We start from the raw sequence: 55685 nt of genomic DNA on the forward strand, positions 1-55685 counted from the left end.
CGCCCGCGCCGCCGCGCCCGCCTCGCCCCCCGCCTCCAGCAGCAGCGCCCCGATCCACAGCGACCAGCCCCGCCCGGTCGCGAACTCCGGCGCGTCGGCCGCCGCGAGCGCCGCCTCCGTCTCCGCCGCCATCCGCCCCGCCGTCCGCAGATCGTCCCGCGCCAGCGCGATCCGGCCGATCACCGTCTCGGCGAAGAACAGCCAGCGGGTGCCGATCTCCTCGTCCATCACGAGACCGGACTCCGCCTCCGACAGCGCCGTCTCCCAGTCGCCGAAATGGAACCCCCGCAGCGCCTTCACGCCCGGCACGTACGGCCGGAAACTGAGCGCGCCGACCTCCTCCATGAGCGCGTGCCCCTCGTTCAGCACCCGCTCCGCGTCGTCCGGACGGTCCGCGTCCAGCAGCACGAACCCGACCGGGATGTGCGGGAACAGGAACGCTCCAGGCGCGGGCCGCGAATCCCCGACCGCCGCCAGGCCCCGCTCACCGAGATCCAGCGCCTCCTTCAGCTCCCCCTCCGCGGCCAGCGCCAGCGCCAGCGTCGTCACCGCCGCGCCGAGCGCCTGCTCGTACTCCGGCCCGGACGCCGCGTCCCGGATCCGCTCCGCCCGCGCCCGCCCGCCCGCGACGTCCCCCGCGTAGATCAGCGCGTAGGCGGCCCGCGCCTCGAACAGCGCCCGCACCGCGCCACCGGGCACCAGCTCCGCGATCCCGCCGAACGCCCGCGCCGCCTCCGCCCAGCGCCCCTGCCGCGACAGCGCCCGCGCCTGCCCGCTCCGCAACCGGATCTCGTCCTCCACCGACAGGCACCCCGCCGGGATCGCCGCCGCCAGCTCCCGCGCCTCCGCGAACCGCCCCTCAAGGCCCAGCAGCGGCACCAGGTCCGCGCGCACCGCGGCACCGCGGGCCCCGTCGCCGCTCGCCAGCTCCAACCCCCGCTCCAGCAGCCGGACGGCCGTCCCCACCGAGTACGCCGACACCTCCTCCGCCGCCTTCCGCAACCACGCGATCGCCTCCGGATCACCCGGCTGCGCGCCCTCCGCGAGCTGCACCGCCACCTGCGCGGCCGGCGCCCCCGCCGCCGCGAGCGCCTCCCCGGCCTCATGATGCAGCCGCCGCCGGATCGCCGACGGCAGGCTCTCGTACAGCGCGTCCCGCATCATCGGATGCCGGAACGCCAGCACGTCCCCGCGATCCCCGACCAGCCCGTGCGACACCGCGTCGTTCAGCTGCGGCAGCAGCCCCGCCAGCGGCCTGCCCAGCACCGCCGCGAGATCACCCGGCGCGAACGACGTCCCCAGCACCGACGCGACCTGCAACAGCTCCACCGTCGCCGCCGGCAACTGCCCGAACCGCCGGACGATCACCTGCCGCAGGCTCGGCGGCAGCGGACCGTCCCCGCCGTCCGCGACACCATCGCCCACCACCACCGCCCCCTGCTCCTGCAACCCCCGCAGCAACTGCACCGCGAACAGCGGATTCCCGCCCGCCGCCGCCAACCGCCGCCGCAGCGCCCGCGACGGCGGCGCCCCCAGCACCCGCTCGCACAGCGCGCCGATCGCCTCCTCGCCCAGCCGCTCCACCCGCAGCACCTCCGCCCCGCGCGACGTCACCCGGTCGAGCAGCGCCGCCAGCTCCGCACTCCGCGGACGAGCACGGAACGTTCCCACCAGCAGCAGCGGCAACGACCCCAGATGCCGGACGACCGCGTCGAACGCCCGCAGCGTCTCCTGGTCCGCCCAATGCAGATCCTCCAGCGCGAGCACCACCGGCCCCTCCGCCGCCAGCCGCTCCAACCCCGCCAGCAGACCCTCGATCACCTGAAGCCCGCGCAACCCCTTCTCCGCCGGCCTCCCCGCCGGCACGGGCAACCCGCCCCCGGCACCCACGGGCAACCCGTCCCCGGCACCCCCCGCGTCCGGCGCCAGCAACCCGTCCCCCGCCGGCGCCGCCAGCGCCTCCGCGAGCACCCCGAACGGCCTGCTCCCGCCCATCGCGTCCGCCGTCCCCGACAACGTCCGCGCCCCCCGCCCCCGCGCCCGCGCGAGCAACGCCTCCAGCAGGAAAGTCTTCCCGATCCCCGGCTCACCCTCCAGAAAGACGATCTCCCGGGAACCCCCGATGACGCGCTCCAGAACCTCTGTCAGCCTGCCCAGCTCCGCATCGCGCCCGATGAGGAAATCCGGTCCCCCCACAGCCACCTCTCCGCAACCACCGCATGAGATTCCCACGACTCAAAAGATCGTCCCCCGTTTCCCCGCCCCAAGGCCCCGCCTGGCCGATCCCGGTCGGGCTTATTGCAAAGCCCTCGGCGGTCGGCGCTGGCGCGCCTCCCTTCAACGGGCTTTGCGGCGATCGCTAGCATCGCTCCGGCTCGCCTGGCGGCTCACTTCGCGATCAAGTTCTCGCTTCGCTCGCACTTGGCTTCGCACGCGATCGCAACGTCCCCGCTCGCCGACACTTCCGGCTCAAACCCTCCGCCCGCGCCTCCCCGCCCGCGCGTTCTTACGCTAGGCCGCCTGCGGCGTGGAGGTTTTGGCCTGTCAGCCAGCGGGCGTCCTCGCTCGCTAGGAAGGCGACCACGTCTGCGACGTCGGCGGGTTGGCCTAGGCGTCCCAGGGGGGTCAGTGATGCGGCCGTTTGGAGTTGCTCGGGGGAGTTGGTGCTTCGTAGGAGGTCGGTGTCCGTCGTGCCGGGGGAGACCGTGTTGACGGTGATGCCGCGCGGGCCCAGTTCGCAGGCCGCCGCGGCGGTCAGCTGCTCCAGGGCGCCCTTGCTCGCCATGTAAGGGGCGATGTTCGGGACGGGGCGGACCGTGTTGACCGTGGAGATGTTGATGATGCGGCCGCCGTCCCGCATGGTGCGGGCCGCGTGGCGGATGGTCAGGAAGGCCGCCTTGAGGTTGACGGCCAGGACGCGGTCGAAGAGTTCCTCGTCGGTGTCGGCGATGGGGACGAGATCGATGTTCGCGGCCGCGTTGTTCACCAGGACGTCCAGGCCGCCGAACTCCTCTTCGGCGAGCTGCATCAGGCGCTCCGCGGCGCCCTTCTCGGCCAGGTCCGAGCGGACGGCGCGGACCTTGCCTCCCGCGTCCTCCACCGTGCGGACGACGTCGGTCGCGGCGTCGTCGTTCGAGGCGTAGTTGAACGTGATCGCGGCGCCGTCGCGGGCCAGGCGCTCCACGATCGCGCGGCCGATGCCGCGCGAGCCTCCGGTGACGACGGCGGTCTTGCCTTCCAGCGTTCCCACGGTGTCTCCTTTTTCAGCGAGTGCCGATCAGCTCGGCCATCCGCGCCGCGTTCCGCTGGGAATGGTCGGCGCAGCAGTTGTTGAAGATGACGTGCGTGGTCGCGGCGTCGTCCGCCAGCGTTTTCAGGTCGCTCGCCCACTGTTGCAGCTCTTCTTCGCTGTAGAGGTAGGCGAACTTGTCGTAGATGTTCTTGCTGTCCCACCGGGAGCTGTGGCCGTGGAAGCGGACGACTGCCAGGTCGGACGTCGCCGCCAGTACCGGGGGCACCGAGGAGGTGTGTCCTTGCGGCATGTCCACGCACACGTACGGCAGGTCGTTGCGGGCCAGGAAGTCCAGGGTCGCGTCGCGGTTCTTCTCGTCCAGCCAGCTCTTGTGGCGGAACTCCACGCAGATGCGCACGGGCGCGCAGCGCTCCTTCGCCTCCAGCACATACGCCCGGGTGCGTTCGCCGCAGGGGAACCACCGCGGGAACTGGAACAGGACCATGCCGAGCTTCTTCGCCTCGTGCAGTGGCCAGAGTGCGCTCAGGAAGCGTTCCCATACTTCCTCGGCGACGTTGTCGGGCACGTCCTTGAGGTAGACGGACTGCTTGGCCGGCACCTGCCCGCGCAGGTCCTTGTAGAGCGCGGCGACCCTGGTCGGGTGCTGCGTGAGGAGCGAGAAGGCCTTCACGTTGAACGTGAAGCCGTCCGGCGTCCGGTCGCGCCACAGGCAGGCGGTCTTCTCCGCGGGCGGCGAATAGTACGTCGCGTCGACTTCGACCAGCGGGAACTGGCTCGCGTAATACCGCAGCCGGTCCTCGGACGTCTTGGCCGTGTCCGGATACCAGCCCGAGGCCAGCAGGGTCTTGTCCGTCCACGACGCCGTACCGACCAGGATCTCGCCCATGCGGGCAGTCTAGGAAAACCCTCGTTCCGGCAAAGGCGGAATCAAGATCAGGCGGCGGCGGTGATGGCGCGGGCCTGCGCCACGGCGTGCGCGGCCCACGCGCCCGACTGGGGGCCGGGCGGGAACTGCGCGGTGTGGTGGAAGCCGGGGCCGGTCACCGAGACGGCGACGAAGCCGAGGTAGCGGCGCTCCTTCATCAGCAGGAACAGCAGGCCCAGCAGGCAGAACCACACGAAGACGATCGTCAGGACGATGCCCGCGGTCGAGATGCTCTCGGTGACCTGGGTCGAGTCCTGGACGGTCCAGTGGGCCCCGCGCAGCGGGTACTGCCCGTACGGGAGCAGCACGTGCGTACTGGTCAGGGCCATATCGCCGATCTGCAACAGGACGGGCTCAGTGCCGCCCATAGGAACCGGATACATCGCCCCACCTTCACCCCGAAACGCACCTCGGCCTCCACATCGTAAAGGCGGCCTCTCGTCCAGGTAAGCCCATCCACGCGGAAAACACGGGCCCGTTGTCCGTTCCCGGCGCCTGCCTGCGTTGTTCCTTCCACGGAACCGCGATGGAACGGGGTGGAACTCCGATGGAACGCCTCGATCTGTGGAACGCGGACCGTCTGCGGACGGAGTTCGCCGGCGGCCCCATCGCGGCAGGGAGGCGGATCGATGATCGGCAAGAGCGGACCCGTGGCGGACTCGGTTCTCCTGCTCGACGTGCTGCGGGGCGTCCTCGACCGCTGCGGCGGGCAGCGATGGTTCGTCCAGCCGGAGGAGGCATGGTGCAGTGCCGCCCCGGCGGCGCGTGTGTCGCGCAAGCACGGGTGGAAGCTGCATGTTTCCGCGACTCCGCTGTCGGCTCCGATCGTGCTGGCGCGGGCCGCCGAGGCCCTGGTCCGGAACGGGTGCCCGTTCAAGTTCGCGACTGACATCGGACGCGTCCTGGAGCTCGTCGACCATCTGCAGAACCGCGGGGCGGGCGGCAAGTTCATCACCGTGTACCCGCGGGATGACGAGCAGCTTCTCGCGGTTGCGGACGAGCTTGACCGGGTCACCGCGGATTTGGTCGGGCCCAGGATTCTGTCCGATCGTCCGCTCCGTCCGGGCAGCCTCGTGCATTACCGCTACGGCGAGTTCACCGGGGAGCCGGTGTTCACCGATGACGGTGTTTTCGAGTCGCGCATGGTGGGCCCGGACGGATCCGTGGTCAAGGACGAGCGGCGGGCGTGGTTCTCGCCGCCGGAGTGGGCCGTGTCGCCGTTCCCGGAACCGGCGGTCGCGCCGCGGGCACCGGGCGCGGCGATGGTGCTGGCGGGGCGCTTCCGGGTGACCGGGGCGATCCGGCACGCCAACAAGGGCGGCGTGTACCAGGCGATCGACGACCGGAGCGGCGCGAACGTCGTCGTCAAGCAGGCGCGGGCGCACGTGGGCGCCGCGCTCGACGGCCGCGACGCCCGGGACATGCTGCGGCACGAGGCGCACATCCTGGAGGCGCTGGCCTCGTTGTCGCTGTTTCCGGCCTTCGTGGCGCTCTTCGAGGAGCAGGGCGACCTCTTCCTGGCCGAGGAGGAGATCCCCGGCGTCACCTCGGACGACTGGGCGTCCGAGGGCGGCGATGTGCTCGGTGTCGCCGGTCGCCTGGTCGAAGCGGTGCGGGCGGTGCACGAGGCCGGTTTCGTGCTGTGCGATCTGAAGCCCAGCAACGTCATCGTCACGCCGGACGGTGGTGTGCGGCTGATCGACGCGGAACTCGTCCACAGGACGGGCGAGAGCGTCCGGGGTCGCACGATCGGCTTCGCGGCCCCGGAGCGCTGGGGTGACCGGTCCGCTCGGCGGGGCGTGCGGCCGTCCGCGGACTGCTTCAGTCTTGGGGTGACGCTGTTCTGCCTGGCCAGTGGTGGGCTCGCGCCGCACTGGGTGGCCGGGCAGCCGAGTTCGCCGCGTTCCGGTGCCGAGCGGCGGCGGGTTTTGCGGCGGATCGCCGCCGATCGCACTGGGCTTGTGCCGCTCGTCGAGTTGATCGCGGGCCTGACCGAGACCGAGCCCGATCAGCGATGGTCGCTGGATCGGGCCGAGCGGTTCCTCGCTTCCCCGGCTGCCAGGGCCGAGGCGCCTTCGTCCGGTGTGCTGATGCCTTCAAACGGGCTGGACCGCATGCTGGCCGACGGCCTGGAGCATCTCCAGCGGGGCATGGTCCCGGACGGGGCGGAGCTGTGGCCCGCCAGTCGCGCGGCACAGAGGCACGACCCGTGCGACGCGTGGCGCGGGGCCGCCGGTGGGTTGGCCACGCTGACGCGCGCCGCTCAAGTGATGGACGATCCGGCGCTGCGAGCGAGCGTGGCGCGGGCGGCCGGATGGATCGACGAGCGGCTGTTCGACATCCCGAGGATCCTTCCCGGCCTGTGCTTCGGCCGTGCCGGTACGGCGTGGGCGCTGCATGAGGCCGGGAGTCTCCTGGACGACGCCGGGCTGACGTCCCGGGCCAGGCGGCTCGCCGAGCGGCTGCCGACCCGGGGGAAGAACCCGGAGGTCGCCTACGGGCTCTCGGGGGCGGGCCTGGCGCGGCTGCACCTGTGGCGGAGCACCGGAGACCGGAGCCTGCTGCGCGGAGCCTTGGACTGCGCAGAATCCGTGCTCGCGGCGGCGGACCACAGCGGCGAGGACGTCCTGTGGCCGGTCGCGGTGGACGACGACCAGCACAGCTCCTACGGCTTCGCCCACGGTGTGGCGGGCATCGGGATGTTCCTGCTCGCCGCCGGGCAGGCCGCCGCCGACGGCTCGGACGACCGGGCCGAGCGGTTCACCGGCGCCGCTCTGAAGGCGGGCGAGACCCTGCTCCGCAGTGCCAGCCTCCGGGAGGGAGCGGCCGACTGGCCGACGGCCGTCGGAGGCGACGGCTTCGCCACCGGCACGGCGCGGTGGCAGTGGTGCAACGGCCCGGCGGGGATCGGCACCTTCCTCATCCGGTTGTGGTCGGCCACGGGCCTCCAGCGGTTCGCGGACGTGGCCGTCCAGTGCGCGGTGACCGCGTCCGAGCGATGGTCGCTCTCGGTGGGCGCCTGCTGCGGCCTTGCGGGAAGCGGGCACTACCTCCTCGACCTGGCCGACCTGACCGGCGACACCGGCTACCGGGCCCAGGCCGAGCAGGTGGCGGACGTCATCCATGCCCAGGCGTTCACCGACGACGGCCTGCTGGTCCCCTGCCATCCCGACCTCGGTCACGCCTACGCCGCGGGGACGGCGGGCGTCCTCGACTTCCTGCTGCGCCTGCGGCACGGCGGGCCGCGCCCGTGGCTCCCCGAGACGGCACGGCCCGGCGGTGCTCGTCCGAGCGCCGCCCATGCCGGCGCCGTCACCCGATAGCCACCTGCGCCCACCGGCTCCGGCCCGTGGGCGGAGGCCGAACCGACCCAGGGAGGGAGGTGAACGAACATGTTCGACATCGCAGAGCTGCAGAAGCTGGAGGCCCGTGACACCACGCCCGAAGGCTTCGCCGCGGCGAGTGGACCCACTCAGTGCTGCGAGGAGAACGGGACGCGCCACGTCTCGATCCTCACGACGCGCGGCTAGCTGATCCCTCCCCGGGGACCGGGAGATCAGCCGGAGGGCGGGCGGGCACGGGCGCCGGCGGCCATGCGAGAGGCCGGCCGGAGGCGCCCGTGCCCGCACCCGGTGACGACGGAGGATGTGATCGCGGTGACGAGCGGCTCCCCGCCGGCCGGCGAGCAGCGGATCAGGCCCGGCACGGTGCGGCGGATCCTGTCGTTCGGCAGGCCGTACCGCCTCAGCGCAGGCCTTCTCCTGGCCGCCACGACGCTGAACGCCGGGATCACGGTGGCCGTCCCGCTGCTGTTCCGCCTGCTCATCGACGACGGGATCGTGGCGCGGGACGTGCCGGTCGTCGCGCGGATCTCCCTGGCGGTCGCCGGGCTGGCCGTCCTGAGCTCCCTCCTCGGATTCGCGGAGGCCTGGTACTCGGCCCGGATCAGCCAGGGGCTCATCCAGGACCTGCGGACCCGCGTCTTCGACCACGTGCAGCGCCAGCCGCTGGGGTTCTTCGCCCGGGTGCAGACCGGCGCCCTGGTCAGCCGGCTGAACACCGACGTGGTCGGCGCGCAGCAGGCGCTGGCGTCGCTGCTGTCCACGGTCGTCCCGGCCGCGCTGACGGTGGTCCTCGTCCTCGCGACCATGCTCTACCTGTCGTGGACGATCACGCTGGCCGCGCTGGCGGCGCTGCCGCTGTTCGTCCTGCCCGGCCGGGTCGTCGGGGGCCGGTTGCAGCGGCTCATGCGCGCGCACATGCAGGTGAACGCCGAGATGGGCGCGCTGATGAACGAGCGGTTCGACATGGGCGGGGCGCTGCTGGCCAAGCTGTACGGCCGGCCCGGCGCCGAGGCGCGGATGTTCGCGGGTCTCGCCGCCCGGGGACGCGACCTCGGCGCCCTCACGTCCGTCTACGGGAAGGTGCTGCTGCTGTCGGTCACCCTGCTGAGCTCGCTCGCCACCGCGATGGTGTACGGGCTGGGCGGCGGGTTGGTCGTCCACGGCGCGTTCCGGATCGGGACGCTGGTGGCGCTCGCCACGCTGCTGACCCGGCTGCTCGGCCCGATCAACCAGCTGTCCGGCGCCCAGGCGAGCGTGCTGATCGTGCTCGTCAGCTACGACCGGCTGTTCGAGCTGCTGGACCTGGAACCGCTCGTCGCGGAGAAGCCGGGCGCGGTGGCCCTTCCTTCCGGCGGGACGGCCCCCGAGGTCGAGTTCGAGGGCGTTTCGTTCCGGTATCCGGACGCCGCCGACATTTCGCTCGCGTCCCTTGAGTCGATCGCCGTGCCGGAGCGTTCCGACACCACGTGGACCCTGCGCGACCTGAGCTTCCGCGTCCCCGGCGGGACGCTCACCGCGCTGGTCGGCCCGTCCGGCGGAGGCAAGACGACCATCACGCACCTGGTGCCCCGGCTCTACGACGCGGTGAACGGGACCGTCCGGGTCGGGGGGCATGACGTTCGGGACCTGACCCTGGAGTCGCTGCGCGAGACCGTGGGCGTGGTCACGCAGGACGCGTACCTCTTCCACGACACCATCCGCGGCAACCTCGCCTACGCCCGTCCGGACGCCTGCGAGGAGGACCTGGTGGACGCGTGCAGAGCCGCGCAGATCTGGGACCTGATCGCGTCGCTCCCCAACGGTCTCGACACGGTCGTCGGCGACCGCGGATACCGGCTCTCCGGCGGGGAGAAGCAGCGCGTCGCGATGGCCAGGCTGCTGCTCAAGGCCCCGCCGGTCGTCATCCTCGACGAGGCCACCGCGCATCTCGACTCCGACTCCGAGGCCGCACTGCAACGCGCGCTGGACGGCGCGCTGGCGGGACGGACGTCCCTGGTGATCGCCCACCGCCTCTCCACCGTCCGGGAGGCCGACCAGATCCTGGTCGTCGACGGGGGCCGGGTCCGCGAACGCGGCACCCACCGGGAACTGCTGGCACGGGACGGGCTCTACGCGGAGCTCTACCGCACCCAGTTCGCCGACCAGGCGACCACCGGGACGCTCCGTCCACCTGCCAGGCGACGCCGCCACCACGAGTCCCGGTGAGGGGCGAACGGATCCGGCAGCGTGCGTTTCAGGTACTGGGCGTCCAGGGCGCGTAATCGGTGCCGCAGCTCCGCGCGGGGTCGGCTAGGCAACTGCCACATGACCTCTTCGAGGACGTCGCGGGCGTGCCGCACGTCATCGATGGAGCAGCCGCGGCACGAGCACTCCGCTGCCTGCGGGTACAGGGGCCGCCGCCCCGGCGCCCGCAGGAAGGCTCGGTACTCCCACAGCGCGTGGTCGGTGGCGCCGGGATAGACGTAGTAGTCGTCCGAGAGCCGCTCCGCCTGCCCGATCGCGACGCTGGTCGCGACGGAGAGGCCTTGGATCCGATCTGGAGGCGGGTCCCACGCGGGGCTGCGAGGAGGCTGGTCAGCGCGCAGCGCGCCGGGTCGCCTACGCGGCATCGTCCTTTCGGTACGCGGTCATGGACGTCATGATGCCACCGCCGGCCGCCGCCCGACAACGGCCGCGAAGCCGTGCCGAGCGGCAGGCCCGGACTAGGCGTTCCGCGTGCCCTGTTCCAGGGCCTTGATGATGCGCGGGCGCAGCTCGGCGGGGCTGATGATGGCGTCGACGGAGCCGACCTCGACGGCGCGCTGGATGCTGTGGACGCGGTCGAACTCGGCGGCGACCTCGCTGACCTTCTCGGCGCGGACGGCGGACTGGACCTCGGCGAGCTGCGCGTTCAGCGCGGCGCGCTCGGCGCCGCCGGCCGCGGAGAGCTGCGCCTGGAGCTTCGTCACCCGCGGGTCGCTCGCGGTGCGGGTGTTCACCTCGCCGGAGAACACCACGGCCGCGGCCGGGGCGCCGCCGAGGACGGAGGCGAACGAGCCCTCCAGCGCCAGGACGGTCATGTTCGGGTTGAGCGCCTTGGAGAACACCACGAACGCGCCGCCGTGGTAGCGGGAGATCACGCAGAAGACGATCGGGCCCTCGAAGTTGACGATGGCGCGGCCGATCTCGGCGCCGTACTCCAGCTGGAGGTTGCGCATCGACTCGGGCGAGCCGTCGAAGCCGGACAGGTTCGCCAGGACGACGAGAGGCCGGTTCCCAGAGGCGGCGTTGATGGCCCGGGCGGTCTTCTTCGACGACTTGGGGAACAGCGTGCCGGCGGTGTAGGTGTCGGGGCCGTCGGTGGGCGGGAAGCCGCGCCGCGGCACGGAGCGGGACTCGATGCCGATCAGGCAGACGGGGCGCCCGCCGATGTGGACGTCCTGCACCGCGGACGTGTCCGCGTCGGCCATGCCCGCCCAGCGCTCCAGGACCGGGTGGTCCTGGTCGGACAGGGCGCGCATCACCGTGCGGATGTCGAACGGCTTCTTGCGGTCCGGATTGTGCTCGGCCGAGAAGATCTCGCCGACGGTGCTGAAGTCGCTGCCGAACGGGTGCGGGTAGGTGGAGATGTCGCGGTCGGCGGGGTCGGTGGTGGGGACGGGGCGCGGCGCGGTCTCGCCGGGCGCGATGTAGGTGTGGTCGTAGTGGGCCATCAGCACGTCGCGGGCGGTCGGCAGGGTGGGCGCCCAGTACTGCGCCTGGCCGTTCGGGCCCATGACGCGGTCGTAGCCGCCGATGCCGAAGTTGTCCTCCGCGGACACGCCGCCGGAGAAGTCGAGCGCCTGCTTGCCGGTGAGGACCATCGCCGAGTCGGGCGTCATGACGAGGATGCCCTTGGTGTGCATGAGCATCGTCGCCTCGGCGTTCCAGTACGGCTGGGCGCCGACGGTGATCCCCGCGACCACGATGTTGATCTCGCCGCCGTCCTGGGTGAAGGTGACGATCCGCTTGAGCGCGGCCGCGACCCAGTCCATGTTCTCGGTGCCGGACGTCATGGAGATCCGCGCGCCCGCCGAGAGGGCGAACCATTCGAGGGGGACGCGCATCCGCTCGGCGAGGTCGAGCGCGGCGATCACCCGTGCGCACTCGGGCTCCGACAGGGCGCCGAGCGCCTTGGTCGGGTCGCCGAGGAGGACGACGCGGGTGACGCCTTCGGGGTGCCGCTCGGTCGGCGTGGTGACGACGCCCGCGACGATCGCCGCGGTGTTCCTGCCCTTCGGGCGGTCCACCGGGACGAGCGCGCCGGTGTCGTCGAGGTCGTGCTCGGCGAAGCGGCCGTCCGGGCCCGCGAGCATGTCGGTCAGCTCGTACGGGTAGACGTTGCCGCGGCGGGCGGCCCGCAGGACCTTCTGGCGGTAGTCGTCCAGCGGCCGGACGGGCTCGGTGGACGGTCCGGCGACGTGCAGGCGCGGGGCGTCGCCGGGGTCCTGGGTGATGCGGACGCCGATCTCGGTCAGCGCGCCGGCGGGCGTGCGGCGCCGGGCGACGAACTGGACCTCCTCCAGGCCCGCGCCGCCGATGGTCGGCAGCAGGCGCTGGACGACGGACTTGAGCTCGTCGACGGTCAGCTCCGTCGGCGGCCAGACGTACAGCATGATCCGGTTGGTGTCGTACCGCTTGTTCTGCGGCCGGCGCAGCTGGACGCTGCGGACCGCGTCGAGGCAGGCGGTGAACACGTCCTCGGCGACCGGCAGCGCGATCAGCCGGCCGTCGGCGTCGCGGAGCGGCGTCAGGTCGCGGACCTGGCCGAGCGCGATGAGCCGCTCGTCGGCCGGGTTGCTCTTCGCGACGGCCTTGACCAGGTGGATCTCCTCGTCCGCGGACGGCAGCCGGGTCAGGTCGAACTCGCGCAGGCGGCGCAGCTGGAGGCGCTGCGCGATCTGCGGGTGCAGGCCGCGGATCAGCCGGTCCTCGGCGACGCCGGCGCCGTCCGGGCGGAAGGTGAAGTGGTGGTGCATGCCGGTGCCGCCGGTGCCGATGACGGTGGCGGTGACCCGGCGGACGCCCGCGGGCAGCGGACGCTCGGCGAGGAGCCGCCCGAGCCGCTCCGCCATCACGTCGCCGTCGGGCTGGTCCTCCCAGGTGACGTACAGGTCGGCGACGAGGCCGCGGTCGGGGACGCCGGCGGCGAACGCGCCGACGGCGCCGACGGCCTCGGGCAGGTCGGCGATGCCGACGGCGGTGGTGACGACGCGGGTGACGCCCTTCGGGCCGGTGTGCTCGGCGGTGACGAACCGGCAGCCCCCGGCGTCCCGCGCGGTGATGTCCGCCAGCCAGCGGTTGCCGTAGTAGCGGCGGGTCACGACCTCCAGGAGCGCGACGTGGTCGCGTCCGGTGCGGCCGATCCGCTGGCCGATGAGCCGGACGAGCGGCTCGGGGCTCGCGACCATCGCCTGGATCCGCTCGGCGCGGTCCGGGGCGTCCGGGTGCTGGTCGAGGTGGCGGAGCTCGTCGCGGACCGCCGCGTACACCTTGGCGCGGTTGCGGCGCCGGAGCGGCTGGGTGAACCAGCGGAACACGACGCCGCGGGCGAGGTCGGCCACGGTCGGGAAGCGCACCTGCGTGGCCTCGACGAGCTGCTCCAGGACGAGCCCGGCGCGCTCGGCGACCGGCCCGCGCGGCGCCGTGGCGGCGAGCCAGCGGTGCAGCAGCTCCGACACGACCGGGACGAGCGCGCTCATCCGCCGCTGCGCCAGGTAGATCCGGAAGACCGCGGCCTCCAGCTCGGGCGTGCGGTCGAGGCCGTCCACGCCGTAGTGGGCGTAGACCCTGGTGAGCTTGGCCTCGAACCCCGCCGTGACGCCGGCGCGCTCGGTGTCGAGGCTCTGGAGGTAGCTGTGGAAGAACTCGCGGGGGCTGTGGACGGCGCCGCCGGGCTCGGCGTCGAGGTCGCCGCCGGGCTTGTTGCGGCTCAGCTCCGACAGGTCGGCGAACACGGTGAGCAGGTCGAGCTCGCCGTCGAGGGGCCCTCCGCCCAGCTCGTCGCGCGCGGCCAGGTAGTCGGCGAGGACGCGCTCGGTGCCGCGCGGGTCGGGGTCGAAGCCGAGGAGGAGGCCGCGCAGGTCCCGCAGGCCGGCGGCGGCGCGCTCCTCGGCGGGCGCGTCCGCGGGGCCTTCGGGGAGGTCGATCCGGGCGGCCGCGGCGGCGGGCGCCGCCTCGCGGGCGTCCTCGCCGGCCAGCGGTTCCAGCCGCATCAGCGGCGCGCCGGTCTCGACCTGGGCGCCCACCGACACGGGGCACTCGCGGACGCGGGCGCGGAACGGCGCGCGGAGCACCGTCTCCATCTTCATGCTCTCCAGGACGAGGATCGGCGCGTCCGCCTCGACCTCGTCGCCGACGGCGAGGGGCGTCGCGACGACCAGCGCGGGCGCGGGGGAGCGGACGACGCCGCCCTCGTCGCGGCTGATCCGGTGTGTGACGCCGTCGACCTCGACGAGGTGGATCGGCCCGTGCGTGGCCGAGACCAGGCGGAACCGGCGGCCGTTGACGACGATCTGGCCGCTGTGCTGGTCGAAGCGCTCCACCTCGACGTCCGCCGGGTGGAGGTCGCCGCCGGCCGAGATCCCGACGCGGAACCGCGACTGGCCGACGCGGGCCACGCTCACCCGGTAGCCGACGCCGCGGAGCTTGAGGTCCAGCGGGCGGCCCGGGTCGTGCCGGACCTGCGGGCGGCCGCCGTGCGCGGTGGCCAGCAGCCGCTGCCGGGCGACCTCCTCCTCGTCCTGGTACGCCTCGATCGCGGCGGCGGCCAGCGCGATCGCGGAGTGCCGGTGGCCGACGAGGCGGCCCTCGCCGCGCACCCGGTCGATCCAGCCGGTGTCGGCGCTCGCGTCGATCACCTCGGGCTGGTCGAGCAGGTCGAGCACGAAGCTCTTGTTGGTCGCGCCGCCCTCGATGATCACGGTGGTCTCGGCCATCGCGCGGCGCAGCCGGCCGAGCGCCTGGTCGCGGTCGCGGCCGTAGGCGATGATCTTGGCGATCATCGAGTCGAAGTCGGCGGGGATCGTGTCGCCCTCGCTGACGCCGGTGTCCACCCGGATGCCCGGCCCGGCGGGCAGCACCAGCCGAGCGATGCGGCCCGGCGCGGGCGCGAAGTCGCGGTCGGGGTCCTCGGCGTTGAGCCGGGCCTCGATGGCGTGGCCGGCCTCGCCGGGGAGCGGGCCGTCCAACGTCCCGCCGCTCGCCACGTGCAGTTGCAGCCGGACGAGGTCGGTGCCGGTGGTGATCTCGGTGATCGGGTGCTCGACCTGGAGCCGGGTGTTGACCTCCAGGAACGCGAACAGCCGCTCGCCGGGGTGGTAGAGGAACTCGACGGTGCAGGCGCCGCGGTAGCCGACCGCCACCGCGAGCCGCTCCGCCGACGCCTTGAGCTCGGCGGCCTGCTCCGGGGCCAGCACGGGCGAGGCGGACTCCTCGATGATCTTCTGGTTGCGGCGCTGCACCGAGCAGTCCCGGACGCCGAGCGCCCACGCGGTGCCCTGCCCGTCCGCGATGACCTGGACCTCGACGTGCCGGGCGCCGGTGACCAGGCGCTCCAGGAACACGACGCCGGAGCCGAACGCGCGCAGCGCCTCCTGGCTGGTGCGCTCGTAGGCGTCCGCCAGGTCCGCCGCGGAGGCGACCATCCGGATGCCGCGCCCGCCGCCGCCCGCGGTCGCCTTCAGCATCAGCGGGTAGCCGATCTCGTCGCCGGCGCGCAGCGCGTCCTCCAGCGTCGCGACCTCGCCGCGGCTCCACGGCGCGACCGGGACGCCGACCTCCTCGGCGATCAGCTTCGCGCCGATCTTGTCGCCGAGCCTGCGCATCGCGTCCGCGCTCGGCCCGACGAACGTGACGCCGATCCGCTCGCACAGCTCGGCGAACGCCGGGTCCTCGGCGACGAACCCCCAGCCGACCCACGCCGCGTCGGCCCGGGACTCCACCAGCGCCCGCTCCAGGACGGCGAGGTCGAGGTACGGGCGCGCCGCGGCGGGACCCAGCAGGTAGGCGTCGTCCGCCTCACGGACGAACGTCGCGTTGCGGTCGGCGTCGGTGTAGAGGGCGATCGTCTCGATGCGCGCCCCGGTCTCCGCCGATAGATCCCGGACCGCGTGGATGAGCCGCATCGCGGCCTCTCCACGGTTGACGATCGCGACGCGACGGAACACCGGTCGAGCCTCCTTGCCACCTGTGCGTGCGCGACGTCCCGCATCCCCCGAGCGCCGCCTGACTGATCTCCTACCCTGCTCCCCAGGCACCTTCCGTACCAATGGACGGCATCGTGCAGGGCGGAGCCGAAGAGTTGTGGGGAACCTACAAACGCGCCCCGGACGTCCTCCGCCGCCTACAAGCGGATGTCGCCGCCGAACCACGCCTCGATGAAGTGCTCCAGGGAAGGCGCGACGCAGCGGCGGCCGTCGGTCCGGTGGTCCCAGACGAAGACGTCCGGCCTGCCCTCCGGGACGAGCGCGTACGCGAACAGGCTCCCGTCGCCCGGGATGTCGGAGAAGAACAGGAGCTGGTCGAACGCCATGTAGAGCCGCTTCAGCGCGGGATAGGTGCGCATCTCCAGATTGCCCTGGACGAGCTGCTCCACGGAGAACACCAGGTTGTAGCCGTTGGCGTCCACCACGCCGTCGGTCTCACCGAGCAGCTCGGCGAGGTCGTCGGGCAGCAGGTGCCCCAGCGTCTCCTCGGCGCGTCGCAGGGCCCTTTCCGCGGCAGGAGAGGCGAACCGGGCCTGGGGGGTGTGCTTCTCGATCAGCTCGCGCCACATTCGCGCATCATGACGAAGGCAGGGCCGCGCCGTCCAGTTGCCCGACGCGTTCGGACACCCGCCCGGCCCGTCGTCGGCGGCTATCCGGCGCGGACGTCCTGGGCCTGCGGGACGTCGCGGACGAACACGATCCCGTCGTTCCCGGCCAGGCCGGCGGGGTCCAGCGGGGAGTAGCCGAACCAGGGGGACACGCGGGCCGCGGGCCGCGCGTCCCCGAACGCGATGATCAGCCGCGGGACGTCCACGAGGCAGCGGTCCTCCGGGAGCGCGTAGAGGAGCCCTTCGAGGGTGTCCGGAGGCGGCGCGTCCACGCCCCGGTGCTGGATCGTGCCGAGGGCCGTGGCGACGAAGGCGTACTCCTCGCCCAGATGGGCGTTCACGATCGCTCCGGCGCTCCACCACTCCACCGGCAGGTCGCCCATCCGCATGGTGCTCAGGTGACGCTGGAGATGGCCGTTGTGAGCGTGGACCAGCACCGGGCCCCGCCCGGCAAGGGCGAGCAGGTTGGCGGCCATCATCGCCGCCCGCTGGCCCACCAGCCGGGCCATGCGGGCGGGCGACGTGTCGGCCATCCAGAAGTGGTAGCGCAGCAGGCCGGCGGCGGTGCGCCCGTAGAGGCGCGCCCGCTCCCACGCGTCCCGCGAGGACGCCTCGACCAGCTCCGGCGTCCGCGCGTCGAGCAGCGCCACCAGGTCGTCGGCGAGCGGCCGCAGCCGCTCGGCCTCGGCCGACCGTCCGATGGACCGGGACGGATCCATCATCGCGTCCGTGTTCGTCCACCGCTCGTCGGGACCGAGCAGGCGGTCGAGCGTCTCCGCGGTGCAGGGGAGCAGGTCCGCGTCCACGATCGCCGCGAGGTAGCCGTGGAGCGCGGTGAGCGCCTCCCGCGGGCTCGCGGCGCCGGTGATCTCCAGCGGGCCGTCGAACCCGGCGAACCGCAGCCGCTCGGACGCGGGACGCCCGTCGTTGTAAGTGCGCATCCACCGGACGAGCTCCCGGTTCGCCGCGGACTCGCCGAAACCGTGGCTGAACCCGCGCGCCATGACCTCGTCGAGGGTGCCGGTGCCCGAGGCGACGTACTCGTCCACGGCCAGGCCCATCAGGCAGTCGCTCTCGACGGCGATCCACCGGTACCCCTCCCGCTCGACGAGCTGCCGGAACAGCTCGTTGCGCAGGTCGAGCAGCGCGTCCTCGCCATGGGTGGGTTCGCCGAGGGCCAGCAGCCGGGGCCGGCCCGGCAGCAGCCCCAGGACGGCGGCGGCGTCGACGGCATGGGCGGAGTCCTTGATGTCGGTAACCATGCCATAAACGGTATCGTTGAACCCTCGGTTGGAACTTTGACGCGATAACCGCTGGAACTATGGCCACAAACCTTAAACACGGGGGACGGCTCAGGCCGGTCGACCTGGCACGCGGGCACGGTCTGTCCACGCAGGCGGTCCGGAACTACGAGGACGCCGGAATCCTCCCGGCCGCCGACCGGACCGCCCACGGCTACCGCACCTACACGCCGCTGCACGCGCACGCCCTGAGCGCGTTCCTCGCCCTGGTCCCCGGCCACGGCCACCGGACGGCGACGTCCATCATGCGAGCCGTGAACCAGGGCGCCGACGAGGAGGCGTACCGCCTCATCGACGAGAGTCACGCCCAACTCCTGGGCGACCGCCGAACCCTCCAGGCGGTGGAGAAGGCCCTACGCGACCTGGATGCCACCGCCCCCGCAGGAGCTCCCCGAAGCGATCACATGCCCGGCGCATCCGACGGGGTGTTCATCGGGACGCTGGCGGGCGAGCTCGGGATCCGCCCCGCGACGCTGCGCAAGTGGGAGCGGGCCGGGCTGGTGCGCCCGCGCCGCGACCCGCTGACCGGGTACCGCGTCTACGCCGAGGCCGACGTCCGGGACGCCCGGCTGGCGCACCAGCTCAGGCGGGGCGGCTACCTGCTGGAGCAGATCGCGCCGCTGATCGACCAGGTCCGGGCGGCGGGTGGGCTGGCGCCGCTGGAGGCCGCCCTCCAGGACTGGCGCGCCCGGCTGTCGGCCCGCGGACGGGCCATGCTGGCCGGCGCTGCCGAACTGGACGCCTACCTGCGCCAACGCGGCTGACCGCGCCCCCCGCCGTGGACGTCGGGTCAGCTCACCGCCTGCTTCACCAGGGCGGCGATGCGCTCCTCGACCTCGGGCGTCACCGCCGCGAGGGCGAAGCCGGCCGCCCACATCGGCCCGTCGTCCAGGTTCGCCTGGTCGCTGAACCCGAGCGTCGCGTAGCGGGCCTTGAACTTCTCCGCGCTCTGGAAGAAGCAGACGACCTTGCCGTCCAGCGCGTAGGCGGGCATCCCGTACCAGGTCTTCGGCGCGAGGACGGGCGCGGCGGCGGTGACCACGGCGTGCACGCGCTCGGCCATGACCCGGTCGGCGTCCTTCATCTCGGCGATCTTCGCGAGGACGTCGCGCTCGGCCTCGGCGGCCTTCTCGGCGCGCGAGCCGCGGCGCGCCGCCGCCTTCTGCTCCCGGGCGTGGTCCTTCATCGCGGCCCGCTCCTCGGCCGTGAATCCCTCGTACGTGCTCATGCGTATCTCCTCAATTGTCGTGATCTCGGATGTCAGGCGGACCAGCGGCCGTCGCGCATCAGCTCGCGGCCGTCCAGCTCGTTCACCTCGCGCCAGGCCTGGACGCGGCGCGGGGTGACGCGGAACCAGCGGTACGGCAGGGACGAGGCGCGCGGGTCGAAGCCGGTGCGCGCGGCGAAGCGGTCGGCCCGCTCCGGCGGCAGCGCGCCGAGCTCGATCACCTCGACCTCGCCGTCGATCATGGACACGTCGCGGGTGGGGCCGAGGCCCAGCCGGACGGTCCGCGCGGCGGCCAGGTTCCGGCCGGTCGGGCTGCCCGCGGGCGTGGCCATCAGCAGCGCCTCGCCGTCCCAGTCGAAGGACAGCGGCACCAGGTGGGGCAGGCCGTCCGCCGAGGCGCTGGCCACCCAGACGTCGACGTCGTGGGCGAGCCGGTGCTCGGTGTCGCGGCGGCGCTCGGCCCGCGAGCGGGGCCGCGGGAGGATCTCGGCTTCCCGCGTGGACGAACCGGTCATGGTCACTCCTGTGGTCGCGGCGGCGATCGGGGGTTCGCTGTGATCACAGCCTCGCCCGCCCGGGGCGCGGTCCGCCTCCGTGCCGACCACGGAGCCGACCACGGATAATGGGTCGGTGTCGGACCCAGTGATCTCGGCTCGGGAGGCCGAAGTGCTCGCGCTGCTCGGCGAGCACCTCAGCAACGCGGAGATCGCCGCGCGCCTGTTCATCTCCGTGCGCACCGTCGAGTCGCACGTCTCGTCGCTGCTGCGCAAGCTGGAGGCGCCGGACCGGCGGGCGCTGTCCCGGCGGGCGGCCGAGCTCGCCGGCGCCGGGCGTCCGCGCTCGGCGCCCGCCCTGCCTGCGCCGCTGACGGCGTTCGTCGGCCGGGTGCGGGAGCGCGCGGAGCTGGCGGAGGCGGTCCGGGCGCACCGGCAGGTCACCGCGGTCGGGCCGGGCGGGGTGGGCAAGACCCGCCTCGCGCTGGCGGTGGCGGCCGACCTGGCGGGCGACTTCGCCGACGGCGTGTGGTTCGCCGACCTGGTCCCGGTCACCGATCCGGGACGGGTGGGCGCGGCCGTCGCGGCGGCCGTGGGCGTCGGCGAGCAGCCGGGGCACGGCATCGACGAGGCGGTCCTGGCCGCGCTGGCGGACCGCCGGGCACTGCTCGTCCTGGACAACTGCGAGCAGGTGCGGGACGGGGTCGCGCCCTTCCTGGAACGCCTGCTCGCGGCCTGCCCGTCGCTGCGGGTGCTCGTGACGAGCCGGGCCCGGCTGATGGTGCCGTTCGAGCGGGTCTTCCCCGTCCCGCCGCTGTCGCGGGACGGCGGCGACGCGTCGGAGGCGGTGGCGCTGTTCATGGAGCGCGCCGCCGCGGTCGGCTGGCCGCCGGGCCCGGCGGTGAGCGACGGCGTCGTCGCCGTCTGCGAGCGGCTCGGCGGCATGGCGCTGGCGATCGAGCTGGCGGCGGCGCGGTGGTCCACGCTCGGGCTGGACGGCCTCGTGACCGGCCTCTCCGACCAGCTGCGGATCCTCGCCGGCGGGCCCCGCGCCGACGGCAGGCACCGGTCGGTGCGGGCGGTGCTCGACTGGAGCCACGACCTGCTGGAGCCGCCGGACCAGGCGCTCCTGCGCCGCGTGTCGGTGTTCGTCGCGCCGTTCACCGCCGCGGCCGCCGCCGAGGTCGCCGGATTCGCCCCGCTGGACCCGTCCGCCGTCGCCGACGGGCTGGGCCGGCTCGCCGAGCAGAGCCTGCTCGCCGTGACGGCGTCCGAGACCGGCACCCGCTACCAGGCGCTGGAGACCATCCGCCAGTACGGGACGGAACGGCTCGCGAGCAGCGGCGAGCTGGCCGACGTCCGCGCCCGGCACGCCGGCTGGTGCGCGGCCACCGCGACCGCCCTCACCGGCACCGGCGGCGCGGACTGGCGCGCCCGGTTCGACGCCGCCGCGGAGGACGTCCGTGCCGCCCTCGCCTGGACCGCCGACCAACCGGACCGGCGCGCGGACGCCCACCGCCTCGCCCTCTCCCTGGCCGAGCTGGCCTTCACCCGCAACCTGCTGGGCGAGGCCCAGCAACGCTTCGAACAAGCCGCAACCCTCGCCAGAAGCAAGAACGGCGCCACCGAAGCACCGGCCGCAACCGCCGAAGCACCAGACGCGGCCACTAAAGCATCGCCCGCGACCGCCGAGGCGCCGGACGCCGCCACCGAAACATCGGGCGGGCCCGCCGGAGCGCCGGACGCCGCCACCAAACCATCGGGCGCGGCCGCCGGAGCGCCGGACGCCACCACGACAGGTCTCGGCGCGGCGGCCGAAGTGGTGGCGTTGCGGCAGGCGGCCGCGGTGGCCGGGTGCCGGAGCCTCGACGGCGACATGTTCCGCCTGCACCGCGCCGCCGCAGAGGCCGCCCGCCGGGCCGGGGACACCGCCGCCGCGGGCCGCGACCTGGCGGCCGCCGCCACCGTCGCGTACCGGTTCTCCAGCTCGTTCACGCGGCTCCCGCCCGCGGACGAGGTGGCCGCCATCCTCGCGGAGGCGCGGAAGCTGTCCGATGACACCCCGGCCGCCCGCGCGGCGGTCGCGCTGGCCGAGACGGCGGTGGACGCGGACGCCTTCGGCGCCGTCCAGGGAGACCCGGACAACTCCGTCCACGAGACGGTGGACCGTGCCGCGCACGCCGTGGACCTCGCCCGGCGCGCGGGCGACCCGGTGGCCGAGTCCGCCGCGCTCGACGCGCTGTCGGGCGCGCAGAGCTGGGCCGGCGACCCCTTCGCCGCCGCGTCCGCCGCCCGGCGCCGGACCGGCGTCCTCGCCTCGGCGCCGAACACCCCGGCCGCCACGCACGAGCGGATGGACGCCTTCGCCATGGCCGCCGCCACCGCCGTCGGCGTGGGCGACCTGCCCGCGGCCCGCCAGTGGGGCAGGCGGCTCGCCGATCATCCGCTGCTGGCCGAGGCGGGCCACCACGCCATGTCCTGGCTCCTGGTCGCGGACGCGTTCACCGGCGACGCCGCCGAGGTCATCTCGGGCGGCGTGCGCTTCCTCGACGCGTGGGAGCAGAGCGGCGGGCTCCGGTCGCGCTCGCTCGGCCCCTCCGCCGCCGCGGTCGCGATGATCCACGGGCTGCGCGGCGACGACGCGTCCCGGGCCGAGTGGCTGGCGATCGTCGACCAGGCCGGTCCCGAAGCCGACCACCGGCTGGGCTACGGCGCGGTGTTCGACACCATGGTCCTCCTCCACCACGGCGACGCGGACGCGGCGCTGGACCGCGTCGCACCCGAGCCGGACCAGGTCTGGAAGTGGGTGTGCTGGGTCTGGCTGCACTGGTACGTGGCGCTCCGAGCCGAGGCGGCGGTCCTCGCCGGTCACCCGGACGCCCGTTCCCGGATCGCCGCGGCCCGCGCCACGGTCACCGGCAACCCGGTCGCCTCCGCCCAGGTAGACCGGGCGGAGGCCCTCCTGAACGGCGACAAGGCGCGGCTGCCGGCCATCGCAGCAGCCTTCGACGCAGCCGCCTGCCCCTACCAGTCGGCCCGCACCCTGCTACTGGCCGGCGGCGACCACACCCTGACCGCCAAAACCGCCCTAACCCACCTAGGCTTAACCCCCACACCCGTCCGACCTTGATCCACTCACATCCGACGCGCCCGGCCTCGTTCATGAGGTCGAGCCGGTGCCGTCACATGGGCGACTTGGCTTCGGATACCGCCGCTTCGGGCTTGAGCACTTGCAGGACCTCCTGGTGGAAGCGGTCCATCGCCGTATCGACGCTCCGGACGAACCCGGTCTCCTCGGTGCCCCGCTTGGCGCCCATTCCGGACGACAGGGTCAGCCGGAAGGACGCGATCGGCTTGCCGTCCTCGGGGACGAGCAGGCCAGGCTCGGCGAGGAGGTTCTTGAGCAGGTCGCAGGGGCCGGTCGGACGTCCTGGGCTGAGCGCTTCGATGCGCAGTTCGGGCGGGGCGTCGCCCAGCTGCCGCAGCAGCCACTGAACGCGGGTGAGCGAGCGTGCGCGCTCCGCGGCGGGAATCTCGACCGTGGTCTCGATCTGGCCGGTGCGCAGGTCGGCTTCGAGCATGACCGGGCCCCCGCCGGGGATGCGGACCTCAGCGCTCATGCGCCCGGTCTCCACCAGGGACGTGACGGTCTGCAGACGGCGCACCGAGGCGTCCCCGTCCCGCCGCCTGCGGAGCACCGGGGCGATGGCGAGGCCGGTCTGGCCGCTGAGGCGCAGGCACAGCTGCCGGACCAGCTTCTCCCAGCTCTCGGCGACCTGCATGGCCCGGCGGTCGCCCAGCCGCAGCGTGCCGGACGTGACGGCGTTGCGGACCGGGACCCAGGCGGAGCCCATGTCACGGAAGCCCTGGCACCCGGCGCTGTCCTGGCGCAGGTAGTGCAGGAGCTCGCTCAGCAGCCAGGCGTGCACGGGATTGGCGACGCCGTCATGGTGGCAGAGCATGTCGGCCTCGTGCGCGACCTCGGCCCACGACAGGTGGCGCAGGGCGACCTTGCGCAGCAGCCGCTTGTCGACCTTCAGCGGGTGCTCGCCGTCCAGGGCCAGATCGTTGGAGAGGGTGATCACGGTCTCGTAGCCGTGCCGGGCCGCGACCTCCAGGTAGGCCTCGACCTGCTCGGCCTTGAGCGGGTTGCCGCCCGTCTTGGTCTCGATGAGGGCCGTCCAGATCCTGCCCGCCCTGGCCACCCGCAGCACGCCGTCGGGCCGCACCTTGCCGTCACCGTGCTTGAACGACGCTTCGGCGAAGGTCTGGACGGTCCCGGCCGGAGCGCTGAAACGGGCCGTCAGCCGGCGTCCGAACTCGGGCACCTGGGCCATGACCGCCAGCAGGGTGGCGGTCGCCCGCGTCTCACGCTCCTGGTCGTTGCGCAGGCCGGTGACCGGAAAGAGGCGCGCGTGCTGCCAGGAGGCGTGCTCGGCCAGACTGACCTTGGCCGCCTTGGGGACCGTGGTCTTCTTCTTGGCCGTCCGCACCCGCTTGGGGCCCTGCCCGTTCCCGGACGGGGCCGCCTCCCCGGGGGCCGCGGCCGCGTCCGGGACGGGAGCGGGGACCTCCGGCTGAGCGGTGCCCGGCGCGTCGGCCGGCGGGGACGCCTCCTCCTCGCCGCTGTCGTCCGCGTTGATCCCGAAGTCGGCGGCGAGACCCGCCAGACCCGACTCGTAGCCCTGCCCGACCGCCCGGAACTTCCAGCCGTCGCCCCTGCGGTACAGCTCTCCGAAGATGAACGCGGTCTCGGTGTCCGCGTCCTTGATGTCGAAGGCCAGCAGCGGCTCCCCGCCGCCGTCGAAGACGGCCAGGCGCAGGTCGTCCAGCGCCCCGAACGTCGCGCCCGCGTAACGGCTGGCGGCGACGACCACCCGCTGGACGTCGGACCGGAGCGTGCTCAGGTCGACCAGGATTTGGTCCTCGCTGCCGGTGGCCGTGGGCGTCTTGCCCAGCAGGCGGACCGACTCGTCGGCCGTCACCGGCTGGTTGTAGAAGACGAAATCGGCGTCACCGCCCACCATGCCGTCCGCGCCGACCAGGAGCACCGACACGTCGGCTTCCCCCGCACCGGACGGATCGGTCCAGCTCAGCGCCACGGTCAGCGGCCCGCTCATCGCACCGGTGCCGGAAAGGTCGATGTTGGCGCCCTTGGACATCTGCTGCACTGTGCCCGCTCCCTCGCTCGTACCGGACCTCACGCGCAGTGGGAGCCGTGAGCGCCGCGGTTGACGGAAGCGATCACCTGACGCGCGACGCCAGCGTACGCGGATCACCGCACCGCTGAGACGCTACGTGCTCGGACGGCCACACCCGGCCATAGGAATCCGTTATCACGGTGCACTAACGCGGTCGCCATCCGCAGGCCGCCTGGAAAGTGGTATCGGCGGTAGGGGTGGTGTTGGGTGTGCGAGCATTTGGGGTGTGTCTGGAGGGGTTTGGGGGCGTTGGAATCACAATACGCATTACCATCGCCTGGTTCTGGAGGCCGTCGCGCCTGGTGCTGGGACTGCTCTGGACGTCGGGGCCGGGGATGGGTTGCTGGCGGCCGAGCTGCGTGAGGTCGTGCCGCGGGTGACCGCCATCGATGTGGATTCCGCTGTCCTTGAGAGGGCTCGCGCGACGGGTGCGGACGTGGAGTGGGTGGTGGGCGACGTGATGAGCAGCCCGCTACCCGAGGCTCACTTCGATGTCGTCGCGTCCATCGCGGCTGTGCATCATCTGCCTGATCTGGGGGCGGCGCTCGCGAGGCTGGCCTCGCTCACGGCGCCGGGTGGGGCGCTCGTCGTGATCGGTTGTGCGAAGAGCGGGGGGCCGCGCGATTATTTGATGGACGCCGTCGGTGTCGTCCAGCATCAGGTGCTCTCGCGCACCCGTGGTCACTGGCATCACACGGCGCCCATCAAGATGACCTTTCCCCATACGTACGCGCAGGTGAAGCGGATCGCCTCGGCGGTTCTGCCGGGGATGCGCTGGCGTCGGCTCCCGCTTTTCCGCTACGCCATCGTCTGGCATAAGCCTGTCTGACGTTCAGGTGCAGAGGGCGGTCTGGACGGCTTTTCTTAGGGCGGTCGTCTGGGTGTCGGGGCCGCCGGGGCCGAGGTTCGCCATGGCCGTCGCCTGGCGGCCGGTGGTGGTGGCGCTGGCCGCGGTCTCGAAGCCGAGGAAGTCGCCGTCGTGGCCCCAGGAGAGGCCGCCGCAGGGGAGTGGCCTGCTCTCCAGGCCGAGGCCGTACGCACGGCCGTCGGAGCCGCCGGTCGGACGGGTCCGCATCATCTCCCGCCGCTGCGCCGGACGCAGGAGGTCGCCGCGCACGAGCGCGTCCAGGAAGCGGTCGACGTCGGTGGCGCTGGAGATCATGCCTCCGGCGGCACCGCCGGCCGAGGGGTTGACCTCGGTGACGTCCAGGAGGGGTGCGCCCTCGGACGGCCGCGCGTAGCCGTGGGGGTGCGGGCCGGGGATCGTCGGGTCGTCGCCCGGGACGGACGTCGCGTGCAGGCCGAGCGGCGTGATGACGCGCCGGCGGATCTCCTCGCCGTAGGGGCGGCCGGTCACCCTCTCGATGAGCATGCCCGCCAGCAGGTAGCCGGTGTTGGAGTAGTGCCAGCGCTCGCCGGGCTTGGAGGTCGGCGGGTGGGCGAGCGCGAGGTTCACGAGGTCGCGGGCGTCGTGGTGGGCGAGCGGGTCCTTGAGGACGTCCCGCGGGTCGAGGTAGGCGAGGACGTCGGGGAGGCCGCTGGTGTGCTGGAGCAGATGGCGGACGGTGATCCTCCGTCCGTCGTTGCCGTGGCCGCGGACGACGCCGGGCAGGTAGCGCTCGACCGGTGCGTCCAGGGCGACGCGGTGCTCGCCGACGAGCTGGAGGACGACCGCCGCGACGAACGGCTTGGTCGCGCTGCCGATGCGGAACCTGCTGTCGCGCGGCACCGGCGCGCGGCTTTCCACGTCCGCGACGCCGCTAGTCAGGACGGTGGTGCCGTGCCGGTCCCGGATCGCGATCAGTGCTCCGGGCGCGCCGCCCGCCGCGGTCACCTGGCGGAGGAGGCCGGGCAGAGGGCCGGTGCGGGCCTCCGCGGCAGGGGCGTTCGCCGTGATGCCGAGCGCCGTCGTCAGGGTGAGTGCGGCGCCCAGGGTGCGGAGGTGGTCTATCACGTGGCCTCCCTTGGACGTGGGGTGATCAGGTTAGGGAGATGGGATTCGGGTGGGCCTCGCTCTTGGTAGCCATTTTCGGTCTCGTACCCGCGGTGGACGCGAAGGGGGAATCGGCGCCGTTTCAATGTGGATATCCCTGAGGGTGGGGAAGGAGAGGCCTATTCGTCGCGCCCGGGTCAATTCCCGGGTGGAGGAGGTGAAAGGCGATGAGGTTGCTGAATGGGCTCCTGTCGCCGGTCGTGGGGCTGGTGGCGGTGCTCGTGCGGGGCCTGCTCGCGCTGGTCGTGTGGCTGGTCGCGACGGTGCTGATGGCCGTGTCGATCGTGCTGTGCGTGACGGTGCTGCTGCTGCCGCTGGGCATTCCGCTGCTGATGCTGTCCAGGCGGCTGTTCGGGCTGGGGACGCGGCTCGTCGCCGGGTAGGCGCTTTCCGGCCGTACGCTGTCCCGCGTGCAGGGGCCCGCAGGGGCGCCGACGGTTCGGGAACGGGGTGGGCGCGCCATGACCCGCGGGACGGTGGTCGAGGAGGTCGCCGAGCGGATCGCGTTCGCGATCGCGTCGGGACGGCTGCGGCCCGGGGAGCGGCTGCCGTCGATCCGGCGGCTCGCCGAGGAGTACGGGATCAACCCGTCCACGGTGCAGCTCGTCCTGGGGCAGTTGCGCGCGGTGGGGTTCGTGGAGATCCATCACGGGGTCGGTGCCGTGGTCCGCGATGTCGAGGCGTACGGCGGGGTGGAGACGTGGCGGTATCTGTTCCGGTTCTCGCGGAGGCTGCCGGATCTCGCGGTGCGGATCCTCCGGGACATCCTTGAGACGCTGCGGATGTTCTACGAGTCGGTCGCCGACAAGGTGGAGGCGGACCCGGGCGCCTACGATCCGGCGCCGGCGCGGCGGGCGTGGCGGCGGCTCGACCTGCTGGCGCGGGACGAGGACGCGAGCCCGGCGGACGTCCACCAGGGCGTGCTGGACGTCCTGCGCGCGGGGTCGATGGCGGTCGGCGGGGGCGTGTTCCTGGGGGTGGTGAACTCGCTCGGGCCGATGCTGGGCGAGGTGCCCGAGGTGCTGGCGGTCGTGTTCGAGTCCCCGAGCCTGCACGTGTGGTGGTGGGACCAGGTCATCGGCGCGTGGGAGGCGGGCGACATGCGGTCCGCCCGGGAGGCGATCGGGGTCCTGGACGACTGGCACGTCGAGGTGCTGGAGCGGCTCCGCGCGGCGCTGGAGGTGCGGAGCGACTGAGCGTTCTTGTGAACGCGCGCAGGATTCCCCGCCCGGAAAACCGCACCGCGCTCGCTACTCGGCCGCGCACTGTGTGACACACACTGTGGGACGCATTCGGCTTCCGACGGAATGAGGAACTCCATGCGACCCACTCCACGACCCGGCCGCTCCCGCGGGCGTCCCGTGCGCCGCGGCCCGGTCCGCACCGCGCTGCTCGCCGTGGTCGGCGCCCTGGCCCTGCTGGTGTCCGTGCTGGGAACGCCTCCGGCGAATGCGATCCCCCCGCAGGACCTGCCGGACGTCGGTGTCGACACCGGCCGGTTCAAGCTGCCGATCGCCTGCACGATCAACTTCGCCGGCGTGCTGCCGGTGCTGTGGCTGCCGCTGGACGTCGACATCCAGGGCGTCGCGCCGGTGCAGCTCGGGCCCGGCCAGGAGTTCTGGCTGACGCAGGGCTCGGGCAGCATCACCTTCCCCGACTGGCTGACCTCGCTCGCGCCGATCCTCGGCATCGACAAGGCGGACGCGACGATCAGCGACATGTCCATCGGCGCGACGAACTCGACGCCGTCCGCGGTCAACATCGCCAAGGACCCGATCAAGCTCACCGGCATCCCCGTCGAGGCGGGCAAGCCGCTGAAGGTCGGGCTGCCCGCGCCGGGCGCGAGCCTGTTCGATGTCGGCCCGTACACCGCGCCGCAGAGCGGCAAGGTCACGCTCGGGTTCAACAGCGCGGTCGCGCAGGTCGACCTGAGGTCGTCGGCCGGGTTCTCGCTGCCGATCACCGCGGACTGCAAGCCGCGGGGCGGCAACGCGCTGCTGACGATCGCCGTCGGCGGACGGGCCGGGCAGCCGCCCGCGAAGATCCACGGCGCGCCGCTCAACTTCCCCGAGCCGAAGTCCGGTGAGCTGGCGGGCATCATCAACGCGCCCTACCAGTGCACCTGGAACGGGCAGCCGCACGACGTCGGGATCGCGGTGGGGGCCGACGGCATCCCGCTGACGGTGAGCAAGTCGGGCTCGTTCTCGTTCACGAACGCGTCCGGGGCGCTGACCGTCCCGAAGGAGACGGTGAACGGCCTCCTCGACCAGGGCGTGAAGACGGTCTCCGGCAAGGTGTCCGAGCTGAACCTGGAGGTCGAGGGCGGCACGCCGCAGACCCTCAACGTCATCCCGGGCCAGGGCGTCCCGATCCCCGCGACGACCCTCGTGCGGGACCAGCGGCTCGTCGTGCCGCTGCCCGCGAGCGGGACGCTGACCGCGGGACCGTTCACGCCGTCGTCCGGGTCGCAGAACGTCCGGGTGGTCCTGGGCTCCGCCAGTGCGCAGCTCGCCTTCAACGGCGGCGCGGCCACCCAGGCGACCTGCGGCAAGCCGTCGCCGGCCGTCTACCTGGTCGACAACCCGGTGACCTGACGGTCCCCGTTCCTGTCCACGCGGCCGTCCCCGGACCGGTTCCGGGGACGGCCCGCCCCTTCGTCCGAGAGGTTCTCCGGTGAAGTTCGCCTTCGGCCCAGGCCGTCTCGCGGTGCTGCCCCTGCTGCTCGCGCTGTCGCTGAGCGCCTGCGGGGGAAGCGACGACGTGGACGGTGCCGCCCCGCAGACGGCGGCGCCCCCGTCCGCGTCCGCCTCGGCGCCGCCCACCACCCCGGCTCCCGCGACCGGCTCCGCCGCGCCGAGCACCGCGCCCAGCGGCGCACCGCCCAGCGCGATGCGGACCCTGACCGACTGCCTGCGCCGGCACGGCGTCGAGGTCCCCGCCACGGGCCAGAAGTGGACGCCGCCGCCCGGCTACGACCCCGCCAAGGCGCAGAAGGCGCTCAAGGAATGCCTCCGGACGCAGGCGAAGGGCGGCTAAGACGCCCGGCGCGGCGCGCGAGACGGGCGGCCTCCAGGGCGTGCCTGGGCGTCGCGCACGGCATTGGCCCTAAGGCGCCCAGTGCGGCGCGTTCCACAGGGCGGCGATCTCGGCGGCGCGCCGCAGGTGCGGGGCCGGGTCCTCGCCGGCGAGACGGGCCAGCTCCGCGAGCGTGCGGGCGGGCGGCGGCAGGGCGACCGACAGGCTCTCCAGGCCGGCGGGCGGCCCGTCCCGGTGGGGGAGCAGCGCCTCGTACAGCTTCGCCGCCTCCGCGGCGTCCTCCAGCGCGATCACGGTCATGGCGCGGAACGTGGTGAACGTCGTGAAGAAGTAGTCGGGCTGCGCCGGCCCGCCGGACTCGTACAGGCGGCGCGCTTCGCCGAGCCGGCCCGCGGCGGCGTGCGCGGCGGCGAACACGTCGGTGAGCAGCAGCGCCAACTCGGACGGGACGGTCCCGGCCTCGGCGGCGAACGCGGCCAGGGTGCCGCGCGACACCGCCAGCGTCGCGCGGGTGAGCAGGCCGAACCCGGCGGCGTGCAGCGAGCCCTGCTCGGCCATCGCCCGGGTCGCCGCGGCGTAGTGGCGTTCGGCGTCCTCCAGGCGTCCTTCGCAGTGGGCGAGGGCGGCCTGGGCGATCTCGCAGACGGCGGTCGCCTCGGGCATCCGGTAGCGGTGCGCCACGCCGGTCGCCTCGGCGACCAGGGCGCGGACCCGGTCGGGACGGCCCTCGTGCACCGCGATCACGGCGAGGTTGATCGTGCCGGCCCACAGGGCGGCGGGGATGTCGTGCCCGGTGCCCAGGGCGCGCAGCTCGCCGGCGTGCTCCGCCTGGCGGTCGAGCTCCCGGTGGTCCTGCTCGCGGGCGAGCGTGATGAGGGTCAGCACGCGCAATCTCGGGTCGTCCAGGCCCCGGGCGAGGCGGACGGCCTCCTCGGCGGCGGCCCGGCCGCGCGCGTCGCCGCTGCCCGCCAGCTCGGCGGCGTAGGCGTCGAGGAGGCGGCACCGCACGTCCGGGGCGAGGTCCTCGCGGCGCAGGAGGCGCTCCAGGAGCCCGACGAGCCGGCGGTCGACGGCTCCGTAGGGGCGGAGCTGCCACGGCGTGGGCTCCGTCCACGCGGTGAACGCGGCCAGCAGCAGGTCGTCGCGTCCGGTGTCCTCGGCCAGGTCGATGGCGCGCTGCCGGGTGGCGCGGGCGTCCTGGATCGCCCCGGCCCGCGCCTGCGCGCGGAGCAGGCGGCCCAGCAGGCCGATGCGGTCGGCGTCCGCGTCGGCGCGGCCCGGCACGCGCTCGGACGACTCCAGCGCCTGGGTGAGCAGTTCGACGGCCGTCTCGTGCGCGTAGCGCCGTTCCGCCAGCTCGGCGGCCCGGACCGCGTACTCGACGGCCTTGGCGGCGGTCCGCGGGGACGCGGCCCGGTGGAAGTGGTAGGCGAGCGCCGGCGCGTCCTCGGGCGCCAGGCGTTCGAGGGCCGCCCCCAGCCGGGCGTGCATGCGCGTGCGGCGGACCGCGCTGAGGTCGGCGACCATCGTGTCCCGGACGAGCGCGTGCGCGAACCGGACCCGGCCCGGCGCCCGCTCGGTGAGCAGTCCCGCGACGAGCCCGGCGTCGAGGGCGTCCAGGACCCCGTCCTCGTCGGTGTCGGCCGCCAGGACGAGCGTGTCCAGGTCGGCCTCGCGGTCGGCGAGGGCGGCCAGCCGCAGCACCGCGACGGCGGGCTCGGGCAGGCGGGCGAGCCGGCGGCGCAGCACGTCCCGGACCCCTTCGGGCACCTCCGACGTCGCCACGAGCGCGCCCTCGCTGCTCAGCAGCTTCGCGCTCTCGCGGACGTAGAAGGGGTTGCCGCCGGTCCGTTCGGCGAGCGCGGCGACCGTCGCGGCGTCCACACCCGGACCGCACTCGGCGGTGATCAGCCGGGCGACCGCCGGCTCCGGCAGGCCGGGCAGCGCCAGGCGCAGCGGGGAACGGCGCGCCAGGACCGCCAGGGCCTCGGTGAGGCGCGTGCCGGTCTCGCCCGCGCGGAACGCGGCGACGAGGAGCAGCGGAGCGTCCCCGACGGCGTCTCCCGGGACGGCCGCCAGCAGCGCGAGGGTCTCGGCGTCGGCCCAGTGCAGGTCGTCGAGCATCACCGCGAGGGGACGCCGCCGGGCCGCGCCGTCCAGCCAGTCCCAGACGGCCCGGTGCAGGCGGAACCGGCCGGCGGCGGTGTCGAGCGGCTCGGCTTCGGCACCGCGGGGTTCGGCGGACGCGTCGCGCAGCAGCGGCGCGGCCTCGTCCGGGGCCGGGACGTGCCGGGCGAGGGTGGTGAGGGCCTCCGTCCACGCCCATGCCGGAGGCGCGGACTCGCTCTCCGGGCACCGGCCGGTCGCGACGAGCCAGCCGCGCCGTTCCAGGTCGCCGGCCAGGCGGGTCAGGAGCGCGGTCTTGCCGAGCCCGGCCTCGCCCGTGACCAGCGCCACCCGGAGGCCGCCCTCGTCCGCCAGCCCGGTCAGCGCGGCCAGCTCGCCGTCGCGTCCGAGAAAGGGCTCGCGATCGGCCGACGCCGACGCGGCCTCCGTCGAGGGCGATGACGCGGCTTCTGGTGTGGGCGTCGGCAGGGGAGGCGGGGCGGGTAGGTCGAAACCGCCGGGGCGCTGCTGGAGGATCGCCGTCTCCACCTCGGCCAGCGCGGGGCTCGGGTCGAGGCCGAGCTCGTCGGCGAGGGTCGCGCGGGCCTGCCGGAGGGCGGCGAGGGCGTCGGCCTGGCGGCCCGCGCTCCAGAGGGCCAGCGCCAGCACGCGCCAGCCGCCCTCGGCGAGCGGCTCGTCCCGGGTGAGGAGCTCGGCCTCGGAGATGGCGGCCGCGGTGGAGCCCGAGCGCAGCAGGGACGCGGCGTGCCGCTCGCGGGCGGCCAGGCGCAGCCCGTCCAGCCGGACGATCTCGGCCCGCGCCCAGTCCTCGTCGGCGAACTCCGCGAACGCGGGGCCGCGCCAGAGGGCGAGGGCCTCCGCGGGCCGGTCGGGGTCCTGGGCGAGGGCGGCGAAGCGCCAGGCGTCCACGGCCTCCTCGGGGAGGCGCAGCGCGTAGCCGGGCGGGGCGGAGACGATCACCCGGGACGGGGCGCGCGGCGGGCGCTCGGGTTCGAGGGACCTGCGCAGGTTCGAGACATAGGACTGGAGGGAGGTCACGGCCTGCGCGGGCGGCTCGCCGCGCCACAGGTCCTCGATCATGCGGTCCACGGGCACGGTGCGGCCGCGCGCGGCGACCAGCAGCGCCAGCACGGCCCGCTGCCGCGGCCCGCCCAGCGCCACCCCCGTTCCCGCCACCTCGGCCTCGAAGCCGCCGAGCACCCGAATCCGCACCATCCCGGACGATCGTAGCCACCGGTCCCGGCCGCGCTCCACGTCCCCGCCCGCTCGCTCCACGTCTTTCCAAGCCGCGCTCCAAGTGGCGCTCCAAGCCGGTTCCAAGACGTCCCGGACAGCCTTGCGGTCATGAGCAACGACACGATCCCCGCGGCCCTCACGTTCACCCGATCCATGATCGTCATCCACCGCGGCCTCCGCCGCGAGTCCCGCCTGCTGGGCGAGCTGGTCGCCGCCACCCGTCCCGGCGACCGCGCCCGCGCCGGGGCGCTCACCGCGCACCTGTCCGACTACCTGCTCGGCCTGCACAACCACCACCACGGCGAGGACGAGCTGATCTGGCCGCTCCTGCTGTCGCGGGTGGACCTGGACGCCGACGTCGTGCTGCGCATGGAGGCCCAGCACGAGAAGGTCGCCGCGACCATCGGGCGGCTGCGCGAGCTGGCCGGGACGTGGGCGCGGACGGCGGACGCCGGCGACCGGGACGCGCTGGTCGCCGCGCTCGCCGAGCACCGCGCCGCGCTGGTCGAGCACCTGGACGACGAGGAGACGAACCTGCTGCCGCTCGCCGAGCGCCACCTCACCGAGGCCGAGTGGAACACCCAGGGCGACCACTTCGCCGAGAACACCCCGAAGAGCAAGGTCCTGACGTTCCTCGGCATCGTGCTGGAGGACGCGACCCCGCAGGAGCGCGCCGAGTTCCTGTCCGCCCTGCCCGCCCCGGCCCGCGCGATCTGGCGCCTCTACGGGCGCCGCCACCACGCCAACCGGATGAAGCGGCTCCGCCAGGACGTCCGCACGTTCCGCACCGGGACCGCCATCGCGGCGCTCACCGGCGCCGGCATCACCTACGTCGGGCTCAGCTACATCATCGATCCCTTGGGCACCGCGCCGGGCTTCGGGCTCCCGGCCTGGCCGTCCGGCGACGCGGCCGCCTGGCTGAACGTCAAGGGCGTGCGCGACCTCGGCACCGGCCTCGCCGTGTTCGCGCTGCTGGCGGCGGGCAAGCGCGAGGCGCTCGGCTGGGTGATGCTCGCGTTCTCGACGATCGCCGCGGGCGACATGCTGACGATCCTCGGGCACCACGGGTCGAAGGCGACCGCGTTCGGGGTCCACGGCGCGACGGCCGCGGCGGTGCTGGCCTCGGGGCTGCTGCTCGTGCGCGCCGCCCGCCGCGGCGCGTCGTCCGTTTGACGGGCCGGCGGCGGCGTTGCTGGGATGACCCGGTGAAGATCTGGGCGGAGGCACCGGTGGGCCGGGAGCGGGACGGGGGCGTCCGATGACCGTCATCGCGGCGTTCCTCGACCGCGAGCTGGCCGCGGACGCCAGGTACGGCGGGCGCATGGACCTGGACGAGTGCCCGCCGTCGCCTCCCGCGCTCGACCGGTACCTGCGCTCCCGCGCCCGGCACTCGGCCGCCCGCCTCCGGATCAACCGGGAGCTCCGGGCCCTCTGCACGGGACGCCCTGCGTTCCTTCGGCTGCTGGCGTACGAGTACGCGGGGATGCCGGGATACCGTCCGTCCTGGGAACCGGCCTTCGCCGGAGGCGAGGTCCCGCCCGGCCCGCTCAGTGACCTGCTGCTGGAGCGGTGGCGCGACGAGGAACGCCTGGCCCGCGAGGCGGCCGAGGAGGCCGGCCTGGACTTCGCCTGGCGGGAAGTGGACCGCCAGGACGGCCAAGGCCTGGTCATCGACGGCGAGGGGCGCCCGCTCTGGAACACCGCCGTCCATCCCGAGGACGGCTTCGCCATCGCACGTCACGGACCCGGCCGCGCCCTCCGCGGGCTGGCGGCCGGGCGCGAGATCCTCGGGACGCTCGATCCGGCCGCCGGAACGGACCGGACCGTCCTGAACCTCCTCGCCGAGCCCTACACCACGGACGGGTGACCCGAAACCGCGCCGGAGGCGGGCTCGACCCGCTCGGTTCAGCGCGAGGGGGCGTTGATGACGAAGACGACGTGGCCCTGGTCGCCGATCCGTGCGTCGAGCACCTTTCCCGCGAGGGCCGTGGTGGTGGTCGACGCGATGAAGACGCGGGCTCCCTGCTCCTCCACCACTTCGTCGGTGGACGCCGGGCTCTCCGCGACGGCCATGGTCAGCAGCGAGGCGTCGGCGTCGCCGGGCGCGATGCGGAGGCCGCCGGCGCGCGGCAGCCCCGACTCGGCCGACATGTTGCGGATCACGGCGGCGGCCGCACCGGTGAGGATGAGCACAGCGGACCTCCGGACTCGGATGGATCGACCCCGGTTCGGCCTACCCACGCGCGGCCGACCCGAACCACCGGCCCCACTGACGTCCGGCATGTCCTGTTTGCATCGCTCTTGAGCGGTTAGCACTCCGCTGATGCGGAAGGGGCTCTAGATGACGACCGTCGAGACGACCACGCGGGCCGCCGCGGCGCCACCGGCCACGGCCACGATCGCGGACACGCTCCGGATCGCCGGGGCGGTCCTCGCGCCGGCCCTCGCGCGGGGCGTGCTGGCGCGGCGCCCGCGCGCCGTGGCGCTCGCCGAGGCGGTGCAGGCCGACCGCGCGGCGGGACGGCTGCTCCAGCGGCTGCGGGCGCGGTACGGGCCGGGGCCGCTGCGGCTCGCCGTCCCGGGGCGCTCGTTCGCCGTGATCCTCTCGCCGCGCGACGTGGCGCGGGTGCTGACGGGCTCGCCCGAGCCGTTCGCGCTCGACTCGAAGGAGAAGCGCGCCGCGCTGGCCCACTTCCAGCCACACGGCGTGCTGGCGTCGCACGGCGCGGAGCGCGCCGACCGGCGCCGGTTCAACGAGGACGTCCTCGACACGCCGGACCCGGTGCACCGGCACGCCGCCGCGCTGCTCCCGAAGATCCGGGAGGAGGCGGACGGGCTGGTCGGCGCCGTCGCGCTCGCCGGCCGCCTGGACTGGGCGGACTTCCGGATGGCGTGGTGGCGGATGGTCCGGCGGGTCGTCCTCGGCGACGCCGCCCGCGACGACTCGGAGCTCACCGACCTGCTCACCACGCTGCGGATGAACGCGAACTGGGCGTTCGCCCACCCGCGGCGCGCGGCGGTGCGGGCCGGGTTCTTCCGGCGGCTGCGCCGGTATCTCGCCGACCCGGACCCGGGCAGCCTGGCCGGGCTGATGGCCGCCGCGCCGAAGACGGACGCCACGGACCCCGAGAACCAGGTGCCGCAGTGGCTGTTCGCCTACGAGTCCACCGCGCTGGCGGCGTTCCGGACGCTGGCGCTGCTCGCGTCCCATCCCGAGCACGCCGAGCGCGCCCGCCGCGAGGCCGGGTCGGGCGACGCCGGCCTGCCGTTCCTGCGCGCGTGCGTGCAGGAGTCGGTGCGCCTGTGGCCCACGACCATGACGATCCTGCGCGACGCCACCCGGCCGACGGAGTGGGCGGGCGAGACCCTGCCCGCCGGGACCGGGTTCCTCGTCCACACGCCGTTCCTGCAACGCGACGACGAGACCCTGCCCTACGCCGACTCCTTCGCGCCCGGCATCTGGCTGGACGGCACGGCGGAGCGCGAGTGGGCGGTCGTGCCGTTCAGCGGCGGCCCGGGGGAGTGCCCGGGACGGAACCTGTCGCTGCTGTCGGCGAGCCATTTCACCGCGGCGCTGCTGCGCGCCTACGACCTGCGGCAGGACGCCGGCCTGCGCCCGTCCGCGGACCGGCCGCTGCCGCGCACGCTGAGCCCGTTCCGGCTGGGTTTCGACGCCCGGCCGCGCACCGACCGAACCGACCGAGACCGAACCGACCGAGACCGAGCCGACCGGAAGCGAGGCGATGAGGGATGACCGAGCAGACCCGGCCGCTGGCCGTCGTGACCGGCGCGTCCAGCGGCATCGGACGCGAGCTGGCCGCGGAGTTCGCCCGCAACGGCTTCGACGTGGTCATGGCCGCGGAGGACGCGGGGATCGCGGAGGCGGCCCGCGCGATCGGCTACGGCGCCACGACGACGCCCGTGCGCGTCGACCTCGCGTCCCGCGCCGGCGTCGAGGAGCTGTACGCGGCGGTGCGGGCCGCCGGGCGCGCCCCGGCCGCGGTGGCGATCAACGCGGGCGTCGGTGTCGCCGGCGACTTCGCCCGCGACAACGACCTCGACGCGGAGCTGAACCTGATCAACCTGAACGTGGCGTCCGCCGTCCACTTGGCGAGGCTCGTCCTGCCCGACATGATCGAGGCGGGTTCCGGCCGGGTGCTGTTCACCTCGTCGATCGCCGCGAGCGGGCCCGGCCCCTACCAGGCGACGTACGCGGCGTCCAAGGCGTTCCTGTACTCGTTCGCCCAGGCGCTGCGCCAGGAGCTGGGCGACACGGGCGTCACCGTGACCGCGCTGCTGCCGGGCCCGACGGAGACCGACTTCTTCGACCGGGCCGGGCTCCAGGACACCAAGCTCGGCCAGATGGACAAGGACGACCCCGCCCAGGTGGCCCGCGAGGGCTTCGAGGCCCTCATGGCGGGCAAGGACCACGTCGTCGCGGGTTCGTTCAAGAACAAGGCGCAGGTCGCCGGAGCCCGCGTCGTCCCGGACCCCCTCAAGGCGAAGGCGCAGGGCAAGCTCACCGAGCCCGGCTCCGCCGACGGCTGAACGTCCGCAAGGCACTTCCGGACCTGAGGAGACACATGACCGCGCAGGCCCCACGGACGGCCGGGCAGGAACCCGGCACCCGCACGGGTGCCCCCGGCCCCGGCGACTCCCAGCACGGCCGACCGGAGAAGGACTCCGACCCGTCGGACCTCGTGCGGCTGCCGTTCCGGCTCGCCGCCCGGCTGCGTCACGCACGGGCCTTCCACCCGATCGGCCGCAGCTACGACGGCACGCTCCGGATCACGCGGCCGGTCGGCGCGGACCTGCTCGGCGAGGGAAGCGAGCTGCCCGTGCACGTCCGCCTGTCGAAGGCGACCGGCATACCGGGCGGCCTGCCGGACGTCTTCGGCATCGCGGTGCGGATACCGGCCGGGGAGGGCGCGGTCGATCTACTGTTCGCCTCCTCCCGGACGGTGCCGGGCCTGCGGCACCTGCCGCTGCCGTGCCGGAGCTTCACCACCGGCCCCTACAGCACCCTCATGCCGTACCGGCTCGGTGACCGGACCAGGATGCTCGGCCTGTTCCCGCACCCGGAGCGTCCCGGCCCCGCCTCACTCGACGAGCTGGACGACCTCGTGGCGCGGGAGCCGCTCGAATTCGTCTTCGCCGTCGCACCGCTGACCGGCCTCTGGGACGCCCACGGGATCCTCCGGGTGCACACGCACACCGCCGAGCGTGTCGGCGCCTTCGATCCCGAAGTGAACCGGCTGCCCGACCTGCGTCCCACCGGACCGTTGCAGACGGTCCGCGTCCTCGCCTACCAGGGCTCTCGCCAGGGACGGCACGCGCCGAGCCCGACCGACCCGCCCGCCTGAGCCCGGCCTCGGCCGTGTCTATCAGACGGGCGCGCGGGCGGCGTCGTCGCGCCGGCTGCGGAACGTGCGGCGGTAGGCGTCGGGGGGCACGCCGACGGTGCGGTTGAAGTGGCGCCGCAGCGTCGCCGCGGTGCCCATGCCGGTGGCCTCGGCGATCGCGTCCACGCTGTCGTCCGTCGTCTCCAGGAGCTCCTGGGCCCGGCGGATCCGCTGGGTCAGCAGCCACTGCAACGGCGTCGTCCCCGCCACGGACCGGAAGTGGCGGCCGAGGTGGCGCGAGCTCATGTTCGCCCGGCGGGCCAGGTCGTCCACCGTCAGCGGCTCGTCCAGCCGCTGGACGGCCCACGCGAGCAGGTCGCTCAGCGGATGCGCCCGCGGCTCGGGGACGGGCGCGGCGACGAACTGCGCCTGCCCGCCGGGCCGGTGCGGCGGGACGACCAGCTTCCGGGCGACCGCGTTGGCGATCACCGAGCCGTGGTCGCGGCGGACGAGGTGCAGGCACAGGTCCATCGCGGCGGCCTTGCCCGCGGAGGTGAGCACGTCGCCCTCGTCGACGTAGAGGACGTCCGGATCGACCTCGACGCGGGGGTAGCGGGCGGCCAGCGCCTCGCTGTGCAGCCAGTGGGTGGTGGCGCGCCGCCCGTCCAGCAGCCCGGCGGCGGCCAGCACGAAGGCGCCCGTGCAGAGGGACGCGACCCTCGCGCCCGCCTCGTGGGCCGCGCGGACGGCGTCCACGAGGTCGGCGGGCGGGTCCGTGTCGGGCTCGGCCCAGCCCGGGACGATCACCGTGGACGCCCGCGCGAGCCGGTCGAGTCCGGCGTCGGGTTCGAGCAGGAAGCGCCCGTCGGCCCGCACGGGGCCGGCCCCGCAGACGACGAGCTCGTACCAGTGCTCGACCGGAACCGGGGGAAGGGTGCTGAACAGCTCGAATGCCAGGGCCATCTCGAAGTGGAGGATCCCGTCGGCGATGGCCACCGCGACGTCGCTCACGTCCGAAAGTGTACGCATCATGTCGTTCCGGACGCTCGCGCGGGGGTGCGGGCGACCGCCACGATGTCCGTGTGAGCGCAGCTGACAAGGGAGAACTGATGGCGACGGGATCTGTGGTGGCGGTCTACGGGGCGTACGGGCACACCGGCCGCTTCGTCGTCGCGGAACTGCTGGAGCGCGGGTTCGTGCCCGTCCTGGTCGGCCGCGACCCGGAGAAGGTCGCCGCTCTGGCGGCGTCGTACCCGGACCTCGACGCCCGGCCGGCGCCGGTCGACGACCCCGCGGCGCTGGACCGCGCGCTCGCCGGCGCCGACGCGGTGATCAACTGCGCGGGGCCGTTCGCCGACACGGCCGCCCCCGTGATCGAGGCGGCGCTGCGCGCCGGGATCCCCTACGTGGACGTCGCCGCCGAGATCGAGGCGAACGCCGACACGTTCGCGCTGTTCGCCGGCCGGGCCCGCGCCGCGGGCGCCGTGGTCGTCCCCGCGATGGCCTTCTACGGCGGGCTCGGCGACCTGCTCGCCACCGCCGCGATGGGCGACTGGACCGAGGCCGACCGGGTCGAGGTGGCGTACGGCCTGGACAGCTGGCACCCCACGCCCGGGACGCGCGCCGCGGGCAAGGTCTCCCACCGGCGGCGGGACGGCCGGCGCGTCCGCTACGCGGGCGGCCGGCTGGAGTACCGCGACGACGAGCAGCCGGTCCGCACGTGGTTCTTCCCCGAGCCGGTGGGCGCCCGCGACGTCATCGGGGAGTTCTCCATGGCCGACATCGTGACGGTCCCCAGCCACGTGCGCGTGCCCGAGGTGTGCACGTACATGACCGTCGAGGCGGCCCGGGACATCGCCTCCCCGGACACGTCGGCGCCCGTCCCGGCCGACGACAGCGGCCGGTCCGCGCAGTCGTTCCTCGTGGACGTCGTCGTGCGGCGGGGCACGGCCGAGCGGTGGGCCACCGCGCGCGGCCGGGACATCTACGCCGTCACCGCGCCGCTCGCCGTGGAGGCCGTCGACCGCGTCCTCACCGGCCGGACCCGGGCCGTCGGGGTCGTGTCGGCGGGCGAGGCCTTCGACGCGGCGGACTTCCTCAAGGCGCTGTCCCCGCACATCACGGTCGACTTCGACCCCCGCCCCCGCACCGCCTGACGACCGCTCCGGCCGCGCCCCCCGGCCGGGCGGCCCGGCGGGTCAGCCGCGGTAGGTCTCCAGCAGGCGGAGCCACACCTCGCTGAGCGTGGGATACGACGGGACGGCGTGCCACAGGCGGGAGAGGGGGACCTCGGCGGTGACCGCGATCGTGGCGGAGTGGAGCAGTTCGGCCACGCCCGGCCCGACGAAGGTGACGCCGAGGAGCGTCTCGCGGTCGAGGTCCACCACGGCGCGGGCCTGGCCCTGGTAGCCGTCGGCGTAGAGCGCGGCGCCCGCCACGTCGCCGATCGCGTAGTCGACCGCCCGCACCCGGTGCCCGGCGCGCTCCGCCTCCGCCAGGGTGAGGCCGACGGACGCCGCCTCGGGATCGGTGAAGACGACCTGCGGGACGCCCCGCTCGTCCGCCGTGGCGACGCTGCGTCCCCAGTCGGCGGTGTCGAGCTCCCGCCCGGCGGCGCGGTCGGCGATCGCCGTACCGAAGATCCGCCCCTGGTACTTGCCCTGGTGGGTCAGCAGCGCGCGGCCGTTGACGTCCCCGGCCGCGTACAGCCACCCGTCCGCGACGCCGGTCGCGCGCCCGGTGGAGTCGACCTCGATCGGCCGGCCCGGCTCCAGGCCGACCGTCTCCACGCCCAGGTCCTCGGTCGCCGGGACCCGGCCGGTGGCGAACAGGACCTCGTCGGCGGTCACGGTCCCGCCGCCGTCCAGCGTCAGCGTCACCTCGCCGTCGCGGCGCGCCTCGGTCACGGACACGCCGAACCGCACGTCCACGCCCGACTCCCGGAGCCCGCCGGCCACCAGCTCCCCGGCGAACGGCTCCATCCGCGGCAGCAGCCGCGACCCGCGCACGAGCAGGACGACCTCGCTGCCCAGCGCGCGCCAGGCCGTGGCCATCTCGCACGCCACGACGCCGCCGCCGACGACGGCGAGCCGCGGCGGGACCTGCTTGGACGCCGTCGCCTCGCGGCTGGTCCAGGGACGGACCTCGGCCAGCCCGGGCAGGTCGGGCAGCGCCGCGCGGGTGCCCGTGCACACGGCGACGGCGTGGCGGGCGGTCAGGACGCGCTGCCCGCCGTCCGGGGTCTCCACGGCGACGCGCTTCGGCCCGTCCAGCCGCCCGCGGCCGCGCACCAGGACGAGCCCGGCGCCTTCAAGCCACTTGACCTGGCCGTCGTCCTTCCAGTTCGAGGTGAAGCCGTCCCGGCGCTTCAGGACCTCCGCCGCGTCCAGCGGCCCGGTGACCGCCTCGCGGGAGCCCGCGACGCGCCGCGCGTCCGCCAGCGCGGCGGCCGGGCGCAGCAGCGCCTTGCTCGGCATGCACGCCCAGTACGAGCACTCCCCGCCGACCAGCTCGGCCTCCACGACCGCCACGCTCAGCCCGCCGGCGTGCGCCCGCTCCGCCAGGTTCTCGCCCGTCGGCCCGGCCCCCACCACCACGACATCGAACTCGTCCATGACGCCCTCTTCCTGATCGTCCCGCCCCTGTCCTCCCTGCATCCTCCCGGACGGCACGCCCTCCCGGCGCCGGGGGCGCGCCACGGCGCGGAGACCGTCCCGCGCCGGGGGCTGTTGACCCGGCGGGCGCTGGATCATACATTCACTCACAATCTGTATGAATGGAGGCGGCATGCGGGGACGGACGGCCGTGGTGCTCGGCGGCAGCGTGGCGGGGCTGTGCGCCGCGGGAGTGCTCGCGGAGCACTTCGACGAGGTGGTCGTCCTGGAGCGGGATCGGCTGCCGCCCGACGCCCAGCACCGCCGGGGCGTCCCGCAGAGCAAGCACCCGCACTTCCTCCTCAACTCCGGCCGGCGCGCGATCGGGAAGATCTATCCCGGGTTCGAGGAGGCGCTGATCGCCGCGGGCGGGATGCACCTGATGCCGTCCATGGACGCGGCGTACTGCGAGAACGACGGCTGGGCTCCGCGCAAGCAGGGCTCGATGACGATGGTCTACAGCTCCCGGGTGCTGATCGAGCGGGTCCTGCGCGAGCGGGCCCGCGCGCTGCCCGCCGTCGACATCCGCGAGGGCGTGACCGTCACCGGCCTCCGCTGCACCGGAGGCGGCACCGCGCGCGGGCGCGTCGAGGGGGTCGAGTACCGCACCGCCGACGGCGACGGCCACCTGGCCGCCGACCTCGTCGTGGACGCCCTCGGACGCGGCTCCTCGGTCGCCGACTGGCTCGGCGCGGCGGGCTGGGCCGCGCCGCCGGAGAGGACCCTCGACGCCAAGGTCACCTACACCTCCCGCTGGTACGACCTGCCCCCGGCCGGCGACCGTCCCGCGTCGTGGTGGTGGAAGCACCTCGTCGTCACGCCGACCCAGGACACCGGCGACCACCCCGAGGAGCACGAGTTCCTCAGCAACTTCTTCCCCATCGAAGGCGACCGCGCCATCGTCTGCATGGGGTCCTGGGGCCTGCGGATGCCCCGCGACGCCGCCGCGTTCGAGGCCGCGGCGGACCGCGTGCGGGCCACCGCCTTCGGCCGCGCCACCCGCGCCTGCACGCCGACGTCCGAGGTGCACGTGACCCGCTCGACCGGCAACAAGTGGCGCCGCTACGACCTGCTGGACGCGCCCCCGGCCGGGCTCGTCTGCGTCGGCGACTCGATCTGCGCCTTCAACCCGTTCTACGCGCAGGGGATGAGCTCGGCCGCCCGCTCCGCGCTCATCCTCGGCGAGACCTTCCGCGCCCACGGCGGCACCGGGCCCGCGTTCGTCCGCGCGTTCCTCGACCGGCAGAAGACGTCCCTCGACGTGCCCTGGATGCTCGCGATGGCCCGCGACCAGGCCTACGACTTCGCCACCGGCACCGAGGTCGCCCCCGCCTGGCGCCGCAGGCTGGCCGCCCGGCTGAGCTGGCCGGTCTTCAACGCGATCAACGCCGCGAGCCGCGAGGACGCCTACGTCGAGCGGACATTCGCCGAGGTGTTCAACCTCGACACGTCGCTCCGCGAGATGGCCGCCGACCCGCGGTTCTGGTTCGGCATCGTCTGCTACAAGGTGCGGCAGCGGCTCGGCCGCACCGTCGTCCCCGGCGGGTTCGACGAGCGCCGCGACCCGCCCGGCACCGACTACACCGGCTATACCGGACGGGCGGGCGCGCCCCCCGCCGGCACCGGCCGCGACGACCTCGTCCAAGCCTGACCGGAGAGCGGACCATGGACCACGCCTGTGACGCGACCGCCGAGCGCGTCGCCCGGAGCCTCGGTTTCTCCTGCCGCGACGCCGACCCGCTGGTGAGCTTCCGCAACCCGTTCGGGCTGGAGAACGGCACCATGCCGGTCCTCGAACTGCTCGTCGTCGGCGGCGCGGTGTTCGCGCTCGTCCACGCGTGGCGGCGCTGGCGGCGCGACGGCGACCCCGTCAACCTGTCGCTGTGGTTCGCCTCGGTCGTCTACCTCGCCGTCATCGAGCCGCCGCTCTACTTCCCGGGCTGGTTCGGGCTGGAGGACCAGGTCGGGTTCATCTTCTCGCACAACGTGTTCACCGTGCAGTTCATGTACGACCGGCTGCCGCTCTACATCGTGGCGTTCTACCCGGCGATCTCGCAGCTCGCGTACGAGCTCGTCCGGGCCCTCGGCGTCTTCGCCCGGCGCGGGCCGCTGGCCGGCGCGGTGGCGGTCGCCTTCGCCTGCCAGGTCTTCTACGAGATCTTCGACCACCTCGGCCCCCAGCTGAAGTGGTGGGCGTGGAACCCGGACAACAGGATGATCAACCAGCCCGCGCTGGCCTCGGTGCCGATGAACAGCATGCTCCTGTTCGCCTCCGTCTCCTTCGGCGCGATGACCTACCTCGTCGTCCGCCTGGCCGGGACGGACGACCGCCGCCGATCCCTCACCGGCGGTGGCCTCGCCTGGCGCACCGTCCTCGCGGGCGCCGCGACACCGCTGGCGATGATCATCGCGAGCGCGCCCAGCGGCGCCTTCCGCGGCGAGGACCAGCTCGGCGTCCAGCGGGCCGTCCTCGGTATCGAGCTCGCCGCGGTGTGGATCGCGGGCCTCTACCTCCTCGCGGACGCCTGGCTCGCACACCGCGCGGGCGCGGTGCCCCCGGTCGCGTCGCCGGGGTTCGTGCGGACGTACCCGGCGCTGTACCTCGGCGTCCACATCGTCCTGTGGCTGGTCGCCCTGCCCGCCTACCTGTCGGCGACCGGGGGCGTCACCGAGCAGGGCACCCCCGTCGGAAGCCTCTGGTACGCGTCGCTGTGCGCCGCCGCCGCGACCGCGATCCTGCTGGCCGCGCTCCGCGCGAGCGCGCCCCGAACCGCCCCGGAGCCTGTGCGATCCTAGGGCCATGGGGCACCACGGCTGGGGAGGGCGGCCGCCCGCGTCGGACGCCGAGGCCCGCCAGCGCATCGTCGACGCGACCGCCCGCTGCATCGACCGGCACGGCGTCACGAAGACGACCCTGTCCGACGTCGCGAACGAGCTCGGCGTCACCCGGCAGACCGTCTACCGCCACTTCGACCGGATCAACGACATCGTCGCCGAGGTGGCCGCCCAGGGCGCGGAGGCGTTCGTCGACCGGCTCGTCGCCCACCTCCAGGGCACGGCCGACCCGGCCGAGGCCGTCGTCGAGGGCATGGTCTTCTGCCTCCGGACGATCCCGACCGAGCCGCGCCTCAGCCTCCTGCTGCAACTCGGCGACTCCAGCGCGTTCGGCCGCGGGGCCACCACCGCGGACACCATCGCCTACGGCGCCCGCATGCTCCGCCGCTTCCCCGTCGACTGGGACGCCGCCGGCGTCGGCGACGACGACCTCACCGGCCTCGCCGAGATGATCATGCGCCTGCTGACCTCCCTCCTCCAGCACCCGAGCGACCCGGCCCACGACGAGGCGCACCTCCGCGCCCTCCTCACCCGCTGGCTGGCCCCGGCCCTGAACCGCGCCCCCGCACCGTCCCCCCGCTGAGGGGGGTCAGGCGAAGGCGGCGAGGCCCTCGTACCCGGCTCGCGGCGCCTCGCCCGTCGTCTCGTATTCGAGAAGCAGCAGGCCGTTGTCCGTCGCCTCGTGGTGGACGAGGCGGAGGCCGGACGTGGCGCCCGGCCCGGCCAGGAGCCGGCGGCCCGTCCGCAGGACCGTGGGCGCCACCACGAGGCGGAGGACGTCGACCATGCCCGCCGCGAGCAGCGTGTCACCGAGGCGGGCACTGCCGTGGATCTGGAGTTCCCGTCCCGGACGCGCCTTCAGATCGGCCACCGTCTGGACCGGGTCGCCCTTGAGCACGGTCGCGGGTTGCCACGCGCCCTCGGTGAGCGTGTTCGTCACGACGTACTTCGGCAGCGCGTTCATCCGCTCGGCGAAGGGGTCGGCCGGGTCGGTGACCCGCGGCCAGTCGCGCGCGAACGCCTCATAGGTGCGCCGGCCGAGCAGCAGGCCGTCGGCGAGGTCGAGCCAGCCGGAGGCGCGCTCGACGAACGCCCGGTCGATGTGGGGGACGAGCCAGCCGCCGGCCGCGAACCCGTCGCTGGTGTCCTCGTCCGGTGAGCCGGGTCCCTGGCTGACCCCGTCGAGCGTGACGAACTCGGTGAGGCTGATCCTCATCGCGCCGCCTCCCGCTCGATGAGGGCGGCGAGCTGGCCGGTGACCGTGCCCCAGCCGTCGGCGAAGCCGAGCTTGTCGTGGCGGGCGCGGGACTCCGGGTCGCCGTGCCGGACGACCAGCCGGTAGTCCGTGCCGTCCGGATGGTCGGCGAAGGTGATCTCGGCGGTCATCGCGACCGGCGCCGGGTCGGCGGGACGCCAGGCGCCGTCCACGGCGTTGGTGAACACGATCCGCTCCAGCTCGTCGACGGCGAGGAAGCAGGCGTCCAGGTGGGGGCCGAACGCGGCGCCGCCGCCGTCGCTCAGTTGCGTGACGAACGCCCCGCCGGGACGCAGGTCCAGGCGGTCCACCCGGCAGCGGGACGGGGCCGGGACCCACCATCGCTCCAGCCGGGACGGGTCGGCCCAGGCGTTCCACACGGCCGTGCGCGGAGCGCGGATGATCCGCTCCAGGCCGAGGTCGAGGTCGGGGTTCACTGCTTCTCCTCCGGGTCGGTGACGAGGCGTTCGAGGCGGTCGGTGCGGCCCTCCCAGATCCGGCGCTGCTCGGCGAGCCAGTCGTCGACGAGGGCGAGCCGCTCGCGGTTGAGCACGCAGGTCCGCACGCGGCCGGACTTGACCGTGCGGATCAGGTCGTTGGCCTCCAGCGTCCGCACGTGCTTCATGAACGAGGGGAGGGTCATCGGGAAGTCGCGGGCGAGGTCGCCGACGCTCGTGGGGCCGTGGCCGAGGCGCCGGACGACCGCGCGCCGGGTCGGGTCGGCCAGGGCGACGAAGACGCCGTCCAGCTGCGCCGAATACTGTGCCATGCGGCTAAGTATTGCGGTCCGAAATGGTTAGCGCAAGGGCTAACTGTTCGGCGTCCGCCGGTTCAGGGCCGGGACGTGTCCCGGAAGACCAGCCAGCGCATCGCGCTGTACATGTAGAGGGCCTCGCAGAGGCCGGCGGTGAGGCGGGCCAGGTGGTACTCCAGCCCCAGCCAGGCCAGGCCCCAGCCGACGCCGAGGATGAACGCGGCGTAGTTGACCGCGATGACCGCCGCGTAGACCGCGGCCTGCTGCCCGATCGGCCCGTGCGAGCGGAAGTTGAGGCTGCGGTTCAGCAGGAAGCTCAGCCCGAACGCCAGCAGGTAGGCGAGCGTGATGGCGACGGGCAGGGGCCAGCCGAGGCCGCCGTGCAGCGCCGTCAGCAGGCCGAGGTCCACCGCGAACGTGAACCCGTTGATGAGCGCGAAGCCCAGGAAGCTCGGGGCGACGACGCGCGACAGCCCGAAGGGCAGCCCGCGCGCGACCGCCGCCATGAAGGCGTGGAAGGACGCCCCGGCCCCGGCGGGTGCCCGGCCGTCCAGGGGGATGACGGCCACCTCGTCCTGAGGGGTCACGCCGGTGTCACCGGGCACGGTCTTGAACGTCGTCGGTCACGCGAGAGCCCCCCGGCTGGATCCTGCTGCCGGTACACACGCTAGGGCAGGCCGCGTACCGGCACGTCGTCCGGGATGCCGATCCCGCGTCCACCGCGAGGGGGAGCCTGCGGCTCGGCCCGGAACGTCCGGCGGTAGGCGCCCGGGGTCGTGCCCAGCGCGCGGAGGAACCGCCTGCGCAGGTTGGTCGCCGAGGACAGGCCGACGCGTTGCGCGACGGCGTCCAGGGGGAGGTCGGACGACTCCAGCAGCTCCTGGGCCGCGGCGATCCGCTGCGCGAGCAGCCACTGCCCCGGGCCGACCCCGAGCTGGTCGGTGAACCGGCGGGCGAGCGTGCGCGCCGAGACGCCCGCGCGCGCGGCGAGGTCCTCGACCGACAGGGGCTCGCCGAGCCGCGCGGCCGCCCACTCCAGCAGCGGCGCCAGCGAACCGTCGATCTGCCCGGCGCGCGGCGGCGCCGAGTACTGCAACTGCCCGCCCTCGCGGTGCGGGGGCATCACCATGCTCCGCGCGACGTGCGCGGCGTACCCGGCGCCCTGGTCGGCGCGCACCAGGTGCAGGCACAGGTCGATCCCGGCGCCGGCGCCGGCGCTGGTGGCCACGTCGCCGTCGTCGACGTACAGCACGTCCGCGTCCACGTCGACGTCCGGGAACCGCGCGGCCAGCTCGTCCGCCCGCTGCCAGTGCGTGGTCGCGCGCCGCCCGTCCAGCAGGCCCGCGTGCGCGAGCGCGAAGGCGCCAGTGCAGATGGCGACGACCCGCGCCCCGCGCTCGTGCGCGCGGCGGAGCGCCTGGACGAGCGCGGGCGACGGCGGTTCCTGGACGGGCAGCCAGCCCGGGACGACCACGGTGTCCGCGCGTTCGAGCGCCGCGAGCCCCTCGGTCACCAGCATCGCGTACCCGGCGCGCGTGGTGATCGGGCCCGGGCGTTCGGCGCACACGCCGAACGTGTAGCGCGGCGGCAGCCCGGGCCGCCGCGTCCCGAACACCTCGGCCGCGCAGCCGAGCTCGAAGGTCGACTGCGCGGGACGGACGAGCGCCACGACGCGATGCATGGCAGCAAAGTACCGCAGGATGTCTTTTCTGACACTCGCTGCACGGTGCCGCACGCGGACAGGCTGGGGTGCCATGACGACAGAAAGCAGCATGCACGGCTATGTGTGGTCCAACGTCCGGGACGCCCCGGTCCGCGAGCTCTTCCCCGGTATCCGCTCGCATTCGCTGTGGTCGGGGGACAACGGCGCGAAGGCGTTCGTGCTGGAGATGGACCCCGGCACCTCCTGGGAGGGCGTCGACGTCCACGATCCCGGCCCGGAGGAGGTCTTCGTGGTCTCCGGTGTCTTCAACGACGGCGACCGCGACTATCCCGCGGGCTCCTTCATCCACGCCCCGGCGGGCTCCAGCCACGTCCCGCAGACGGAACAGGGCTGCACCCTGTTCCTCTTCTACCCCGAGGGCTAGGACGGGCCGCCGCTGCCGCACAGGCGCAGGGCGCTCTCCAGGCACAGGGCCGCCGCCTCCCGGGCGGTGAGGCGCCCGGCGGCGAGCTCCGCGGCGGCGGCGTGCTGGAGGCCGATGACGGCGGCGGCGAGCCAGGAGGCGGAGAGCGACGCGTCGAAGTCGCCCGCTTCCTGGCCCCGCCGGACGAGCCGCGCCAGCCGCGGCGGCACGACGTCGTGGGGGTCGTTCACCTTCGGCCGCGGGATCCCCGTCAGGGTCGGGTTGAGCAGCAGCGGGTAGCGGTCGAGGAACCGCCAGCCCGCGTCGAGGAACCGGGCCAGCGCGTCGGCGGGCGGGGCGGTCTCCAGCTCGGCGGCGTCGAGCAGCGCGCCGTACTCGGCGGCCGCGGCCTCGATGAGGGCGGCGACGAGCGCGTCCCGCGACGGGAAGTGCGCGTAGACGGTCTGCCGGGTGACGTTCGCCCTGCCGGCGATCTCCTCCATGCTGGCGTCGAGCCGCTCGCCGAGGACGACGCGGGCCGCGTCGAGGATCGCGCCGATGCTGCGCCGCGCGTCGGACCGCCGGGGGCGGGTCCGCGCACCGGAGTCGAGCGCGTCAGCCATCCCGGTCACCGTAGCCGTCCGGTCGCGGCCTTGGAAACTCGCCGGGCCCCCACCCGTGCGGTGGGCGGGACCGGGGCGGGCGCGACCGGGGCGGGCGGCGTATCGTCCCTTTCGATCATGCATGCGGGCGCGACGAGAGGCGGAGCCGGATGACGAACGGACGGGCCGCGCGGTGACCCCCGCCGAGGAGGTCGCCGTGGGTTGCCGTGTGCTGGCCGCGCACGGCAACGCCGACCTGATCTGGGGCCACCTGTCCCTCCGCGATCCCGGCGGCGCCGGGGTCTGGCTGAAGGCGGCGGGCTACGGGATGGAGGAGATCACCCCCGAGCGGGTCGTGCTCATCGACCGCGAGGGGACGCGCCTGGACGGCCAGGGCCGCGTCCACCTCGAATATCCGATCCATACCGAGATCATGGCCGCGCGTCCCGATGTCGGCGCGGTCGTGCACAGCCATGCCGAGGCGGCCGTGGCCTTCGCCGCCACGGGCCTGGCGCTGCGTCCGGTCGGCCATGAGGGCACGTTGTTCTGGCCGCCGGACATCGCCCGCTTCACCGCCACCGGAGACCTGATCCGCGACCGTGCCCTGGGCGCGGCGGTCGCCGAGGCCATCGGCGACCGCAACGCGCTGCTGCTGCACCGGCACGGCCTGGTCACCACCGGACCCGACGTCCCCACCGCCGTCATGACCGCGATCTTCCTGGAGAAGGCCTGCCGGATGCAGCTCCAGGTCGCCGCCCTCACCACCGCCTACGACCACTCCGACGAGGACGAGGCCCTCGCCAAGCGCGCCCGCTGCTACTCGCCCGCGCAACTGGAGGCCGCCTGGGCCTACCTCGTCCGATTACTGCCCCGGGAAGCGGGCTGAGCGCTGCCGGGAGGAATGCGCATGTTGACCTGGGATCCGGATGCGATCGAGTTGGTCGAGTGGATCCGCGAGTGGGAGCGGCTCATCTACGGCGGACGCGTCCGTGGCCACGTCCTGCACGAGACGGTCGAAGCGGGCTACCGGCCGTACGAGTTCGAGCGTCCGCTGTCCGGCGTCGAGGAGGTCGCGGAGCTCCTCACGCGGTTCAGCGGGACGGACGTCACCGTCGCCGCGAGCCCGGGCCTCATGTGGTTCGGCGGTGCGGGAGGAGGCGAGCGGAACGGCCAATACGGCATCCACGTGGAGCCGGAGGAGGACGCCGAGCCTGTCGTGCCGTGGGGCGGCGTCTTCTCCAGCCCGGTGGAGACGGCGGCTTGGCTCGACGAGATCGCCCGCACGCTGCTCGACGTGTCCCTCAGCGTGGAGCTGTGGGATCTGCCTTACGCGGCTCCGGTCGAGATCCGCTTGGACGGCTTCGGTTCCAACGGCTTCTGCGCGTTCGAGGCGTGGACCGGTTCGCGCTGGCTCAAGGTGTCGTCCGTGCCCGTCGGGGCCTTCTCACTCGGAGTGTGGCCCCTGCTCCTGCCGCCCGTTCTGCAGGAACCGCGGGTGGATAGCACGGGCGCGCTGCACGCCTGGCTGGGGCCGCTCATCGGCTCCCTGCTGGGGACGCCTCTCGCGGCCCCCGAGTCCGACCGACCCCTGCACGAGCGTCTGACCTGCAAGGTGGTCAAAGCGAGCCGTGGCCAGGCGGCACTGTCGATCGGCTCGGTGGAGACCAACTGGCTGCGGACGGCCGATGACCTCCGCCCGCTGTTCCACCCGGTGATCTACCGCCCGTTCCGGCCCTCCGGCCCGCGCGACCTCGCCGGCTGGCTGGACGCGGTCGCGGAGGCCGTCCACACCGGCGAGACGATCTGGTCGTCCAACTGGTCCGGACACATCGACCCGTTCAAGACCCGAGGGGACTCCATGCGCGTCGCCGAGGACGTCTTCGCCCTCGGCCCGCCGGAGGAGTGCCGCGTCGACACCGTGGACGCCGACCGCATCGTGACGGTCATCCCGACGCCGGAAAGGTCGGTCACGCTGGCCGGATGGAAGGGGTCACGCGAGCCGGGCATACGGGGTGCCTGACCCGCCGGTACCGCGTGCCGCCGCTACGCCGCACCGGCGGTCAGGCGGTGGGTGGTGCCGCTGCCGCCCGGCACCCAGGCGCTGGGCAGGGCGGCGGCGAGGGCATGCTGGGCGCGCCAGCCGGTGCAGTGGCCGGGGACGACGAGATCGGGGGCCAGCTCGGTCAGCGCCGCCACCGTCGGGGCGATGACCGGCTCGAACGCCGGGCCGCCGAGGTGCAGGCCGCCGACGAGGGCGTGCAGCCGCTCCACGCCGGTCAGCCGCCGCGCGTGCCGGACGATGTTGACGGCGCCCGCGTGGCCGCAGCCCGTCAGCACGACCAGTCCGCGTCCCCGCACGTGGACGACCAGGGCCTGGTCGTCGATCACCGTGGGGTCGTGGACCCAGCCGGTGCCGGTCCACGCCTGGTGCGGCGGCGGCATGCCCCGCTCGAAGCCGGTGGTCCGGTCGACCTCGCCGGTGATCAGGACCGAGCCGTCCACGAGGAGGGACGGCACGCGCCGCTCGACGACCTCGAACCCCTCGCCGTTCAGCGCCCGCTTGCTCAGCGTGGGCAGCTCGTCGGCGGGGCTTCCCGGGACGGCGATCCGGCGCCGCGTCCACACCTCCGGGTGCACCACCATCGGCAGCGAGCGGACGCCGCGCGCCCCCGCCAGACCGGCGAGCCCGCCCGCGTGGTCGAAGTGGCCGTGGCTGAGGACGACGCCGTGGAGGTCGTCCAGCGCGATGCCGAGCCGTCCGGCGTTGGTGACCATCGCGCCGGGGGACAGGCCGGTGTCGAACAGCAGCGCGGTGACCCGGTCGCCGCGGCGGACCCGGACCAGCGCGGAGAAGCCGTGTTCGGCGATCATGCCGGCCGGGGTGCGGCCGCCCTCGAACTGCGGCGCCGCGACCATGCCCGCGCCCCTTCCCGGCCGCAGCGTGCGCTCGTCGCCGGTCAGCAGCGCGTCGAACACGTTGTCCACCAGGGTGACGATCTCCACCTCGTCGACCGGCTCCAGCCGGATCGGATCGACCGCCTCGCCCGGTGCGGGCTTCGGCAGGGAGGCCGTCACGTCGCCGGGTCCGGCGGTCGTCTCGCACATGCCCCGCAGCCTAGGACGTCACCGCCTGAGACAGGACGCGTGTTTCGCGGCGTAGGCCCCGTTTGACACGAGCCCGCGCTACGGTCGGTCAATGCCTTCCACATGGTCGGACGAACATGCGGGCTTCCATCCTGAGATCCCCAACGAGGCGCGCGTCATCGACTACCTCAGCGGGGGCAAGGACAACTTCGCCGTCGACCGGGAGCTCGCCGAGCAGGCCCTGCGGATCACGCCCGACCTGCGGCAGATCGTGATGCGCTCGCGGAGGTTCCTGCGGCGCGGGGTGGAGGCGCTCGTCGCCGCGGGCATGCGGCAGTTCATCGACGTCGGCTGCGGGCTGCCGACGCAGGGCAGCACCCACGAGATTCTCGGGGAGATCGCCGCGGACCACCGGCTCGTCTGCGTCGACAACGATCCGGTCGTCGCCGTCCACGCGGCGTCGACGTTCGGCATCGACGGGCCGGCCCGCATCGTGCGCGCCGACGCCCGCGATCCCGACGCCCTGTTCGAGCACCCCGTCATCGCCTCGACCATCCGGCCGGACGAGCCCGTCGGGCTCATCGTGCACTCGGTCCTCGCGGCCATCCCCGAGGACGACGTCGCCGAGCACATCGTCCGGCGGCTCGTCGCGCGCGTCCCGTCCGGGAGCCTCCTGCTGCTGTCCCACGCCGTCAGCGACCGCGACCCGGACGCGACCGGCCGGCTCTCGGAGCTCTTCCAGACCACCAAGACGATCCGGGGCGCGAGGACCCGCGCGAACCTGCGGTCCGCCGCCGAGGTGAGGGAGCTGATGCGCGGGCTCGACCTGCTGCCGCCCGGCATGGTGCCGCTGCACCGGTGGCGCCCCGGCCCCGACGAGGCCGGGGCGGAGTCCCTGTCGATGTCGTCGATCGGCGGCATCGGCCGCAAGCCCTGAGAGGACGACGGTGCGAGACGCCGCGAGCGGGCACGGGTCCGGTTACGACGCCGAACTCCAGCGGCACGATCGGGTGCTGCGGCGGGCCTGCGGCGTCCGGCCCGGCGACCGCGTCCTCGACATCGGATGCGGGACCGGACGGACGACCCGGCAGGCCGCGCGCGCCGCACGGGCGGGCAGCGCGCTCGGGGTCGACGTCTCCGCGCCCGCCATCGAGCGCGCCCGCGAGCTCGCGACCGGCGAGGGGCTCGGCAACGTCTCGTTCGAGCACGCCGACGCCCAGTCCCACCGCTTCCCGCCCGACCGCTTCGACCTCGCGATGAGCAGGTTCGGCACGATGTTCTTCGCCGACCCCGTCGCCGCGTTCGCCAACATCGGGCGGGCGCTGCGCCCGGCCGGACGCCTGGTGATGATGGTCTGGCAGTCCCCCGAACGCAACGAATGGGACGTCGCCATCCGCCGGGCCCTCGGGGACGCCGCACGGCGGGCACCCACCGGCCCGGACGCGTTCTCGCTCGCCGACCCGCCGGCCGTGGAACGGATCCTGGAGGCCGCCGGGTTCTCCGGCATCGCCTTCGCCGACGTCCACGAGCCGGTCTACTACGGCCCGGACGCGGCCGCCGCCCTCGACTGGGTCCGCGGCTTCACCTGCACCAGCGAGGCCTTGAACCGGCTGGACCCCGCCGGCTCCGCCCGCGCGGTCGGACGCCTGCGCGAGATGCTCACCGCGCACCAGCGCGACGACGGCGTCTGGTTCGACTCGCGGGCCTGGATCGTCACCGCCCACCGGGACCGGGCGTCCTAGCCGATCCGCTGGGCCAGCGCGACGATGATGCCCGCGGGGCCGCGGAGGTAGCAGAGCCGGTAGGTGTCCTCGTACTGCGCCACCTTGCCGACGAGCTCGGCGCCGTGGGCGCTCAGCCGTGTGATCGCCTCGTCGATGTCGTCGACGGCGAACATGATGCGGTGCATGCCCAGTGTGTTGTGCGGCGGGTTCGCCGGCTCGGGCGCGACCGCGGCGGGGGTGCGGTACCGCGCCAGTTCCAGCCTGCCGGAGCCGTCCGGGGTCCGCATCATCGCGATGTCGCACACGACGCCGTCGATCCCGACGGTGTCGTCCACGTAGGGTCCCTCGTTCCGCGCCCTGCCCTCCAGTTCGAGGCCGAGCGTGGCGAAGAACGCGATGGCGCCCTCCAGGTCGTCGACCACGATGCCGACGTTGTCCAGGCGTCCGACCGTCATGCGCTGTTCTCCTCACGTGCCTCGCCGCCGCGGATCGGGAGATCGTAGTAGCGGCGGACGCTGGAGCCGATGCGGCCGAGGTCCGTGCCGTAGACGTGCAGGGAGACGGCGGGGCCGTCGCCGGCGTTCCGGACGCGGTGGACGTCGCCGGGCGGCGCGAAGCCGCTGACGTCGCCGGTCGCGTTCGCGGTGGTCCCGGCCTCGATCAGGGCGGTGCCGTCCTCGGAGAGCGTGTACAGGTCCTCGTGCTCGACGCCGGCGAGGACGCCGAACACGCACCACGTCACGTGGTCGTGGACGCGGGTCACCGCGCCGGGCTGCCAGCCGATGGCCACCATCGAGAACGAGCCGTCCGGCTCCACGTGCAGGCGGTGACTGCGGTACGTGCCGCGCTCCCCGGCGAGCAGGTCCGCGGGAAGCAGGTCGAGCGACGGCGGGTGCGTGCGCAGGGCATCGGCCACCGCGGACGCGGTCTCGCGCCAGCCGGTGTTCCGGGCGACGGCCGCGCGCACCGCGCCGACCAGTTCGTCCAGGTCCGTGGTGGGACGCGCGGTTAAGGTGTTCCTCATCTTCCGCTCCTTCCGGGCATGCCTCCAGGGTCCGGCCGGAGCGGGTCCGCGGTCATCCGTGCCGGCCGCGGACCACCACGGACACCGCCACGGAAAGGGGCCTGCGGTGGCGGACGAATCCACTGAGCGGATCGCCGACCGGGTCTCCGAGCGCGAGGCCGAGGTGCTCGCCGCGCTCGGCGCGCGGCTGTCGAACGCGCAGATCGCGAACCGGCTGCACATCTCCGTGCGCACGGTGGAGAGCCACGTGTCGTCGCTGCTGCGCAAGCACCGCGCGGCCGACCGGTGGGCGCTGGCGGAGCTGGCCCGCGCCGGGGTGCGGGAGCCGGGCCGCGTCGCGGGCCTGCCCGCGTCCGGCACGACGTTCGTCGGCCG

At 74.1% G+C, this 55685-nt stretch carries 50 protein-coding genes; 25 read left to right on the top strand and 25 right to left on the bottom strand.

The genetic code is table 11. The features are described 5' to 3' along the window. The 4 genes from E1300_RS17780 to E1300_RS17795 all read right to left on the bottom strand — a co-directional run. On the bottom strand, positions 1-2196 hold a 2196-nt coding region (locus E1300_RS17780), incomplete at its 3' end, for an ATP-binding protein (RefSeq protein WP_165502888.1). Between the two features lie 310 nt (positions 2197-2506). Next, on the bottom strand, positions 2507-3250 hold the full coding sequence (locus tag E1300_RS17785; RefSeq protein WP_131758137.1) for a glucose 1-dehydrogenase: 744 nt from the start codon (positions 3248-3250) through the stop codon (positions 2507-2509). Between the two features lie 13 nt (positions 3251-3263). Next, the gene (locus E1300_RS17790) at positions 3264-4139 is read right to left on the bottom strand and encodes a DUF72 domain-containing protein (protein WP_131758138.1); all 876 of its coding nucleotides are present in this window, start codon (positions 4137-4139) and stop codon (positions 3264-3266) included. Positions 4140-4186: 47 nt separating this feature from the next. Next, the gene (locus E1300_RS17795) at positions 4187-4561 is read right to left on the bottom strand and encodes a hypothetical protein (RefSeq protein ID WP_131758139.1); all 375 of its coding nucleotides are present in this window, start codon (positions 4559-4561) and stop codon (positions 4187-4189) included. 246 nt (positions 4562-4807) lie between these two features. On the opposite strand from E1300_RS17795, the gene lanL reads away from it, so the two are divergent. The 3 genes from lanL (at position 4808) to E1300_RS17805 (ending at position 9727) form a co-directional block, all read left to right on the top strand. Beyond that, positions 4808-7501, top strand: a complete 2694-nt coding sequence (gene lanL, locus E1300_RS17800) for a class IV lanthionine synthetase LanL (protein ID WP_131758140.1) — start codon at positions 4808-4810, stop codon at positions 7499-7501. A gap of 69 nt (positions 7502-7570) precedes the next feature. Then, a complete protein-coding gene (locus tag E1300_RS50105) occupies positions 7571-7708 on the top strand; it encodes a hypothetical protein (RefSeq protein WP_165502889.1) in 138 nt (45 codons plus the stop codon). Between the two features lie 102 nt (positions 7709-7810). Beyond that, positions 7811-9727 carry an ABC transporter ATP-binding protein gene (locus E1300_RS17805; protein WP_242619212.1) on the top strand — a complete coding sequence of 639 codons (1917 nt, stop codon included), beginning with the start codon at positions 7811-7813 and terminating at the stop codon, positions 9725-9727. Here E1300_RS17805 and E1300_RS17810 read toward each other — a convergent pair. From E1300_RS17810 to E1300_RS17825, 4 genes are all read right to left on the bottom strand, one after another. Next, positions 9643-10131, bottom strand: coding sequence for a hypothetical protein (locus tag E1300_RS17810; RefSeq protein ID WP_207399809.1), 489 nt, complete (start codon positions 10129-10131; stop codon positions 9643-9645). The genes E1300_RS17805 and E1300_RS17810 overlap by 85 nt on opposite strands. 93 nt (positions 10132-10224) lie before the next feature. Further along, on the bottom strand, positions 10225-15708 hold the full coding sequence (locus E1300_RS17815) for an ATP-binding protein (protein WP_131758142.1): 5484 nt from the start codon (positions 15706-15708) through the stop codon (positions 10225-10227). A gap of 176 nt (positions 15709-15884) precedes the next feature. Then, positions 15885-16316: an SMI1/KNR4 family protein gene (locus E1300_RS17820; protein ID WP_131758143.1), complete on the bottom strand. Its 432-nt coding sequence runs from the start codon at positions 16314-16316 to the stop codon at positions 15885-15887. Positions 16317-16396: 80 nt separating this feature from the next. Next, positions 16397-17617: an erythromycin esterase family protein gene (locus E1300_RS17825; protein WP_131758144.1), complete on the bottom strand. Its 1221-nt coding sequence runs from the start codon at positions 17615-17617 to the stop codon at positions 16397-16399. Positions 17618-17676: 59 nt separating this feature from the next. Between E1300_RS17825 and E1300_RS17830 the strand changes: the two genes are divergently transcribed. Next, positions 17677-18420 carry a TioE family transcriptional regulator gene (locus tag E1300_RS17830; RefSeq protein WP_131758145.1) on the top strand — a complete coding sequence of 248 codons (744 nt, stop codon included), beginning with the start codon at positions 17677-17679 and terminating at the stop codon, positions 18418-18420. A 26-nt stretch (positions 18421-18446) separates the two neighbouring features. On the opposite strand, the gene E1300_RS17835 is transcribed toward E1300_RS17830, so the two are convergent. Together E1300_RS17835 and E1300_RS17840 are read right to left on the bottom strand one after the other, a co-directional pair. Next, a complete protein-coding gene (locus E1300_RS17835; protein ID WP_131758146.1) occupies positions 18447-18884 on the bottom strand; it encodes an iron chaperone in 438 nt (145 codons plus the stop codon). Between the two features lie 32 nt (positions 18885-18916). Continuing rightward, a complete protein-coding gene (locus tag E1300_RS17840; protein WP_131758147.1) occupies positions 18917-19399 on the bottom strand; it encodes a pyridoxamine 5'-phosphate oxidase family protein in 483 nt (160 codons plus the stop codon). A 115-nt stretch (positions 19400-19514) separates the two neighbouring features. On the opposite strand from E1300_RS17840, the gene E1300_RS17845 reads away from it, so the two are divergent. After that, on the top strand, positions 19515-22508 hold the full coding sequence (locus E1300_RS17845) for an ATP-binding protein (protein WP_131758148.1): 2994 nt from the start codon (positions 19515-19517) through the stop codon (positions 22506-22508). Positions 22509-22560: 52 nt separating this feature from the next. Here E1300_RS17845 and E1300_RS54200 read toward each other — a convergent pair whose 3' ends face one another. After that, positions 22561-24540 carry a TerD family protein gene (locus tag E1300_RS54200; RefSeq protein ID WP_242619213.1) on the bottom strand — a complete coding sequence of 660 codons (1980 nt, stop codon included), beginning with the start codon at positions 24538-24540 and terminating at the stop codon, positions 22561-22563. A 265-nt stretch (positions 24541-24805) separates the two neighbouring features. Between E1300_RS54200 and E1300_RS17855 the strand changes: the two genes are divergently transcribed. Next, positions 24806-25408, top strand: coding sequence for a class I SAM-dependent methyltransferase (locus E1300_RS17855; protein ID WP_131758150.1), 603 nt, complete (start codon positions 24806-24808; stop codon positions 25406-25408). 3 nt (positions 25409-25411) lie between these two features. Here E1300_RS17855 and E1300_RS17860 read toward each other — a convergent pair whose 3' ends face one another. Further along, a complete protein-coding gene (locus E1300_RS17860) occupies positions 25412-26533 on the bottom strand; it encodes a serine hydrolase domain-containing protein (RefSeq protein WP_131758151.1) in 1122 nt (373 codons plus the stop codon). A gap of 206 nt (positions 26534-26739) precedes the next feature. Here E1300_RS17860 and E1300_RS17865 point away from each other — a divergent pair, with 206 nt between their 5' ends. The 4 genes from E1300_RS17865 to E1300_RS50110 all read left to right on the top strand — a co-directional run bounded on the left by E1300_RS17865 (position 26740) and on the right by E1300_RS50110 (position 29608). Next, positions 26740-26955 carry a hypothetical protein gene (locus E1300_RS17865; protein WP_131758152.1) on the top strand — a complete coding sequence of 72 codons (216 nt, stop codon included), beginning with the start codon at positions 26740-26742 and terminating at the stop codon, positions 26953-26955. A gap of 78 nt (positions 26956-27033) precedes the next feature. Then, a complete protein-coding gene (locus E1300_RS17870) occupies positions 27034-27768 on the top strand; it encodes a GntR family transcriptional regulator (protein ID WP_131758153.1) in 735 nt (244 codons plus the stop codon). 123 nt (positions 27769-27891) lie between these two features. Beyond that, positions 27892-29166, top strand: coding sequence for a hypothetical protein (locus E1300_RS17875; RefSeq protein WP_131758154.1), 1275 nt, complete (start codon positions 27892-27894; stop codon positions 29164-29166). 79 nt (positions 29167-29245) lie between these two features. After that, positions 29246-29608: a hypothetical protein gene (locus E1300_RS50110; RefSeq protein WP_165502890.1), complete on the top strand. Its 363-nt coding sequence runs from the start codon at positions 29246-29248 to the stop codon at positions 29606-29608. A 69-nt stretch (positions 29609-29677) separates the two neighbouring features. On the opposite strand, the gene E1300_RS17880 is transcribed toward E1300_RS50110, so the two are convergent. Beyond that, positions 29678-32950, bottom strand: a complete 3273-nt coding sequence (locus E1300_RS17880; RefSeq protein ID WP_207399810.1) for an ATP-binding protein — start codon at positions 32948-32950, stop codon at positions 29678-29680. 129 nt (positions 32951-33079) lie between these two features. Here E1300_RS17880 and E1300_RS17885 point away from each other — a divergent pair, with 129 nt between their 5' ends. After that, positions 33080-34144: a DUF4267 domain-containing protein gene (locus E1300_RS17885; RefSeq protein ID WP_242619215.1), complete on the top strand. Its 1065-nt coding sequence runs from the start codon at positions 33080-33082 to the stop codon at positions 34142-34144. A gap of 85 nt (positions 34145-34229) precedes the next feature. Next, a complete protein-coding gene (locus E1300_RS17890; protein WP_131758155.1) occupies positions 34230-34838 on the top strand; it encodes a hypothetical protein in 609 nt (202 codons plus the stop codon). Positions 34839-34876: 38 nt separating this feature from the next. Here E1300_RS17890 and E1300_RS17895 read toward each other — a convergent pair whose 3' ends face one another. Then, complete coding sequence (locus E1300_RS17895) at positions 34877-35164, bottom strand: Fe-S cluster assembly protein HesB (protein WP_131758156.1); 288 nt, start codon at positions 35162-35164, stop codon at positions 34877-34879. Between the two features lie 148 nt (positions 35165-35312). Here E1300_RS17895 and E1300_RS17900 point away from each other — a divergent pair, with 148 nt between their 5' ends. From E1300_RS17900 to E1300_RS17910, 3 genes are read left to right on the top strand one after another with little or no spacing between them, the layout of a single operon-like run. Beyond that, on the top strand, positions 35313-36725 hold the full coding sequence (locus E1300_RS17900) for a cytochrome P450 (protein ID WP_131758157.1): 1413 nt from the start codon (positions 35313-35315) through the stop codon (positions 36723-36725). Beyond that, positions 36722-37519, top strand: coding sequence for an SDR family NAD(P)-dependent oxidoreductase (locus tag E1300_RS17905; RefSeq protein WP_131758158.1), 798 nt, complete (start codon positions 36722-36724; stop codon positions 37517-37519). The genes E1300_RS17900 and E1300_RS17905 overlap by 4 nt, the downstream gene beginning before the upstream one ends. Before the next feature lie 35 nt (positions 37520-37554). Further along, complete coding sequence (locus E1300_RS17910) at positions 37555-38334, top strand: phosphodiesterase (RefSeq protein ID WP_131758159.1); 780 nt, start codon at positions 37555-37557, stop codon at positions 38332-38334. Between the two features lie 21 nt (positions 38335-38355). On the opposite strand, the gene E1300_RS17915 is transcribed toward E1300_RS17910, so the two are convergent. Further along, positions 38356-39324 (bottom strand): helix-turn-helix domain-containing protein, encoded by a 969-nt coding sequence (locus E1300_RS17915; protein ID WP_131758160.1) that lies wholly within the window; start codon positions 39322-39324, stop codon positions 38356-38358. A gap of 98 nt (positions 39325-39422) precedes the next feature. On the opposite strand from E1300_RS17915, the gene E1300_RS17920 reads away from it, so the two are divergent. Further along, on the top strand, positions 39423-40469 hold the full coding sequence (locus E1300_RS17920; protein WP_131758161.1) for a saccharopine dehydrogenase NADP-binding domain-containing protein: 1047 nt from the start codon (positions 39423-39425) through the stop codon (positions 40467-40469). A gap of 42 nt (positions 40470-40511) precedes the next feature. On the opposite strand, the gene E1300_RS17925 is transcribed toward E1300_RS17920, so the two are convergent. Further along, positions 40512-41927, bottom strand: a complete 1416-nt coding sequence (locus E1300_RS17925) for a dihydrolipoyl dehydrogenase family protein (RefSeq protein WP_131758162.1) — start codon at positions 41925-41927, stop codon at positions 40512-40514. A 172-nt stretch (positions 41928-42099) separates the two neighbouring features. On the opposite strand from E1300_RS17925, the gene E1300_RS17930 reads away from it, so the two are divergent. From E1300_RS17930 to E1300_RS17940, 3 genes are read left to right on the top strand one after another with little or no spacing between them, the layout of a single operon-like run. Beyond that, complete coding sequence (locus E1300_RS17930; protein WP_165502891.1) at positions 42100-43617, top strand: FAD-dependent oxidoreductase; 1518 nt, start codon at positions 42100-42102, stop codon at positions 43615-43617. A 14-nt stretch (positions 43618-43631) separates the two neighbouring features. Next, positions 43632-44762 (top strand): hypothetical protein, encoded by a 1131-nt coding sequence (locus E1300_RS17935; RefSeq protein ID WP_131758163.1) that lies wholly within the window; start codon positions 43632-43634, stop codon positions 44760-44762. 4 nt (positions 44763-44766) lie between these two features. Further along, positions 44767-45384, top strand: coding sequence for a TetR/AcrR family transcriptional regulator (locus tag E1300_RS17940; RefSeq protein WP_131758164.1), 618 nt, complete (start codon positions 44767-44769; stop codon positions 45382-45384). Between the two features lie 6 nt (positions 45385-45390). Here E1300_RS17940 and E1300_RS17945 read toward each other — a convergent pair whose 3' ends face one another. The 5 genes from E1300_RS17945 to E1300_RS17965 form a co-directional block, all read right to left on the bottom strand. Further along, positions 45391-46017: a dihydrofolate reductase family protein gene (locus E1300_RS17945; protein ID WP_131758165.1), complete on the bottom strand. Its 627-nt coding sequence runs from the start codon at positions 46015-46017 to the stop codon at positions 45391-45393. After that, positions 46014-46493 (bottom strand): SRPBCC domain-containing protein, encoded by a 480-nt coding sequence (locus E1300_RS17950; RefSeq protein ID WP_131758166.1) that lies wholly within the window; start codon positions 46491-46493, stop codon positions 46014-46016. Before E1300_RS17950 ends, E1300_RS17945 begins: the two co-directional genes overlap by 4 nt. Further along, positions 46490-46825: an ArsR/SmtB family transcription factor gene (locus tag E1300_RS17955; RefSeq protein WP_131758167.1), complete on the bottom strand. Its 336-nt coding sequence runs from the start codon at positions 46823-46825 to the stop codon at positions 46490-46492. The genes E1300_RS17950 and E1300_RS17955 overlap by 4 nt, the downstream gene beginning before the upstream one ends. 62 nt (positions 46826-46887) lie before the next feature. After that, the gene (locus E1300_RS17960) at positions 46888-47415 is read right to left on the bottom strand and encodes a GtrA family protein (RefSeq protein ID WP_207399813.1); all 528 of its coding nucleotides are present in this window, start codon (positions 47413-47415) and stop codon (positions 46888-46890) included. 62 nt (positions 47416-47477) lie between these two features. After that, positions 47478-48491: a GlxA family transcriptional regulator gene (locus tag E1300_RS17965; RefSeq protein WP_131758168.1), complete on the bottom strand. Its 1014-nt coding sequence runs from the start codon at positions 48489-48491 to the stop codon at positions 47478-47480. Between the two features lie 73 nt (positions 48492-48564). On the opposite strand from E1300_RS17965, the gene E1300_RS17970 reads away from it, so the two are divergent. Further along, positions 48565-48897 (top strand): cupin domain-containing protein, encoded by a 333-nt coding sequence (locus E1300_RS17970; protein WP_242619216.1) that lies wholly within the window; start codon positions 48565-48567, stop codon positions 48895-48897. Here E1300_RS17970 and E1300_RS17975 read toward each other — a convergent pair. Next, positions 48894-49499 (bottom strand): TetR/AcrR family transcriptional regulator, encoded by a 606-nt coding sequence (locus tag E1300_RS17975; protein WP_165502892.1) that lies wholly within the window; start codon positions 49497-49499, stop codon positions 48894-48896. The two genes, E1300_RS17970 and E1300_RS17975, sit on opposite strands and share 4 nt — an antisense overlap. A gap of 196 nt (positions 49500-49695) precedes the next feature. Here E1300_RS17975 and E1300_RS17980 point away from each other — a divergent pair, with 196 nt between their 5' ends. Continuing rightward, entirely contained in the window at positions 49696-50364 is a 669-nt protein-coding gene (locus E1300_RS17980) for a class II aldolase/adducin family protein (protein WP_242619217.1), read from the top strand. Between the two features lie 21 nt (positions 50365-50385). Beyond that, on the top strand, positions 50386-51498 hold the full coding sequence (locus tag E1300_RS17985) for a hypothetical protein (protein WP_131758171.1): 1113 nt from the start codon (positions 50386-50388) through the stop codon (positions 51496-51498). A gap of 23 nt (positions 51499-51521) precedes the next feature. Here E1300_RS17985 and E1300_RS17990 read toward each other — a convergent pair whose 3' ends face one another. Beyond that, a complete protein-coding gene (locus tag E1300_RS17990; RefSeq protein ID WP_131758172.1) occupies positions 51522-52583 on the bottom strand; it encodes an MBL fold metallo-hydrolase in 1062 nt (353 codons plus the stop codon). A 91-nt stretch (positions 52584-52674) separates the two neighbouring features. On the opposite strand from E1300_RS17990, the gene E1300_RS17995 reads away from it, so the two are divergent. Then, on the top strand, positions 52675-53499 hold the full coding sequence (locus E1300_RS17995; RefSeq protein WP_131758173.1) for an SAM-dependent methyltransferase: 825 nt from the start codon (positions 52675-52677) through the stop codon (positions 53497-53499). A 10-nt stretch (positions 53500-53509) separates the two neighbouring features. Then, entirely contained in the window at positions 53510-54304 is a 795-nt protein-coding gene (locus tag E1300_RS18000) for a class I SAM-dependent methyltransferase (protein WP_131758174.1), read from the top strand. On the opposite strand, the gene E1300_RS18005 is transcribed toward E1300_RS18000, so the two are convergent. Next, positions 54301-54726 carry a VOC family protein gene (locus E1300_RS18005; protein ID WP_207399817.1) on the bottom strand — a complete coding sequence of 142 codons (426 nt, stop codon included), beginning with the start codon at positions 54724-54726 and terminating at the stop codon, positions 54301-54303. The two genes, E1300_RS18000 and E1300_RS18005, sit on opposite strands and share 4 nt — an antisense overlap. An 11-nt stretch (positions 54727-54737) precedes the next feature. Next, complete coding sequence (locus E1300_RS18010) at positions 54738-55310, bottom strand: cysteine dioxygenase family protein (protein ID WP_131758176.1); 573 nt, start codon at positions 55308-55310, stop codon at positions 54738-54740. A 106-nt stretch (positions 55311-55416) separates the two neighbouring features. Between E1300_RS18010 and E1300_RS18015 the strand changes: the two genes are divergently transcribed. Further along, the coding region (locus tag E1300_RS18015) for a response regulator transcription factor (protein ID WP_207399814.1) at positions 55417-55685 on the top strand (269 nt) is incomplete at its 3' end.

Origin of the sequence: Actinomadura fibrosa, from assembly GCF_900659615.1 — a bacterium.
Lineage (GTDB): Bacteria > Actinomycetota > Actinomycetes > Streptosporangiales > Streptosporangiaceae > Spirillospora > Spirillospora fibrosa.

Excerpts from the sequence above, each read along its gene's own strand:
- E1300_RS17790 (WP_131758138.1), bottom strand. The coding sequence starts at position 4,139 with ATGGGCGAGATCCTGGTCGGTACGGCGTCGTGGACGGACAAGACCCTG.
- E1300_RS17795 (WP_131758139.1), bottom strand. The coding sequence starts at position 4,561 with ATGTATCCGGTTCCTATGGGCGGCACTGAGCCCGTCCTGTTGCAGATC.
- lanL (WP_131758140.1), top strand. The coding sequence starts at position 4,808 with ATGATCGGCAAGAGCGGACCCGTGGCGGACTCGGTTCTCCTGCTCGAC.
- E1300_RS50105 (WP_165502889.1), top strand. The coding sequence starts at position 7,571 with ATGTTCGACATCGCAGAGCTGCAGAAGCTGGAGGCCCGTGACACCACG.
- E1300_RS17810 (WP_207399809.1), bottom strand. The coding sequence starts at position 10,131 with ATGCCGCGTAGGCGACCCGGCGCGCTGCGCGCTGACCAGCCTCCTCGC.
- E1300_RS17820 (WP_131758143.1), bottom strand. The coding sequence starts at position 16,316 with ATGTGGCGCGAGCTGATCGAGAAGCACACCCCCCAGGCCCGGTTCGCC.
- E1300_RS17825 (WP_131758144.1), bottom strand. The coding sequence starts at position 17,617 with ATGGTTACCGACATCAAGGACTCCGCCCATGCCGTCGACGCCGCCGCC.
- E1300_RS17830 (WP_131758145.1), top strand. The coding sequence starts at position 17,677 with ATGGCCACAAACCTTAAACACGGGGGACGGCTCAGGCCGGTCGACCTG.
- E1300_RS17835 (WP_131758146.1), bottom strand. The coding sequence starts at position 18,884 with ATGAGCACGTACGAGGGATTCACGGCCGAGGAGCGGGCCGCGATGAAG.
- E1300_RS17840 (WP_131758147.1), bottom strand. The coding sequence starts at position 19,399 with ATGACCGGTTCGTCCACGCGGGAAGCCGAGATCCTCCCGCGGCCCCGC.
- E1300_RS54200 (WP_242619213.1), bottom strand. The coding sequence starts at position 24,540 with ATGTCCAAGGGCGCCAACATCGACCTTTCCGGCACCGGTGCGATGAGC.
- E1300_RS17865 (WP_131758152.1), top strand. The coding sequence starts at position 26,740 with ATGAGGTTGCTGAATGGGCTCCTGTCGCCGGTCGTGGGGCTGGTGGCG.
- E1300_RS17870 (WP_131758153.1), top strand. The coding sequence starts at position 27,034 with ATGACCCGCGGGACGGTGGTCGAGGAGGTCGCCGAGCGGATCGCGTTC.
- E1300_RS17875 (WP_131758154.1), top strand. The coding sequence starts at position 27,892 with ATGCGACCCACTCCACGACCCGGCCGCTCCCGCGGGCGTCCCGTGCGC.
- E1300_RS17880 (WP_207399810.1), bottom strand. The coding sequence starts at position 32,950 with ATGGTGCGGATTCGGGTGCTCGGCGGCTTCGAGGCCGAGGTGGCGGGA.
- E1300_RS17885 (WP_242619215.1), top strand. The coding sequence starts at position 33,080 with ATGAGCAACGACACGATCCCCGCGGCCCTCACGTTCACCCGATCCATG.
- E1300_RS17890 (WP_131758155.1), top strand. The coding sequence starts at position 34,230 with ATGACCGTCATCGCGGCGTTCCTCGACCGCGAGCTGGCCGCGGACGCC.
- E1300_RS17900 (WP_131758157.1), top strand. The coding sequence starts at position 35,313 with ATGACGACCGTCGAGACGACCACGCGGGCCGCCGCGGCGCCACCGGCC.
- E1300_RS17905 (WP_131758158.1), top strand. The coding sequence starts at position 36,722 with ATGACCGAGCAGACCCGGCCGCTGGCCGTCGTGACCGGCGCGTCCAGC.
- E1300_RS17910 (WP_131758159.1), top strand. The coding sequence starts at position 37,555 with ATGACCGCGCAGGCCCCACGGACGGCCGGGCAGGAACCCGGCACCCGC.
- E1300_RS17920 (WP_131758161.1), top strand. The coding sequence starts at position 39,423 with ATGGCGACGGGATCTGTGGTGGCGGTCTACGGGGCGTACGGGCACACC.
- E1300_RS17925 (WP_131758162.1), bottom strand. The coding sequence starts at position 41,927 with ATGGACGAGTTCGATGTCGTGGTGGTGGGGGCCGGGCCGACGGGCGAG.
- E1300_RS17930 (WP_165502891.1), top strand. The coding sequence starts at position 42,100 with ATGCGGGGACGGACGGCCGTGGTGCTCGGCGGCAGCGTGGCGGGGCTG.
- E1300_RS17935 (WP_131758163.1), top strand. The coding sequence starts at position 43,632 with ATGGACCACGCCTGTGACGCGACCGCCGAGCGCGTCGCCCGGAGCCTC.
- E1300_RS17940 (WP_131758164.1), top strand. The coding sequence starts at position 44,767 with ATGGGGCACCACGGCTGGGGAGGGCGGCCGCCCGCGTCGGACGCCGAG.
- E1300_RS17945 (WP_131758165.1), bottom strand. The coding sequence starts at position 46,017 with ATGAGGATCAGCCTCACCGAGTTCGTCACGCTCGACGGGGTCAGCCAG.
- E1300_RS17955 (WP_131758167.1), bottom strand. The coding sequence starts at position 46,825 with ATGGCACAGTATTCGGCGCAGCTGGACGGCGTCTTCGTCGCCCTGGCC.
- E1300_RS17965 (WP_131758168.1), bottom strand. The coding sequence starts at position 48,491 with ATGCATCGCGTCGTGGCGCTCGTCCGTCCCGCGCAGTCGACCTTCGAG.
- E1300_RS17970 (WP_242619216.1), top strand. The coding sequence starts at position 48,565 with ATGACGACAGAAAGCAGCATGCACGGCTATGTGTGGTCCAACGTCCGG.
- E1300_RS17975 (WP_165502892.1), bottom strand. The coding sequence starts at position 49,499 with ATGGCTGACGCGCTCGACTCCGGTGCGCGGACCCGCCCCCGGCGGTCC.
- E1300_RS17985 (WP_131758171.1), top strand. The coding sequence starts at position 50,386 with ATGTTGACCTGGGATCCGGATGCGATCGAGTTGGTCGAGTGGATCCGC.
- E1300_RS17990 (WP_131758172.1), bottom strand. The coding sequence starts at position 52,583 with ATGTGCGAGACGACCGCCGGACCCGGCGACGTGACGGCCTCCCTGCCG.
- E1300_RS17995 (WP_131758173.1), top strand. The coding sequence starts at position 52,675 with ATGCCTTCCACATGGTCGGACGAACATGCGGGCTTCCATCCTGAGATC.
- E1300_RS18010 (WP_131758176.1), bottom strand. The coding sequence starts at position 55,310 with ATGAGGAACACCTTAACCGCGCGTCCCACCACGGACCTGGACGAACTG.